The sequence below is a fragment of the Pseudovibrio sp. Tun.PSC04-5.I4 genome (genome assembly GCF_900104145.1).
Lineage (GTDB): Bacteria > Pseudomonadota > Alphaproteobacteria > Rhizobiales > Stappiaceae > Pseudovibrio.
On sequence record NZ_FNLB01000006.1, the window covers coordinates 433,358 to 491,028 of the forward strand.

Consider the following 57,671-nt stretch of genomic DNA (forward strand, 5'->3'; position numbering starts at 1 on the left):
TGCTTTATCAAAACGCTATTCGTCATGTGATGAACTGGAAAACCAATCGTATCCGCGCAGGTTTTATTCCATCGATCCCCTTGAGCGACTAAGCAGCAGGCACGCAAAGAAAAAGGGGCATTGCTGCCCCTTTGTGGTGTTAGAGGGTGGTGGTCGGGACTTAGGTCGCTGTTCCGCCGATTGTCATCTCATTAATGCGCATGGTCGGCTGACCAACGCCAACTGGAACGCCCTGACCAGCTTTACCGCAGGTACCGATACCCGGATCCAGCTTCATGTCATTGCCGATCATGGTGACGCGGGTGAGGGCATCCGGACCGTTACCGATCAGCATCGCGCCTTTAACCGGAGCGCCGATCTTACCGTTTTGAACACGGTAGGCTTCGGTGCAGGAGAAGACGAACTTGCCGGAGGTGATGTCCACCTGGCCACCGCCGAAGGACACCGCGTAGATACCATCTTCTAGGCTCTCGAGGATCTCTTTCGGGTCTTGGTCACCATTCTCCATAATAGTGTTGGTCATGCGTGGCAGTGGTTGATGTGCGTAGGACTCGCGCCGACCGTTGCCTGTTGGCTCAACACCCATCAGGCGTGCGTTCTGACGGTCCTGCATATAGCCAACAAGAATGCCGTCTTCAATCAGGGTCGTGCGACCTGTTGGAGTGCCTTCATCATCAACGGAAAGGGAACCGCGGCGCTTGGAGATCGTGCCATCATCAACAATGGTCACACCTTTAGAAGCCACCTGCTGTCCCATAAGACCCGCAAAAGCGGAGGTTTTTTTGCGGTTGAAATCACCTTCAAGACCATGACCAATGGCCTCATGAAGCAGAATACCCGGCCAGCCATTGCCCAGAACAACATCAAAGGTACCAGCAGGAGCTGGGATTGCTTCCAGATTAACAAGGGCCTGACGCAGAGCTTCTTCTACTGCATGCTGCCAGCTTGTTTCTGCAACAAACTCACCAAACCCTTCACGTCCACCAGCGCCATAGGAGCCGGATTCCTGCTTGTCACCATCACTTGCTATAATGGAAACGTTGAGCCGAACCAACGGGCGTACGTCACGGATACGGTGACCATCTGCCCGAAGAATATCAATGGTCTTCCAACTGCCAGCCAGCGAGATCGTGACTTGCTGAACGCGCGAATCCTTCGCACGGGCATAAGCGTCAATCTCTTGCAACAGCTTTACTTTTTCCGCAAAGGTCGGGCTGCCGATTGGGTTTTCATCGGTGTAAAGCTTCTGGTTTGTCCGGGCTGGAGCCTCTGCATACGTACCGGCATGTCCGCTTTGTACAGATGACACAGCATCGGCTGCACGTTTCAGGGCTGCCTCAGAGATATCGCCGGAATGAGCGTAGCCAGTCGCCTCGCCCACAACAGCGCGTAAACCAAAGCCTTGGCCGGTGCTGAAAGTGGAAGACTTCAAGCGTCCGTTATCAAACACAAGCCCTTCGTCCTGGCTGTATTCCAAGTAGAGTTCCCCATCATCAGCACCCTTAAGCGCTGCCGAGGTGATCTGGCGCGCAGTTTCTTCATCCAATCCTGAGGTCTGGAGAAGATCAATCGGTTTATCGCTCATGGGTAAAACTCCGAAATAAAAGGATTTGTTCTGTTGTGGCGAACAATCAGCGCACTTTCAAGGCTTAGATCTCAATATAGGGGAAGGGAAGGCGTAAGCTCCCAAGGAATTGAAGGCTATCCGAGAAAGACCAGCAATAATCCGGCACATACCAACACTGCTCCGGTGACTTTGTCGATAATGGCCTGGGTTGATGGCGCTGCTAAAAGAGGACGTGCAGTCCCAGCCAGCAAACTCAGGGAAACATCCAGCAATATAGCCATGACAATATAAGTAATGCCTAAAAGAAAAAGCTGAGGGTCTGGCGCATATGCCTTGTCAATAAACTGAGGGAAAAATGCAGCCATAAACAGCAAGGATTTTGGGTTGGAAATGCCAACATAAAACCCTGTCTGGAAGCAATGATCAGCAGATCTTTTCAGGCTTTCCAGTTTGCTAGACCCAAGCCAATACCGGACTCCCAAATAAATCAAATAGGCCGCACCGCCCAATTTCACGATCTCGAATGCATAAGGATAGGCGTTCACGATCCAAGAGAGGCCCAGAACAACAATAAGGATCTGTATGGCCTGTGCGACGGTCATTCCAACCACAGTTAGCAATCCGGCGCGCGTTCCGCAGCAGGTGGATTTGGCCAGTATCATCATGATGTTTGGGCCAGGGATGGCGAGCAGAACGAAGGTTGCCGCAATATATCCAAGGTAAAGGCTGATGTTTATCATCTGGGATTGTACCAAGCGTTAGTTTTTGTGCGCCTCAATATGCGTGGAAGGGCGGCCTGATTGTAACGTGTTTTGAGACGTCAAAATGCCATGGCTACTCTCACCAAATTCCTTGTGAAATATGGAGATTTTTAGAGGTGTAGCCATCCTTATTTAAAGATGAAGAGGCCCATGAGAAAGACGCCTGCAACAAGCAGGACACCGCTGTTTAATCGTTTCAACCAATCCAAAATTTGAGGTGAGTGAATGAGGCGTTCGACAAGCCCACCACCAATTACAAGCGGTGTATCAAGAAGCGTCGCAATTACCAAAAATGTCGTGCCCAGAAGCGCGAACTGTATGTCCAGGGGAGCTGCATGATTGAGGAAGTGAGGGAAAAGCGTACCTAGGAAAATGATAGTTTTGGGATTTGCGAGGCTGATGCTGAAGCCAGTGAGAAAATCAGAGCCTCGTCGTTTTGCCTGCCTCGATTGTTTGTTGTCTGCCTGCCATGTTTTAATGCCCACATAAACCAGATAGATGGCTCCGATCAGCGTAACGCCTTCAAAAATGGAGGGATACGCTACGATCAGCCATGACAGTCCGATCGAAACTAAAATCACCTGCACAGCCTCAGCTACTTTTACGCCGATCAAAGTCACAAGCCCAGCACTGGCACCACCAGAAGCGGAGCGGGACAAGATCAGCATTTTGCTGGCATCTGGGACCGACATAATAAGCAATGTGGTCGCCACAAAAGCGAAATAAACGTGAAGGGCTATTGGCACAAATCACCTACAGATGAGGAATTTACCAGCTCGGGAGGCCAGATTTGCGGCAATCTTTCACGATGTGTTACCAGATGAAAGTTCAAGCCCAATTATTGGAGGCCAAAACCTTCACATAATGTGAGGTATTTGAATGGAATTAAGACAAAAAAAGCCGAGGCAGTTCGCACCGCTTCGGCTTTTTAAGAATTCTCTGTTCAAAGACGCTGGATGCTCACCATCACGGTAGAGCAGCAAGCCCCTCTTTCAAGCCACCAAGAGAAATCGGAATACCGATACCTTCTTCAGGGGTCTCGAAAATAATGAACGTGGCTGTCTGACCCGCAGAAAGTTTGTCGATCAGGTCTTTTTCCAACATTGCCTCAGAAACGCAACCACTTGGTAAAGGCAGACAGCGGATGAAAGGCATCCGGCCAACATCTTTGCCATCAATCTTCAAACCAAGCTGAGAGGGTAGGAGAACGCCAAGCGGAACCAGAATGCGCATCAAAGTCGTCTGCTGATCAGCCGTCTTCAAAATGATGGCTGTCAACCCAACCGTATCGCGTTCAGAATCAGTCACGCTCTGTATGAGTGCACACTGCTTAACGTTGGAACCGGGAGGTTGGTCACACCGCTGTTGCCAGTCGCCAAACTCGCCTTCAAGTTCGCCAAGCGCTTGTTGCGCATAGCTTACTCCTGAAAAACCGGCAGTTCCGGCCAGTGCCATCGCAACTGTAAGCGTCAGCGTGCGTAAAAATTGCTTCAAAAAACCTTCCTCCAGTTCACCGGCTATGCAGTGCCTGTTTCCTCGCGCTGCGGCAAGGGGTGTTCTGTGTTCATTTATGGGAATACCGCTCCTGAAGTAAAAGAGCAAACAAGCATTGCTGGCTGTCCACGTAACTACAGGCAAAATCTCGGTATTGACTCATTTTGTTCACGCAGAGGTAACGGACATTTTTGCTGATAAAGTGGCGATACAATGGGGAAAATTAGTCCCTTAGATGAATCTCATCGATAATTGATATCCGCAAAAGTAACTAGGTGAAAACACCAGTGAACCATAATAACCCCATTGCATCTGCGGGTTTCTTATGGTTTTTGTCCCTCACATTGATCAAAGTCAAACCATGCCGCGACCTTTAGTCGCTATAACCTAAGGAGAATCGCGTAGATGCCTTCTTTGGGTTAATATGTCGCAGGCATTCACGCAAGTGTGAGGACTGGCCGGACGGGCCAACAAGGGCACTCCACAGGCGTGACAAGAAGAGAATTGCCGCTTCGGCGGCTATATGAGGGACGGGGAGCGCAAGACGTGATGAAGCTCTTGAAGCATCACCTGATGACCATTGCTGCAACAACAGTGTTTGGTTTGACGGGACTTATGGCAGGTGTAGCAACTGCAGCACAGCCAACGCCGTGGCAGATGGGCATGCAGCCTGCGGCTACGACAGTGATGAAAGACATTCGCTGGTTTAACGATTTTACGCTGATCATTATTTCAGCAATTACGGTGTTCGTGGCAGGCTTGCTCATCGTCGTAATGTTTAAATTTCGCAAGAAGGCCAATCCTACGCCATCTCGCACTTCTCATAACACCATGATCGAAGTGGCTTGGACCGTTGTTCCAATCCTCATTCTGGTCATGATTTCAGTTCCGTCCTTCCGTTTGCTTTTCAAACAGCTCGACATTCCTGAATATGAAATGACCATCAAGGCGACCGGCTACCAGTGGTACTGGGGCTACGAGTACGCTGATGAAGGCATGGAAGATGTGTCCTTTGACGCATTGATGCTTCAGGACGATGAGCGCGCTGAGCTTATGGCAGAAAAAGGCCTCACCGTCGCTGAGGTGCCACGTCTTCTTGCTGCCGATTACAACCTTGTTGTTCCAGTGGACACCACTGTTCGCGTTCAGGTGACAGCAGCAGATGTGATCCACTCCTTCGCGGTTCCTGCATTCGGCATCAAAATTGATGCGATTCCATACCGTTTGAATGAGACTTGGTTCCGCGCAGACAACACCGGCATGTACTACGGCCAGTGTTCTGAGCTTTGCGGCAAGCTTCACGCGTTCATGCCGATTGCTGTTCAGGTTGTTACCAAAGAGCATTACCAGGCTTGGGCTGAGGCTGCAAAGTCTGACGTGGATGAAGCAAACGCACTTCTCGCAAGCTTAATTGCTGAACAGAAAAAGGTTGCTGCCGCCGCAGCTGCCGACGTGAAGGTCGTGTCCCGCTAACAGCGGGACTAACAGATTTAGTCAAGTATGCGCGCGTCAAGGACTGCAGCACATACGAGCAAGAACTTTACGAGGGAGCACAACGATGTCTGCGTCTGAAACGCATGCACATGACCATCCAACTGGATGGGTGCGGTGGGTTTACTCCACCAACCACAAAGATATTGGCATCCTTTACCTGATCTTCGCGATCATGGCCGGTATTGTCGGCGGTCTTCTTTCCATCGGTATTCGTATGGAACTGCAAGAACCTGGCATGCAATATTTTTCCGATCCGCATATCTTTAACGTCTTCACCACAGCGCACGCGCTAATCATGATTTTCTTCATGGTAATGCCTGCACTGATTGGTGGTTTCGCGAACTACTTTGTTCCAATCATGATTGGTGCGCCTGATATGGCGTTCCCACGCATGAACAACATCTCATTCTGGCTTCTGCCACCAGCATTCATCCTGTTGCTCCTTTCACTCTTCGTGCCAGGACCTCCAGGTGGAAACGGTGTCGGCGGCGGTTGGACCATCTACCCACCGCTCTCCACATCTGGTCAGCCGGGTCCTGCAATGGACTTTGCAATCCTGTCACTTCACCTTGCTGGTGCATCTTCTATTCTTGGTGCAATCAACTTCATTACCACTATCTTCAACATGCGCGCGCCTGGCATGACCATGCACAAGATGCCGCTGTTTGTATGGTCCGTGTTGGTAACTGTCTTCCTGCTGTTGATCTCCTTGCCAGTTTTGGCGGGCGCGATCACCATGCTGCTAACAGACCGTAACTTCGGCACGACCTTCTTTGAAGCTGCTGGTGGCGGCGACCCAATCTTGTTCCAGCACCTGTTCTGGTTCTTCGGTCACCCTGAAGTGTACATCCTGATCTTGCCAGCATTCGGCATCGTGTCTCACATCATCTCCACGTTCTCCAACAAACCAGTATTTGGTTACATTGGCATGGCGTACGCGATGGTTGCGATTGGTGTGGTTGGCTTTGTTGTGTGGGCCCACCACATGTTCACGGTTGGTTTGTCCGCAGATACACAAGCCTACTTCCTGTTTGCAACTATGGTGATCGCGGTCCCAACCGGCATCAAGATCTTCTCATGGATTGCAACCATGTGGGGCGGGTCCATCGAGTTCCGAACACCGTTGATCTGGGCTGTTGGCTTCATCTTCCTGTTCACTGTTGGTGGTGTAACGGGTGTGCAGCTGGCAAACGCTGGTCTCGACCGCGCACTGCATGACACCTACTACGTTGTGGCTCACTTCCACTACGTTCTGTCTCTGGGCGCTGTGTTCGCGATCTTCGCGGCCTGGTACTACTGGTTCCCTAAAATCTCCGGCTACATGTACTCCGAGTTCCTCGGCAACCTGCACTTTGCAGTCATGTTCATCGGCGTAAACCTCGTGTTCTTCCCGCAGCACTTCCTTGGTCTTGCAGGCATGCCACGTCGGTACGCTGATTACCCAGATGCATATGCAGGTTGGAACTACGTGTCCTCCATCGGCTCTTACATCTCCGGCTTCGCTGTTCTGATCTTCCTGGTGTGTGTCTTGGAAGCATTCCTGAAGAAGCGTGTTGCTGGCGATAATCCATGGGGCAAAGGTGCAACAACTTTGGAATGGACTCTGTCTTCTCCTCCTCCATTCCACCAGTTTGAGATCCTTCCTAAGATCAAATAGCGGGTTGAAGATTTTGCCGGGGGCGAGGTTTTGCCCCCGGATCGAACCAAAGCATAAGACCTGAAGTGCTATAAAATTCTGGGTCGAGACCAAAAAAGCCAAAACGGCACGGGTTTCAAAACCACGACAGAGGTACAGGCATGACAATGCTGGAACAGACACAAGGGATAAACGAGGACGCAATCGACCTGGGAGGTCGTGGAAGCGTTTCTGATTATATCGCGTTGCTTAAGCCGCGTGTGATGTCTCTTGTTGTGTTTACAGCAGTGGTTGGTCTGGTTATGGCACCGGGCAACCAGCATCCTTTTCTGAGTTTGGTTTCAATTCTTTGCATTGCCATTGGCGGGGGTGCATCCGGTGCGCTGAATATGTGGTGGGATGCAGACATTGATGCTGTCATGTCTCGCACCCAAAAACGCCCCATTCCGGCAGGCAAAATCACGCGCAATGAAGCATTCGCCTTCGGTATGGTGCTTTCAGTCGGGTCTGTCCTGTCACTGGGTCTGGTGGCGAACTGGTTTGCAGCCGCTCTGCTGGCTTTCACTATCTTCTTCTATGTTGTCATCTACACAATGTGGCTCAAACGCTCCACGCCGCAGAACATCGTTATAGGCGGTGCTGCCGGCGCGCTTCCTCCAATGGTTGGCTGGGCTGCAGTAACGGGCGATGTGTCCATGGTAAGCATAGCACTGTTTATGATTACCTTTACATGGACACCGCCGCATTTCTGGGCTTTGGCGCTGGTTAAAAACAGCGACTATCAGAAGGCAGGTATCCCGATGATGCCGGTGGTTGCTGGTGAAACTGCAACACGACATCAAATTGTTCTTTACTCACTTTTGCTGCTGCCAGTTGGCATGTCTCCCTATTTCCTTGGCTTCGCCACTGAGTTCTTTGGTGTGGCCTCTGCAATCCTCGGTCTGATCTTCATTGGCTACGCGGTGCGTGTCTGGAAAATCCGAGAGGGAGACGCCGCCAAGAAGGCTGCAATGTCGCTCTTCAAGTTTTCGCTGTTCTACCTCATGCTGATTTTTGCAGGGTTGCTGGCTGAGAACATGATTGGCTTGGTCTAAGGCATTTCTGGAAAGAGAAGAAAATGAACGAACAAAAAGCAATTCTTTCAGACGAACAGGTAAAAGCCCGCCGCGGTAGATCTGTTGCGCTTGCAATTTCCTTGGCAGTGCTGGTTGCCCTGTTTTATGCGGTTACGATCGCAAAGCTTGGCGCAGGCATTATTGATCGACCATTCTAAGAAAGCCAAGATGACAGATCAAAACCCTGAAAATACAGATCTCGCCAAAATAAATCGGAGCAACGTCAAAGTTGCTGCAATTTGCGGCTTTATATTCTGTGCCATGGTTGGTCTCTCCTTTGCAGCTGTACCGCTCTACCAGATCTTCTGTCAGGTGACAGGATATGGCGGAACCACACAGCGCGCGGAAGAGGGTTCTGACGTTATTTTGGACCGGGAAATTATCGTTAGCTTCGATGCGAACGTAGCGGAAGGTCTGGACTGGGACTTTAAGCCGAAGCAACGCAAGGTTCGCGTTAAACTTGGCCAGATGTCAGAGATTTTGTACCAGGCAACGAGCACCGCAAGCCAACGCTCGACTGGGACTGCAATATTTAACGTAGCCCCGTTTGAAGTTGGTGGCTACTTCAACAAAATTGATTGCTTCTGCTTCACGGAACAACCGCTGAATGCGGGAGAGTCAGTCGATATGCCGGTCGTGTTTTTTATCGATCCGGAAATGGACAAGGACGAGAACTTGAAGAACGTCAAGGAGATCACCTTGTCCTACACATTCTTTGAATTGCCGAAAGACGGCGAAGACGAAACAGCTGCGGTGGTTACTCCAAGTGATGGCACTGCAGGTAAGCTTTAGGTTGCAAGACGGATCTGCGTAGCAGAGGCGACCATTTTGAAATGGGGAGCAAAAATATGGCTGGTGTTAAGAACCACGATTATCATATTATCGAGCCAAGCCCGTGGCCATTTATTGGGTCAATGGGGGCGCTGGTTATGGCAATCGGCGCAATTGCGTTTATGCGTATGAGTGAGGGCGGCGTAAGCTTCTCATTCCTGAGCAATGCGGACGGGGAAACAACTGTTGGATTTACTCTGACCGGTTGGCCCATGTTCGCAATCGGTCTGGGTGTTGTCCTTTACACCATGTTTATGTGGTGGCGCGATACCGTAAAAGAATCTCATGAAGGCCACCACACCCGTGTTGTGTCCTTGCATCTGCGGTACGGCATGATGTTGTTCATCATTTCCGAAGTGATGTTCTTCGTTGCATGGTTCTGGGCGTTTTTTGATGCATCCCTGTTCGCTGGCGAAGCGCAGCAGTTTGGCCGCGTTGCACATACCGGCGGTGTATGGCCACCAGTGGGTATTGAAACGTTCGACCCTTGGCACCTTCCATTGCTGAACACCCTGATCTTGCTGCTGTCCGGTACCACTGTTACCTGGGCACACCATGCAATGGTTCACGGGGACCGCGAGGGTGTGAAATGGGGTCTGATTGCAACGGTTGTTCTGGGCGCAATCTTTACGACCTGTCAGGTCTACGAATACTCCCACGCAGCTTTTAGCTTCTCTGATAATATTTATGGCGCAACCTTCTTCATGGCGACGGGCTTCCATGGCTTCCACGTGATCGTGGGCACCATCTTCCTGGCTGTGTGTTTGTTCCGCGCTCTTGCAGGCCATTTCACCACAACAAAGCACTTCGGTTTTGAAGCTGCTGCTTGGTATTGGCACTTTGTTGATGTTGTCTGGCTCTTCTTGTTTGCTGCCGTTTATATCTGGGGCGGTGCTTAACGTCGGGTCTAACCAAGAGTGTGTCTGATTTTTAGACAAAATGTGAAAGTGATAAGGGCGGCGCAAGCCGCCTTTTCTATATGTATATGACCGAGGTAGCGTTGTCCCGCATAGTCTGGGCCTACCTGATTCGCTGAGGCCGAGATGAGTGAGAACAAAAAACCAAGCCTTTACTATGGCTTACCCGCTAATCCTGTGTCCGCAGGCTTGCGCGGGAAGTGTCCAAGATGTGGGAATGGGCCTTTGTTTCAGGGCCTCCTAAAGCTGCGTAAATCCTGCTCCAGTTGCGAATTGCCCTTCGATTTCGCGGATTCGGGAGATGGGCCTGCGGTATTTGTTATTCTTATCCTCGGTTTTGTCATTGTTGGTGGTGTGCTTTTTATTGAGTTTACGTACCAACCACCGCTTTGGCTGCACATGGTCATCTGGGCACCGGTCACTGTGCTTTTAAGCATAGCGCTGCTGCGCCCTCTTAAGGGATTGCTGATCGCCATGCAGTACCGAAACAATGCATCGGAAGGAAAACTCGATGATTGATGATAAGGGCGCCAACGATCCCGGAATTGGTAAAAAGAGATTCAACAAAACTGACATCGACTGGCATGAAGAACCGGCCAAAACCTTGCGCAGTGCTCGATCTGATAAATATAGAGATGACATTGAGGTGGACGACGGTGCAGAGGACCAAGAGGCGGAAAAGCAAAAGTTCGTACCATTTCTCAAGTCATTCTGGGCCCTACACCTGTGTGCTGCCATTGGTTTGATCATTCTGGCGAACCTCAGCCTGTGGCAGTTTAGCCGTCTTGACGATAAAATTGCGCTGATTGAGCGGGCAGGAGTGCGCGCCAACGAACCTGCAGTTGCAGCCCCGGGTCCGGCAATGTGGGAAGATCTCACCAGCGACATCATTGATTACATGCCAGTCAAGGTCACCGGCCAGTTCATTCTCGGCGAACTGTTTTACTTTGATACGCTGACCAAGCCGAAAGGGCGGTTGGGCGGGCAAGGGTACTTTTTGTACGCGCCGTTCATCGCGGAAGACGGCTGGACAGTTCTGGTCAATCGCGGCTTTATTCCGTTGGATCGCAAAGACTTCAGCACACGCCTTGGGTCTGCGCCCCCACGCGGGGAAATTACAATCACGGGTCTGGCACGCAAAGCCGAAGTCGCCAGCATGTTCTCCGCGGATGATAACCCAAAAACTCACGAATGGTTTGTACGCGAACCTAAAAACATGGCAGACGCGCTTGGCCTTCTGCCAGAAAGAACCGCACCTTACACCATCGATTTGCAGGAAATTCTCAATATAGCTGGAGACCTCCCGCAGGCTGGTGAAACACGCATGACGTTTTCCAACAACCACCTGCAATACGCTTTTACATGGGCTGCGCTGGCGCTTGCTCTGATTGGCGTCTACCTCGCGTTCCTGATCAAGGCATGGCTCGAGCGCGATAAACCAAATCCTCAGACCGAGGACGAGGCAGACGACGACGACGATGAAGTAGAAAATGAGCGGTATCGAATGCTCTCAAAAGCCGCGCGAAAAGATCGAAATAATCAGCGGTAAACCGCTAACAAAAAAAGGGGAGCAAAGGCTCCCCTAAATTATTTCAGCAGTGGTCTTGCAGCGCGCTTACGAAAAGGAACAAACGATTTCGGAGTCGGAGAACCGCAAAATGAATGCCAATTGAGATTTATAGCTGAGAAAGAATGTTTTCAGCTGAAGAGATCGTTGCTTCGCCGGGAGCTTCTTCGATGTTTAGGGAAGACAAGACGCCGTCTTTTACGATCATGGAGTAACGCTTGGAGCGAATACCCATGCCGAATGCAGAAGCATCAAGTTCAAGGCCGATTGCCTTGGTAAAGTCAGCGCTGCCATCTGCAAGGAACAAGATCTTGTTGTCAGCGCGTGTATCGCGAGACCATGCAGCCATCACAAACGCATCATTTACGGAAACAACTGCGATTGTATCAACACCTTTGGCATTGATAGCATCCGCATTGTCAATGAAACCCGGCAGGTGGTTCAGGTGACAGGTTGGCGTAAAGGCACCAGGAACCGCGAAAAGAACAACGGTCTTGCCAGCGAACAGATCATTGGTGGAAAGGTCAACCGGGCCGTCAGTGCTGTTGGTCTTAAATGTTGCTGCAGGCAGTTTATCGCCAACTTTGATTACCATGGGAAACTCTCCAGTAAATACGCTTATGATGGACAATAGAGGCAGGACCGCTCAATTGTGATCCGCATATTATGCACTCTGTGAGACATAGTTCTATCTGCGAGACGCTACTTTCGCAAATACATTAGGTCTGGATTGGTTATTTTGATGAGGCGCTCTGGGGCACTTCAACACTCTGAGTTTCTTCATAGGCACCGTCTGTGGTCACCAGTGTCAAACGCAAGTCCAGCTTGCTTACATCCTCTGGTAATCCATTGTAGGGTAAAGACCATTTGGCCTTTCCTTTTTTCACAGAACCCAACAAAGGCACGCCGTGATAGGACCCAGCCGGACCCTCCACAAAAAGCTCGGGTGCTTTGTCGCCACGAGGAACTTTGGCGGTAAAGGTCAGCGTTCGGTCTTTATCTTCCCCAGTAATTTTCGTTGCAGAGAACTGGCTCGGCATATCGCCTTGGCCAATGGGCAGCTTTGCGAAAGCTTCTTGCACCAATTTATCGGCGACCACATCATTGGCACTTTTGGTTGGCAAGATCATAGAGACCTCAGCCTGACCGGGAATGCAGATGTCTTTACAGATGCCAAAAGTCAGGTCAGCATTGAGAACTGCCGGACGACCATCATTAAACCGCTTAATGAGGACAGGGAGGATAACTTTGTCAGTGTAAATCAGCGACGTGGAAAACCCGTCATTATAAGTTTCAGGCGCTGGAAATAAAACTTCCGCTTCTGCCACATTCACGGAATTTACAAAGCTGGCCTCCGTTGGAATGCCCGCTTCTCCCGGATACCGCCAATAGGTATGCCAACCGCTTTCGAGGCGGAATTCAATCCCTCCTCGATAAATACCATCAGCGTTTGGCTCACTTGCACGAAGGAGGCGCACAGCACCACCTTGTACGATCACCCACTCAGACACATTTGAAGAGAAGGCGCTTGTAACAGGAGCCGTCAGCAACGCAGCAGCAATGAGGGTTGATTTGAAGATTCTAGAAATCATAGAGTCTATTTAAACGTTCCCTTTTTAAATTCCCAATAAGATTGTCTCCGTGACAATCAATGATCCGTGAACAAGCCCACGTTTTCCTCACTGATCATTGATCACCGGAAATATCCGTGAGTACCTGTAATGTAATTGCCTCTACACTTAAGAACGAGGCATCGAAATTAAAGCATGAGGAGCGCGCCCCAACATGTCTGGTGAAAAACCGGGTTACATTGACGGTCAATATCTCATCGCCATGCCCACGATGGAGGATGGCCGCTTCGCGCATTCCGTCATTTATGTGTGCGCCCACTCCGAAGAGGGAGCAATGGGGATTGTGCTCAATCAGCCGGCCCCTAACATCACATTTAGGCAGCTTTTAGGTCAGTTGAATATTATTGACCCCGATGATGATGCTTCAATGGCAATCGAATTCTCTGATAGGAAAGTGTATCGCGGCGGACCAGTCGATGCTGGCCGCGGGTTTGTCCTTCATTCCGATGATTACTTCCTTGATGAAACGAGTCTCAAAATCGAAGAGGGTGTTGTCCTCACAGCAACCGTAGAAGTCCTGCGTGCGATTGCCAGTGGCAACGGACCGAAAAGGGCGCTTCTGGCACTTGGATATGCCGGCTGGGCTCCGGGTCAACTGGAAGCAGAGCTGCAAGCCAATGGTTGGCTGACCTGTGAAACTGATCCCTCCTTGATCTTTGAGGGGGAAGGGGACCAGAAGTGGCACAACGCCCTTGGTATTCTCGGAATTGATCCCGGAATGCTTTCCAGCGATATCGGTCAGGCATAACTCTGGGTGCCTGAAGAACGGGCGTTTTTGTCTCAAAACGCCCCTGCCTATGAGAAAACAGGACGCATGGAGAGGAGAGATTAACGCAGTTTGAGGAGGCCATATAAATGGCGAACTGCTTTAAACGCGATTTCGCCGTGCAACTTCCTGCATTTTCTGCTATTTCCCAGTTCGCAAATGTGGAGCAATGACCTCCGGTTTGTGAGCATTAGATTTAGCTCCAGCTAAAAACCTGAGAAGAACCAACGGGCTAGGATTTTCCAATCCCCCGATTCAGGTTAAGCGAGAAGGGATGTAACGGTGAGATATGTAAGTACGCGCGGCGAAGCTCCAGAACTCGATTTTTCCGAGGTGCTGCTCACGGGATTGGCACGCGACGGCGGTTTGTATCTACCGAAGGAATTCCCACAATTATCTGCTGAGGAAATTTCAGGATTTGCTGGAAAGCCCTACAGTGAAGTAGCGCTCAAAGTCATCGCTCCGTTTGTCGGCGATTCCATTCCCCACGATGACCTGAAACAGATGATCGAGGAAGCCTACGCCAGCTTTGCACATGAAGCTGTCGCACCTCTCATCCAGACAGCTCCAAATACATACGTCCTAGAACTCTTCCACGGCCCGACGCTCGCCTTTAAAGATGTGGCGATGCAGCTTTTAGGCCGTTTGATGGATTACGTTCTTGTAAAAAATGATGCTCGTGCAACCATCGTTGGCGCCACGTCTGGCGACACTGGCGGCGCGGCGATTGAAGCCTTCCGTGGCCGTGAGCGCACCGATGTCTTTATCCTGTTTCCAGAGGGCCGTGTTTCTCCTGTGCAGCAGCGCCAGATGACCACCGCCAAGGAGGCAAACATCCATGCCCTCGCGATCAAAGGCAACTTTGATGACTGTCAGGGCATCCTAAAAGATTTGTTCAACAACTTCCCATTCCGTGAACGTGTTGGCCTGTCTGGTGTAAACTCCATCAACTGGGCGCGGATCGTGGCACAGGTGACCTACTACTTCACCGCTGCTGTGTCCTTAGGGGCTCCACACCGCAAGGTGTCCTTCACCGTCCCAACAGGCAACTTCGGCGATGTGTTCGCAGGCTATGTGGCCTCGCAGATGGGGCTGCCTATTGAGAAGCTGGTGATAGCAACCAACACCAACGACATTCTCGCACGTACGCTGGAAACAGGCCGTTATGAGACACGCGGCGTTGTGGTAACAACTTCTCCGTCCATGGACATTCAGGTTTCTTCCAACTTTGAGCGCCTGTTGTTTGCTGCAAACGACAAAGACAGCGCAACGGTGAAGAGCCAGATGGACAGCCTCAAACAGTCCGGTGGCTTTTCTCTCTCGGAAAAAGCTCTGAGCTGCATTAAAGAAAAGTTCACCGCTGGTCGCGCAAATGAAGAAGATATAGCGCGGACAATTGCTGAGACGCTTAAAGAAAGTGGTTACCTGCTTGATCCCCATACAGCGGTCGCGATCCACGTTGCCAAGAGCCACAGCACTGATGAGACTCCAATGATTGTGCTTTCAACCGCGCATCCAGCCAAGTTCCCGGCTGCCGTTGAAAGTGCTTCTGGTGTGTACCCAGAACTCCCCGCACACCTGTCCGATCTGATGGAACGGACTGAAAAATTCGACGTGCTTCCAGCGGACGCGCAGGAAGTTGCAAAATTTGTTGAAGGCAAGGCACGTGCCGTGAAAGCAGGCGTTTAATGGCGGTCAAATTAACGAAACTAGAGAATGGACTGACTGTTGTTAGTGACCAGATGGAATACCTCAAGACAACTGCTCTTGGGGTTTGGGTTAAAGCTGGGTCTCGCTCGGAAGGTGAGCATGAGAACGGCATAACCCACCTGCTGGAACACATGGCCTTTAAAGGCACAGCCAAACGCAACGCGCGCGAAATCGCCGAGGAAATCGAAGCCGTTGGTGGTGAGATGAATGCCTCCACAAGTGTGGAGCATACAAACTACTATGTTCGCACCTTGGCTGATGACGCGCCGCTGGGGCTGGATATCCTTGCCGATATCCTCCAAAACTCCATCATCGATCCTGATGAACTGGCGCGCGAAAAGCATGTGATCCTTCAGGAGATTGGTGCAGCTCAGGATATGCCGGACGATCAGGTCTTCGATATCCTGCTAGAAACAGCATGGCCGAACCAACCGTTAGGCCGCCCAATCCTTGGCACACCAGAAACCGTCAATGGTTTTTCTGCTGATGCGATCCGCGATTATGTCGCCCGCAAATACACCGCCTCTGACATGGTACTGGCAGCTGCCGGTGCTGTAGACCATGACGAACTTGTGGAACTGGCAAAATCCAGTTTCTCAAAACTCTCACCTGCTGCCCCTGATACTGATTCAGTTGCAAGCTATGTGGGCGGAGAAGGCTCTATTGAGCGAGAGCTGCAAGAGCTGCAGGTTATTCTTGGGTTTGAAGGCCTGCCTTACGAGCACAAAGATTACTACGCCGTTCAGGTGTTGTCTTCCATTCTTGGCGGCGGGATGTCCTCTCGTCTCTTCCAGGAAGTGCGCGAAAAGCGCGGCCTTTGCTATTCCGTCTATGCGTTCCATTGGGCGTTTGCCGATACCGGATTCTTCGGTGTTCATGCAGCAACGGGGCCAGAAGATGCAGCAGAACTGACTGAGGTTCTGGTTGATCAGCTCAAAGAGATCGCCAAAGGTGTTACGGAGAAGGAAGTCTCCAGAGCCAAAGCACAGCTGCGTGCAGGCCTGTTGATGGCACTTGAAAGCCCAGCAGCCCGTGCAGGGCAAATTGCCCGTCAGGTGATGATTTATGGTTATCCCGTCGCACTGGAAGAGCTGGAAAAACGTTTGAATGCTGTCTCTGCAGAACGCCTGCAAGTGCTGGCAGAAAACCTCTTCGCTTCCGAAAATCCAACATACGTCAGAGTTGGCCCCAAAGCGCCAATGATGAATTATGATGAGTTGAAACAACGTCTCACGGGGATTAAAGCTTAAGCCACTTGCATAAACGCCTGAGTCCCATTCATAATATTAGTCTCAGGCGTATTCCCGCAACGTCACACCGGTTTGCGAACAAGAATACGCGAGAAACTAAAGCGTATTCCCGTGAAGTGGGCGCCGGTTTGCGGATAAGAATACGCAAGAAACGAATGAATTGGGGCCGTTTGCTAGCCTTTGATAACCGCAAACGGCTTTGGAAATGAGGGGAGAATATCCGTGTCCTTTTTCAAAATGAGCCCATCTCCCCAATCCCTCAGTACTTTAAAAACAGATCGACTTTATCTGCGTGCGCCAGTTATCGCAGATTTTGCCCAATGGTCAGAGCTTCGCGAGCAGAGCCGAAGTTTTCTGCAACCTTGGGAACCAACCTGGCCTGCTGATGACCTGACAAAAGGGGCGTTCAGAAAACGAATCCGGCGCTACAATCGCAACATTCGTGAAGGCACCCATTACCCATTTTTTCTCTTTGATCAAACGACAGACCAACTGGTTGGTGGACTCAATTTGTCCAACGTGCGCCGGGGTGTGTCACAGACTGCATCACTGGGCTATTGGATGGGCGCTCAATTTGCCGGAAACGGTTTGATGCGGGAGGCTGTTCAGCGCATATGTTGTTTTACGTTCAACGATTTGCATCTGCATAGAATCGAAGCGGCCTGTTTGCCCAGTAACCAAGTCTCAAGGGCCCTTTTGGGGAAGGTCGGATTCTCCCAATTAGGATATGCACCTAGCTACTTATTCATCAACGGAATGTGGCAAGATCATATTTTGTTTGGCAAAATTCAGGATTTGGCTCCTATAACGGCCAAGTTCTGGCCACAATCAGAGGCAGATGGGGATAAATTGCCACTAACACATGCTTGAACCATGAAACTGGCGGCTTGAAGATGTAATGATCTTGGCAAGGAAAATCAGTTAATTTATCGTTATCGTGGAGAAGCCGGTGCCAGGGACTTATTGTCAGCGCGTACAGAACGTTATTCAGGCTGTTCTGTTAAGCGCTCTCCTGCTTATTGTGGTTGCATCACAAGCATTGGCTTTGGATGCGATTATCGTCCCTAAAGACATTGATGCGCTCGACCTCACCAGTTCAATCGATATCTATCCAAACACCAGCAAAAGCATTCAGGTCTCCACAGCTCCGGACTCAGACGGCATCGTGCGCCGCATTGAAGTGAGATCCGTTGATGAAAACGCCAGTTCGTGGGCTGTCTTCGCACTCTCCAATCCGGGAGAGGAGCAGATCGATCGTCTGCTGGTCGCGCCTTACTACAAAATGACGGGTGGTGGTGTGTTGGTGCCTGACCTTGGCCAGCGCCGCATTGTGTCCCTAACGCCAAGTCAAGGCATCCCGCCAATCCGCGAGCGCAGCACAGAAGCTGACATCTACCGAATTACACTGGACCCGGGCGCGAATGTGACCTTCATTGCTGAAGTGAACACGCCGAGCCTGCCGGAACTTCGCCTTTGGAAGCCTGAGGCCTATAAAGACAACATCAACGCTTACACCCTCTACCGCGGCATCGTCTTAGGCATTGCTGGCCTGCTGGCCTTGTTCCTGACGATCCTGTTTGTTGTGAAGGGAACGGTTCTCTTCCCGGCTACAGCAGCTTTGGCATGGGCTGTGCTCGTGTACCTGTGTATTGACTTCGGTTTCTGGAATTTAGTGTTCGGGAGGACTCTGGGGGATGATCAGGTCTATCGAGCGGCAGCGGAAATCAGTTTAACAGCTGCGCTTGTGGTCTTCCTGTACGCCTATCTCGGCCTCAACCGCTGGCACATCCATTACACTCATCTGGCTATAACCCTATTGATCGTCGTGCTTAGCCTATTTGGCCTGGCGCTGTGGGACCCAACTATCGCAGCCGGAATCTCCCGCCTTCTGATGGCCGGGGTCGCAATTGCTGGCTTCGGAATCATACTGGTGCTCACCATGCGTGGGTTTGAGCGCGCGATTATGCTGCTCCCTACATGGTTCTTGTTCCTTGCATGGTTGTTTGCGGCTTGGATGGCAACAACAGGCATGTTGCAGAGTGATCTGGCCCAGCCTGCGCTTGCAGGTGGCCTCGTCCTCTTTGTTATGCTGCTCGGGTTCACGGTCATGCAGCACGCGTTTGCAGGCTCTGGTCTCTCCCATAGCGTGATGAGTGATGTGGAACGCCGTGCACTGGCGTTGACTGGCTCTGGCGATATCATCTGGGACTGGGACGTGGACCGCGATAAAATCCACACCAGTGGTGGTCTTGAAGAAGCACTCGGCATCAAACCGGGTTTGCTGGATGGTCCTGCACGGTTGTGGCTGGAAATCCTCCATCCGCAAGACCGGGATCTGTTCCGTGGCACTTTGGATGCTGTGATTGACCACCGCCGAGGCCGGATCAATCTGGCTTTCCGCCTGCGTGGTGAAGATGGTCATTACCGGTGGCTCAAGATGCGCGCTCGTCCGGTACTCGGGTCTGATGGCGAAGTCATCCGCTGCGTTGGTACTTTGCTCGACATCACCTCTCAGAAAACCGCTGAAGAGCGCTTGATGCATGATGCCGTGCATGACAATCTGACTGGCCTGCCAAACCGCGAACTGTTTATGGACCGCCTTGTTGCAGCGCTTGCCCGTTCCAAGGCTGAAGGCAACGGCAATCCGACAGTTATTCTGATCGACCTGGACCGCTTCAAGCAGGTTAATGACAGCATCGGCCAAACAGCAGGCGACTCCATGTTGCTTACTGCTGCCCGCCGTCTATCTCGTCTGATCAAAGCACAGGATTCCCTGTCACGCATTTCAGCAGATACCTTCGCAGTCCTGATGATCTCCGAGCAGGATGCAACTCGTATTGCCTCCTTTGCTGATGAATTGCGCAAGTCTCTGCGCACACCAGTCACCTTTGGTGATCAGGAAGTCTTCCTGACAGCGTCTATCGGCGCGGCTATCTTTGATGGTGGGCCGGAAAAGGCGACAGACATGATGCGTGATTCCGAGATTGCACTCAATCATGCCAAACGCCTCGGTGGGGATCGTATCGAGGTCTTCCGCCCAACGTTGAAACCTGTTGCAAGCAATACGCTGGCTCTCGACAGCGACCTTCGTGCTGCTTTGGAAAAAGACGAGATCACGGTCTTCTTCCAGCCAATCGTTCGTCTGGCAGATAAAACCACAGCTGGTTTTGAAGCGCTTGCCCGCTGGGAGCATCCATCCCGCGGTCTCATCCCGCCATCCGAGTTTATCCCGGTTGCTGAACAAAGCGGCCTGATCAATGAGCTTGGTCTGCGCGTGATGGAAAAAGGCGCGCGTCAGCTGGCACAATGGCAACGTGAGTTTAAACACGCGTTACCGCTGTTTGTTTCCGTCAATATCTCTTCTCGCCAGCTGCTTAAGCCAGACCTCATCAACGACGTGAAGGCTGTGCTGGCACGGACCGCGCTGACGCCGGGCTCTTTGAAACTGGAGCTCACAGAATCTATGGTTATGGAGAACCCGGAATACTCCGTGCAGGTGCTGGAGCGTCTCAAAGGCCTTGGTGCTGGCCTGTCTCTGGATGATTTTGGCACAGGCTATTCATCGCTCAGCTACCTGCAACGCTTCCAGTTCGACACCATCAAGATTGATCAGTCCTTTGTACGTCCTAACGGGCAGAGCGCACGTCCGGTTATCCTGCGCACCATTGTGGCACTGGGTCATGATCTGGGGATGGAAGTAGTGGCTGAAGGAGCTGAAACAGAGTCTGATGCATTAGAGTTGTTCCAACTCGGCTGCGAGTACGTTCAAGGCTACCATTTCGGTCAGCCAATGCGCGCCGCTGAAGCAGGTCGCATGCTGAAACAACAATTCGCCCAGCAAAACAAAAACTGAGCGAGATTGAAGCGAAAGCGTCTCTAAAAGCTACAAACGACCGGGTTTCGAGGTGAATTTGATACCTGCTTCTTCGCAATGCAGCCAGATGATCATACCGGTAAAGGACAGTCTGCGCATTGGAACCTGAATGCTGACGCTCATGTTTGCGGTCAATTTCCCAGTGTTCACGAGGAGCCTACACCCGCTGTTGCTGATATCTTCAATTACGCAGGATCGGTTGAAGGCTTCCACCAGTAAAACTGCAGGCCAATGGCAGGTATGCCGCGTATGATTGCGGTTTTCCATCTCCAATAATTTCGGTACAGGTAACATCGCAGACCGTCCGGTCCCTACTTTGAAAATACAATAAATAGAATCATTAGTTTGGAATGTAGTAGTCGCAGTAGCAACTATATCTTGCGCAGATGTTAACGTCGAAGCTGTGCAGTCAATCTGCTTTAAGTCTCTAAACGTACAGGACAATATCAAAAAGCCCGCTCAGATGAACGGGTTTTGAAACGGCCAAATACGAGTGCTTAGTTGGTGATGACTGTTAGCTCACGATCACCGACAGTTATCTCAAGCGGGGTGCCTCCAAATGGCTCACCATCAATCTGCACAGCTGCAGCCCGATAGGCGTCAATGCGGGCTGTTTTGACGCTACGGATCTCCACATTGCTGGATTTTGAAAGCGTCCCTGTTAAGAGGCGGCAGACGTACTTGAACAAAGCCCATACACTGTCTTCTTTAAAGGTCAAAAGGTGCAGCTGCTTTGTTAGAATGGAGGCGTCAGGTGCCACTAGATTTTTGCCGGCGTAATAACGACCATTGGTCACCATCGCCATCGCACATTGCAGTTCTTCTTCATCAGCGCGCACTTTGAAATTGCCTTTGCGGCGGGAAAACGCCAGCTGCATTGCAATGAAGAGATAGGCGAGGCGCCCATACCGTCGCTTCAGACGCAAGGGAACGACATGCACAACTTCCGCATCAAAGCCAGTAGACGTGGAGAGAAAGAACGGGCGTCCATTTGCAAAACCGTTGTGGAGTTTCTGCACTTTGCCTGCACTTATGGTTCTTGCAATTTCTTTCGGCGTAGTTGGCATGCCCAGTTCATGGGCAAGCACGTTTGCAGTTCCAAACGGAATAATCGCCAGATGCGGTTTCATTCCTCGGCCCAGCATGGCAGAGGCGGCCTCGCTGACAGATGAATCACCGCCAGCAACTGCCAATATATCCACGTCCAGATCAGGATCGGCACACGTCTCTCCAATCTCGCTGGCACGCTCGGTGAGCCTCAGGTCCACCTTCAAGCCAGCCTCTTCCAGATGCTTCACAATTTCAGTGATGCGTTGAAACCGGAATGAAGTGGCTGTCGGGTTTGCAAGAATAAGCACGCGCTTGTTTTTGCGCGACTTTATCCGTGTCGTATTCTGCGGGGAGGAGGGGAGTTGATCTCCCATGAGACTGTCCTTGGCTTCCATATTATCTTGAGGATTGGAAGGGTTTCATGCCCCTCCGTGCAAGCTCATCAGCTTGTTCGTTTTCCTCATGGCCTGCGTGACCCTTCACCCAGTGCCAAGCCACATCATGGCGTTGTGCGGCTGCATCCAGCAACTGCCACAGCTCTGCATTTTTTACCGGAGAGTTTGAGGCAGTCCTCCACCCCTTCCGTTTCCAATTATGCATCCACTGGGTAATGCCGTTTTTCACGTAGGAGCTATCGGTGTAAAGATCCACCGAACACGCCCGTTTCAAGGAGTCGAGTGCTTGAATAGCGGCTTGTAATTCCATGCGGTTGTTGGTGGTATCACGCTCACCGCCGCACAGTTCTTTTTCATGCTCGCCGAAGCGCAGCAAAACACCCCAGCCGCCGGGACCAGGATTGCCAGAGCATGCGCCATCGGTCCAAATCTTTACACGTGTGGTATCGCTCATTTGTCCAACCCGTATGCGCCAGCGTTTTCTACGCCGCGATGGAACCTAAGTTTATGCAGGTATTCAAGGGGATCTTTAGGAACCACCAATGCGCCTTCGGGCACAGACAGCCAGTCATAAAGGCGTGTCAGCAGGAAACGCAAAGCAGCACCGCGACACAACAGTGGCAGATTATCAAATTCTTGTTCGCTGAAGGGGCGTACACTGCGGTACCCTTCCAACAGTGCCCGGGCTTTGGTGACATTGAACATGCCATCCGGCTCAAAACACCATGCATTGATGCAGATCGCCACATCATAGGCAAACGCGTCATTGCAGGCAAAGTAGAAGTCAATCAGACCTGATAGGTCTTTACCGAGATAAAAAACGTTATCCGGGAATAAATCAGCATGGATCACACCGCTTGGCAGATCCTTTGGCCACAACGCCAGTAGCTCATTCAGTTCTTCCGTCAGTTCCTCGGCAAGACCCACTTTCACTTCATGTGCACGATCACGGCTGGCATCCAACAAAGGCGCCCAGCCATCAACGCTGAGTGAGTTCGGGCGCTTGATCTCAAAGTCAGCGCCAGCAAGGTGCATGCGTGCCATTCCCTTGCCAAGTTCACTGCAATGAACCAGCTGCGGTCTGCGAACCCACATGCCATCAAGAAAGGTGACCATAGCAGCAGGACGGCCCGCGAGCTCACCTAGCATCTTGCCATCGCCATCAATCAAAGGTGTCGGGCAGGTCATGCCATTGGCGGCAAGGTGTTGCATGAGCCCAAGGAAAAACGGCAGGTCGTCTGGATTAACCCGTTTCTCATAGAGCGTCAGGATGTAGTAACCCGTCTCAGTGTGAACCAGATAGTTAGTGTTTTCAACGCCTTCAGCAATGCCCTTGTAGGAGAGCAATTTGCCAATGTTGAAGCGGTCGATGAAAGCGCTAAGCTCTACATCGGAAACATCGGTATATACAGCCATAACTATTCAGCAGGTCTTGTTTCGCCCACAAGGGGAGTAGCCCGCAACTCTTTCGGTAGATTGAATGCAATATTTTCTTCTGCTGTTGTAACCGTTTCCAGTGTCACATCAAAATGCAGACGGAAGGCTTCAACAATTTCTTCGACAAGAATCTCAGGTGCAGACGCGCCAGCAGTGATGCCGAGGGTCTTTACGCCTTCAAAATCGCCCCAACATATCTCGGAGGCTCGTTGAATAAGGTATGCCTTTTCACAGCCAGCCCGCTCACCCACTTCACGCAGGCGTTTGGAATTGGAGGAGTTTGGCGCACCAACGACAATCATTGCATCGCACTGCGGCGCAATATGCTTTACCGCGTGCTGACGGTTTGTGGTGGCGTAGCAGATGTCATCTTTGTGCGGTTTGGTGATGGTCGGGAACCGCTCTTCAAGTATTTCGACGATCTCTTGTGTGTCATCAACAGATAGTGTGGTTTGTGATATCCACGCTAATTGTCTGTCTGTTTTCGGTGCAAACTGACGTGCATCCGCCGCTGTTTCAATAAGGCTCACACGCCCCTCGGGGAGTTGACCCATTGTTCCCACAACCTCAGGGTGTCCTTTGTGGCCGATCAGCAATATTTCGCGGTCACGTCTGTCATGCAGAATCGCTTCTTTATGCACCTTGGAAACCAGCGGACAAGTCGCATCAAGGAAGAACAGATTACGCGAACGCGCAACTTCAGGAACAGACTTTGGCACCCCATGCGCAGAGAAGATCACAGGACGGTCATTATCTGGAATTTCGTCTAATTCCTCAACGAAAACAGCACCTTTGTTACGAAGAGATTCCACCACATATTTGTTGTGAACGATCTCGTGGCGCACGTAAACTGGCGCGCCGTACTTCTCAAGGGCAAGGTCCACAATCTGGATTGCGCGATCAACACCGGCACAAAAACCGCGTGGAGCGCAAAGAAGAACTTTGATCGGTGCCTTTGGGGTCGGCGAAACCTGCATTGTCTATTCCTGAATTTTGACTTTGAGCAATTGAAGGATGTTGACCGGATCTGTCAAGAAAAAGTAGCTGCTCATCTGAGCAAGAGGGCATAAAACAGTTCAGCCAAAGCCTGCTCAGGCACAAACTGAAGGTTTCAAGTATATGTCGTATCTCGCCATTTGCACCTCCTGCTGTTATAGGAACTTAAACTCCAGATAACTATGGGATTCGCATGGTGGGCACTCAAGTCGCTAATACATTGCTCAAAAATACAGGACGGGCACTCCTTCTGATTGGAATAGGCGCCTCGCTAGCTGGGTGTGGAAGCATAATGTCTTCTGATTCAGATTTGGAAGCCTCCAGCTCAGAAGCTCCGGCGACTGAGAGAACATTTGACCTGTCTGTGCTTCAGGCACCAGCCATGTGTCCGTCTCTGCAAGAGCTTTCGGGAACGACCATTCTCGCGAAATACCCACGTGGTAAGGAAAAGACGCCGGAAAACCTGACTTTCCAGGCCGTTATCACAGACTGGGCGCGCACCTGCAAACGGGTCGGCAAAGACTCTGCAATGAAGCTGGGTATCGCTGGAAACATAACACCGGGTCCTGCATGGAAAGGTGGAGAGATCTTCTTGCCTATCCGTGTTGCCGTCACAAATGAAGTGGATGACGTGGAAAAAACCACCTACTCCAAACTGTTTAGCGTTCCGGTCACTTTAGGGGCTGGTTCACCGTCCGCCACATGGGCCTTTGTGGAAGAAGGTATTATCCTTCCGAATGAGACGGGCCAAAATGTCGTGTTTGGATTCGACGAAAACTAAAAAATGGGTTAGTAAGGCTTCACAGCTTGGCGTCACATTGTCACGTCAGCCTTTTTTCTTGCATGTTGCAGCAAGGAAAAAAGAATTCATGCGCCGGCCCTGAGGAGGGGGTGGCGTGTGGTAACGCTGTGCGGGAGAGAATAAGACAGATCGCTGGATTATCGCCGAAGGAGCAACCGCCCCGGAAACTCTCAGGCAAAAGGACCGCACAGTAAGCAACACTCTGGAAAGCAGCGCCTGTCGCACACTATTCCTCCAGGAATATACGACAGGGTACTCACCGAAGGAGTAATCGTTCTGATCTGCGGAAGGTCAGAGCGGGAAATCTCTCAGGTTCTCGAGACAGAGGGGGCGTGCTCAGATCATTCCATATGATTGGGATGGTCGTTGACGTGTACGCTACTGTCTTGAGAGGCTCCTATGGCTGAATCCGCTGATCTGCTACAAACACCGCTTTTCGATCTACATAATGAGCTGGGTGCCAAGATGGTGCCGTTCGCTGGCTACGGTATGCCGGTGCAGTACCCACTCGGCGTTCTCAAAGAACACCTCTTCACCCGCGAAAGCGCAGGCCTGTTTGACGTTTCCCACATGGGGCAGGCATTCCTCATCGGTCCAGATCATGCAACAACTGCTGCAGCTCTGGAAACGCTCGTTCCTTCCAACATGAAGGAACTGAAGCCGGGCAAGCAGCGTTACACTGTACTGCTGAACGACAATGGCTGCATCATTGATGACCTCATGGTCTCCCGCCCACCTGCTGCTGAAGACGATGGCCGTTTGATGCTGGTTGTAAATGCTGCCTGCAAAGACAACGACTACAAAGTCATCGCGGCTGCTCTTCCTGACAATGTGAAGCTTGAGATTGTTGAAGACCGCGCCTTGATCGCGCTTCAAGGGCCAAAAGCTGCCGAAGTTATGGTGCTGCACGCTCCGGAAGCTGCCGACATGGGCTTCATGGATTCCCGTCCACTGGAGTTTGACGGCATTTCCGTTATCGCCTCCCGCTCTGGTTACACCGGTGAAGACGGTTATGAGATCTCCATTCCAGCTGGTGCCGCAGAAGCAGTTGCCAAAGCATTGCTTGCAGATGACCGGGTAGAAGCCATTGGCCTTGGTGCACGTGACAGCCTCCGCCTTGAATCCGGCTTATGCCTCTACGGTCACGACATTGACGAAAACACAACACCGGTAGAAGGCAATATCACCTTCTGCATGCAAAAACGCCGCAAAGAAGCTGGCGATTTTCCGGGCGGTGAACGTGTTCTCAAACAGCTTGCTGATGGTGTTCCAAACTTACGGGTTGGCCTGAAGCTGGATGGCCGTGCACCAGCACGGGAAGGCGCAGACATTCGCGTGCCGGGCACCGAAGAAATAATCGGTCGCGTCACATCGGGTGGATTTGCACCAACGCTCAATGCTCCAATCGCCATGGGATACGTTGCGGCGCATCTTGGAGAGCTTGGCACGGAGCTGGAGCTTGTCGTTCGTGGCCGTGCACTGACAGCCACAGTAACAGGCATGCCATTTGTTGAGCAGCGCTACTACCGCAAACCAAAATAATATCTGCTGGGGTGCAAGGCTACCCCTAACCAGAAACAATCGACACACGACAGTGTAGGGAACACGCACATGACTACATATTTCACGACAGACCACGAATGGCTGAAAGTTGAAGACGGCGTTGCAACCGTTGGTATTACCAATTTCGCACAGGCTCAGTTGGGCGATGTTGTGTACGTAGAGCTGCCAGAAACTGGCAAAACTCTCGCACAAGGTGATGACGCAGCCGTTGTTGAATCCGTGAAAGCAGCTTCTGAAGTTTATGCTCCAGTTGATGGCGAAATCGTAGAGGGCAACGAACTCCTCGTCGAAGAACCTGCAAAGGTCAATGAGGATTCGGAGGGCGTTGCATGGTTCTTCAAAATCAAACTCGGCAATGTTGCACAGCTGGATGTGCTGATGAACGAAGCTGAGTACAAGGCCTTCGTCGAAACGCTGTAAAGCGAAAGCTGTTCACCTCCCGCTGCGCACCCTATCCAAGCTATGTGTGGCAGGAACTGGCAAAAGCCGTAAGAATGCTTTTGCTGCATTGTGCATCAGAAATCTGGTGGAGAAAGATCATGCGGTATCTTCCGCTTTCAGACAACGACCGCGCTGACATGTTAGCGCGTGTCGGTGTAAGCTCAATCGATGAGTTGTTCGCCGATATTCCAGAGGCCGTTCGCCTTGAAGAACTGACAACATTGCCACGTCGCAAGACGGAAATGCAGGTAGAGCGACAGCTCTCCAAAATGGCAAACAAGAATGTCAGTGCTGGATCTCTCCCGTTCTTCGTAGGGGCCGGTGCCTATAAACACCACATTCCAGCAACAGTGGATCACCTGATCCAGCGCTCTGAGTTTTTGACCAGTTACACACCGTATCAGCCAGAAATTGCTCAGGGTACGCTGCAGACGCTCTTCGAATTCCAGACACAGGTGGCAAACCTGACTGGAATGGACGTTGCAAACGCCTCCATGTATGACGGCTCCACCGGGACCGCAGAAGCTGTGTTGATGGCGCACCGCGTCACCCGCAAGAAAAAAGCAATCCTCTCCGGTGGTCTGCATCCGCAGTACCGTGAGGTTGTGGAAGGCATTACACGCAAACTGCCGGGCGGTTCTGTTGTGTCTTTGCCAGCTGATCCAATGGGCACAGAAGATATTCTGGCGCAGATTGATGATGAGACCTCCTGTGTGGTTGTTCAGTCTCCATCCTTCTACGGCCAGTTGATTGATCTGAAGCCGATTGCAGAAAAAGCCCATGCCCACAAAGCCCTGCTGATTGCAGTCTTCACCGAAGTTATTTCCCTCGGTCTGGTTGAAAGCCCGGGCGCACAGGGCGCGGACATCGTGGTTGGCGAAGGCCAGTCCATCGGTAACCCGCTGACCTTCGGTGGTCCTTACGTTGGTCTGTTTGCGACACGTCAGAAATACATTCGCAACATGCCGGGTCGTCTGTGTGGTGAAACCACAGATGCAGAAGGCAAACGCGGCTTCGTGCTAACGCTCTCCACGCGTGAGCAGCATATTCGCCGTGATAAAGCGACTTCCAACATCTGCACCAACTCCGGTCTGTGTTGTTTGGCATTCTCCATTCATATGACCTTGCTGGGTGAAAGCGGTATGACCCGTCTTGCACGCATCAACCACATGAATGCAGTGAAGCTGGCAGATGCACTGGCAACCGTTGAAGGTGTTGACGTGCTCAACTCTTTCTTCTTCAACGAGTTCACCATTCGCGTTCCTGCAAATGCAAATGATGTGATTGAAGCTCTGGCAGTCAACGGCGTTCTTGGCGGTGTTCCTGTTTCCCGTCTGGATACATCCGGCGGCGAGTTGGACAATCTGATTGTTGTTGCAAGCACCGAAGTCAACACCGACGAAGACCGTGCTGCCTATGTGGAAGCTCTGAAGGAGGTGCTCGCATGACTATGGTTCATCAGGGTCGTCCGACCCGCGCTGGCGAAGCTGGCTCTCCAGAAACGCACCGCACCTTCACCGGCAACAAAGCGCTGGACATGGAAGAGCCGTTGATCTTCGAGATCGGCCACAAGGACAATTGCGGCGTTGATCTGGATGACCCGGAAGTGTTTGCACCGCGCCTTGGCACGCACCAGCGTGAAACTGCAATCGACCTTCCTGGTTTGTCCGAACCGGAAACAATGCGCCACTACGTGCGTCTGTCTCGTAAAAACTATGCAATTGATGCTGGCCTGTATCCACTTGGCTCCTGCACCATGAAGCATAACCCGCGCCTTAACGAAAAAATGGCGCGCCTGCCAGGATTTGCAGATATCCACCCGCTGCAACCAATCTCAACCGTTCCCGGTGCATTTGAGCTGATTTCGGAGCTGGCTGATTGGTTGATGGAACTGACAGGCACCAACGCTGTTGCAATGAGCCCGAAAGCCGGCGCGCATGGCGAACAGTGTGGCATGATGGCGATTAAACACGCTATTGCTGCCAGAGGCGAAGAACGCTCCATCGTTCTGGTTCCTGAAAGTGCCCACGGTACAAACCCGGCAACGGCCTCGCTGGTTGGGTACAAAGTTGTTTCCATTCCTGCACGCGATGACGGAACCGTTGCTGTAGATGCTGTGATCGAGAAAATTAAGGCCCACGAAGGTCAGATCGCAGCCCTCATGCTCACCAACCCGAACACATGTGGTTTGTTTGAGCCGGAAGTGATTGAAATTGCCAAGGCAGTTCATGATGCTGGCGGTTACTTCTACTGTGATGGTGCAAACTTCACCGCGATCGTTGGTAAAGCAAAACCGGGTGATCTTGGCATTGATGCCATGCACATCAACCTGCACAAAACCTTCTCCACACCGCATGGCGGTGGTGGCCCAGGTTCTGGTCCTGTTGTGCTTTCAGATCGGTTGGCCCCATACGCACCTCTTCCGTTCATTCGCAAAAATGGCGACGAGCTGGAAGTTGTTGAAACTGAAGACCAGTTGAAGGAAGGCGAACAGCCATTTGGCCGTATGACAGCCTTCCACGGTCAAATGGGCATGTATGTTCGCGCACTTTCCTACATGCAATCTCATGGCTCTGATGGCCTTAAACAGGCTTCTGAAGATGCTGTGCTCAACGCAAACTATGTCCGCGTTGGCCTTCAGGATGTCATGAGCCTTCCATTCGGCATTAAGCCTTGCATGCATGAAGTGCTCTTTGATGACACGTTCCTCAAGGGCTCCGGTATATCCACACTCGATTTTGCAAAAGCAATGATCGATGAAGGCTATCACCCAATGACCATGTACTTCCCGTTGGTGGTAAGTGGTGCAATGTTGATTGAGCCGACAGAAAGCGAAAGCCGAGCGTCTCTGGATCTGTTCGTAGCAACACTGCGTGATCTGGTGATGAGTGCAAAGGCTGGGGAAACCAGCCGCTTTGAAGGCGCACCGTTCCTTGCTCCTCGTCGCCGTCTGGATGAAACCGGTGCTGCGCGTAATCCAATTCTCAAATGGGTGCCACCTGTGCCATCCATTTGAGCCCTAACTCGCATAAAGAGTGTTCCCGGAATGCGGCTTCCGTTTTCGGGACTACGATAAAAATAAAAGTGGGTTTTACAATTTGAACTTGCCCGGTTTCTTGAAAAAGACACCGGGCTTTTCTTTGCTTGTTTTTTGGAGCTGAAAAGAAGCGGATACTGAGAAGCTTCAGACCGGACTTGGGTCTAGATCTGTTTAAAAAAGCATCAAAGAAGTGAGGCGGATATGCGCAAGGCTCCCAAATGGCGCAGCTGGGTGCCGACAAGTCGGAAAATTCGGTTTTCAGTTCAATCCGCACTCGCAAGAGCCTTCCCGATGCTTGGCTATCATTTCAATCATTTTCCAGACAATGCCGACCTGTCCCTAGCACCCATCGAATTACTGAAGTCTTTTGAAGAACGCAGTGCACGCGCACTACCGGAAGAAGTGCAACAGTTCTTTCGTGCCCACGGAGCGCTGGAACAAAGCCGCTATCCGTTGCCGATCACACCAAGCGGGCAAAACTGGTTGAGGATCTATGAGCTCACCGATGCTCTGGTGCTGAGCAGCACAGGCTCAACAGTGGTGAAGGCCCAACATCGCCAGATCGAGGCCGCTGCACCCAACACCATGCGGTTTGCGCGCCTGAAGGATTTGTCTATTCAAACGCCTCTGATAAACATGTTGGGCCTGTCCTCCGGCTACCGGCACTACTATCACTTCCTGTGTGATGTCGCATTTCCGCTGCTCTATATGCTGGAGGCGTTTGAGCCACGCACCTTTCCGCTGACTATTTTGGTGCGCAAAGACCTGCCGGAATTCCAAAGGGAGTTTTACACTCATCTGGCAGAGGATATCCCCGCGTTAACGGTTGAGGAGTGCGGAACCAATCAACGGGTGCATTGTAAAACACTGTACCATTGCACGCCGGCAGTGAATTGCGAATACCGCGCACCTCCAAGCGAGAATGCAGCGGCCATGGTTGCGGCACACTATTTTTCTGCCTATGGAATTGATCAGACAGAACCGCCAACAAAAAAACTCTACATAATGCGAAAAAACGCAAAAACACGCAAAATCTTGCAGGAAGAAAGCCTTATAAATCAATTGCAGTTGCGTGGGTTTGAATGCGTAGACCCCGGAGATATAGGCCATAAAGAACAGGTAAATCTGTTCAGCAAAGCCAGCATCATTGTGGGAACACACGGGGCAGGGTTGACGAACATCTTGTTTTCACAGGCAAATTGCAAAGTGTTCGAATTGTTCCCCGCAGATTACATCCAAAGCGCTTATGCATGGCTCTCGCACATGAGAGGTATGAGTTACACGCCGATCATGGGCGAAAAAAGCGGCGTTCACCAGCATTATTCCCTGTCAGAACAAACAGTTAGCGATCTCCTGCAAAGTTTGGATGAGTTAGAGTTGGTGTAAAATGAGTATCCCAAATTTATCATAACAAAACCAATAGGTTAGAGCCGTTTCCAATGCGGTGGAACAAGCGAACTGTCATCCAGTCTAGGATTATTGAACCACTTCAACGGTGCAATGACATGTTTCTCTTCATTTCTGTTGAGGAAAGCAGCCCACCAGCTGAAGGTACTATTCGCGGTGACGATATGATCGCAAGATGCCATAACCATAAGATCTTCATAATCTTTTTCGTCTTGCATAGGGTCAACAAAAACCACGTTATCCGCCCGCGGAACTACCTCGCGAGCACGTTCTGGACTATCTGAAAATACATAGAACGTAACACCGGGAACGTTATCTCTTAAAAAATCCATGGCCCCTTTGTAGTAGCCAGCCGAACACAACCCAAAGTTCTGTAAATTATGGGTCAGACTATAATCGCCATAACGAACATGCAGAGCTGCTGAGGGGCCCGAGTTGATTCTCTGCAATAACTTTAAACGCTCCAGAACCATCTGTTTTTTAAGCGTAATTTCTTCGCGGAGGGTTTCCAGTATTGAGAACGGAATCTCCCATTTTTGCCAATACCCATCCAGATATGCGCTTTGCCTGATACTGGGAGCATCCGTCCCTTGTACCAACTCATCTTCCCGCCTGTAGCGACGGTGATAAAACGGATAGATCTTACGGCATAACTTCACAGTTGGACCAAAGGTTTGCGCTGGCCAAAGCACCATCCCAAGTTCTGCTTCTGTGGCCGTTAGTCCCTTTGTTTTAAATAGGTTAAGTGTGTAACTCCGGTTCGTGTGCTTGTCATATTCGCTCCGATCAAACCTGAGTTTAAGACCGACCTCCTCAGAGATTTTCCGACCCTGCGCATACTGGAAAAGTTGGTTTCCAATCCCGCCACGAACACGCATGATAAGCGTTGGTTTTGGTTTGCTCCTACGGGAGCTCGCGGATTTCCGAGCTTGAGTAACTACTGACATTCGCCCCCCAACACACTAATTTGAGCCTTGTTGACTGCAAGCGTAGCGGAGGTTTGACATTGGCTCACTACTAGGTTTTTGGGAGTGAAAGTCCTAGGAGCGAGTATAAGCAGACAACAAATCGTTGCTTTTCTTGGATGTATCGCAAGAGAACACAAAAAAGACTATATTTCCCAGAAGACTAGCAATGCATTCGAATAATGGATTTTTATATGAGCTACGAATTATTGATTTGGGATTGTGACGGCTGCTTAATTGATAGCGAGCAGATTGGCTGCCGGGTTGAAGCTGAAGCCTTTACAAAAGCCGGATACACCATAAGCACAGAGGAAATGATCAGGCGCTTTATTGGTATCAGCGCAAGCGAAGTTTTCTCGCAGATAGAAGCGGAAATGGGTCATGACATTCGCAACCATGAAGCTCTCCTAATTCAAGACGCATCCCTACGGCAAGCCTTTGAAAATGAACTGCTTCCAATCACTGGTGTTCATGATGCACTCACTGAGCTGGACAACCAGTTTCCGCAAATGCAGATGTGCATCGCTTCTAGCAGTTCCATGGAGCGCCTTGACTACACGTTAAGGTTGACAGGTCTGCATAACCGCTTTGAAAACAAATACTTTTCTGGCGAAACTGTTCCAAAAGGCAAACCGGCACCAGATGTATTTTTGAAAGCCGCTGAAGAGATGGGCGTTGCACCAGCACGCTGTTTGGTAATTGAAGACAGCCCTCACGGGTTGAAAGGCGCACATGCAGCAGGCATGGATGCAATCGGCTTTACAGGTGCAAGTCATGGCGGTGAAAAATTGCATGATCTTCTTGCAACCCAAACCCCACTTGAAATATTCAATGATATGAAAGGCTTACCAAGTTTAGTAGGAGAACTAACGAGAACCAAAGCCGTTGCTGTCCGAGCTTGAAGTATAGGTAGTAATCAAAAAATTGATCGAGAACCGTGTATTAACGGACAGGGGCGTTAATACTATCCTGTCCGTGTCTCGGGGAAAGAGAACTATCGTAGGTTGGAAGCCTGTACTTATCAATTCTGTGCCAGTCATCCATTAGAAAGCGATTGTTGGCATGTTCCTTTTGTGCCTTCCACGGGAAGGGTGCTACGATTTGCTTGTCTGGATTTTGGTTCAAGTAAGCAGCCCACCAGCTAAAAGTACTATTGGCAATAATTTGGTGCGCACATTTTGACATGATCATAAAATCCTGAACGTCTTTGCCGTCAGGAAGAACATCAAAAAACGTAATGTTCGGGATGTTGCTCAAAGTTTGTTTGCACCACTCAATGTCATCGGAGAAAACCAGAGGCTGGAGAACGCCTAATTTTGCGCCTAAGAACTTTAAAGCGCGGATGTAGTAATCTGGGGTACATACGCCATAAATTTTGTGAATATCCTGTTTTAGGAAGTCACCTCGCCGTATATGCAGCGCGACTGTGTTTGGTTGGGTGGCGTGAGCCAGATAGTGTTGCCGGGACTTCGAAAAATCCTCTCGTAAAACCAAGTCCTGTAAAAGTTGAGGCCTAACAACCTCGGCAATATGCGAAGACATGAAATACCCGTTTAGAAAGAAGCGGTTATGGCCAGTGAAACGTGCGAAATTTTCAAGGTCAAGAAGGCTCTTGATATGCGATTTTCTATAATAATGAACGTGGGGTAAGAGCTGTTGCAGCTGCTTTGAAAATTTTTTGAATGGGAAAAAAACCTCTCTAAAGTCAGCAGGTTGAGAGGACTTTGTCGGCAAGTTAAAGTTCATAAGAGGAGGTTTGATGCCTTGCCTGCGATCTTTCTCCCCTGTGTGGAGCGATATCTTGCTGCCGGTGAAATGACAAAGGTACCTCGCAGCTGCCCATTGAAAAAGCTGGTTCCCCAACCGGCCTTTAAGGTTGACGATAATCATCCTGCTTCCGCCTTGTATCTGCTGTTGCACATCAATCTTAATCCATCACCAACAGGGTCGCACCTATGAAAAGTGAGCAAGTAACAACAGGTGAAGTCTGGGTGGAACGTGCTCAAAGTCGCGATTGTTGGAATTGGATTTCGCACGATCTGCCAAAAATCGGCTTGACATAGCTGCGACAGGCAGGTCATAAACTTCGCCATGAGCAAGAACCTGACCATCATTTCTAGTGTTTATTATTATGCGCCCGACATATCGGTGGCCGCGTTCCAATAAACTCATGTAATTTTTGAGATCAGAACCAAAGCCGCCGCGTCAGGCGGCTTTTGTGTTTCTAGCTCTCCTGCGCGGCGCCAGGAGAGAAGAGATGAACCACTCAATTATCGATAGCACACTCAACTTCCGCCCAAAATCCGAAGCTCTCCAGCTGTTGGTAGATCGCGGCTTCCTGCATCAATGTACAGATCTGGAAGCGCTTGACGCCAAGTTGGAAGCAGGACCGATCACAGCTTACGCTGGGTTTGACGCCACCGCTGACAGCCTCCATGTCGGTCACCTATTGCCACTCATGGCCATGCGCTGGTTGCAGAAAACCGGCCACAAACCAATCCTGCTGGTCGGTGGTGGAACAACTCGCGTTGGTGACCCAAGCTTCCGCTCCCAAAGCCGTCCCTTGTTGGATGATGCACAGATCGAGCACAACCTTGCAGGTATTCGCACCACAGTAGAGCGCCTCTTTGATCTGTCAGAAGGGCAGGGCCAAATTGTCAACAATGCGGACTGGCTCGACGAATTCCGCTTCCTTGAGTTCCTTCGTGATTTTGGAACCCACTTCACCGTTAATCGTATGATGACGTTCGACAGTGTCCGCTCACGCCTCGAAGCACAGCAACCTTTATCCGTGTTGGAGTTTTGCTACATGATGCTGCAAGCGGTTGATTTTGTTGAGCTCAACAAACGGTTTGACTGCACATTGCAGATTGGTGGATCAGATCAATGGGGTAATATCATCAATGGTGTTGACCTTGGCCGTCGTTCTGGAACCCAGCTGTTCGGCTTAACGCTTCCGCTGCTGACGACCCCCTCAGGCAGCAAGATGGGCAAAACCGCAGAGGGCTCTGTGTGGCTCAATCCTTCACGCCTTTCCAGTTTTGGCTTCTGGCAGTTCTGGCGCAATGTGGATGATGCAGACGTTCCACGCTTCCTGAAGCTGTTCACTGATTTGCCACTGGGTGAAATTGATCGCCTCGCGTCCTTGAAAGGGAAAGAGCTCAATGAGGCCAAGAAGGTACTAGCAACGCAAGTAACGGGTATCGTGCATGGCCTAGCCGCAGCAGAGGCCGCCCTCCAGCAGGGGGAAGCATTGTTCAATGGGCAGGAGGACCTTAGCCAGCCAACACACGAGTTGTCCTTGCCCCTGCTTGCTAAACCGCTCGGCCTGCTGGATCTGCTGGTGAAAACCGGTTTTGCCACCACCAACAGCGAAGCCCGCCGTCTTATCCGGGGTGGTGGTGTACGTCTCAACTCAACCATCGTGATCGAAGAAACGCGGCAGATCTCCGAGGGCGATCTCAAACCCGGCGAACGCCTCACTCTAGCCGTCGGCAAACGACGCAAGGCATTGGTGGAGTTTGTGTAATCGAAAAGGAGGTGGCCAGCTTATCAGCTGACCACTTTTTTACCTAGCTAAAGCGCCGAATAACTGCTTGGATAAATGCAGTCCGCTCGGCGGCCGTAGCACCAAGAGCTCCAGAGAGAAGACGCTCCCTATCGGTAATCAAGGGCTCAGGATCTGCAGTGGCTATATTGTGAAACTGAGCTGTGGTTGGCAAAGTTTGTGGGTTTTTGCCGCATAGTTCCATTTTCTCTAGAAGGCCGGGCAACTCTTTGTCGTAATATTCGCGCAGGTATTTGCCCTTCATGAAATCGTGACCAGTATGAGCCACATTTGCTCTGGTGGTGGCATCTGCAACCCTCAACGGTAAGAAAGCGTGGTTACCTAGCAATTGCTGAAAGAACATACCGTGCAAGGCACCGTCATTGATATAGTAGAGGTTTCGGTCTCGATTGGCAGGAGGGTTTGCGTTCTTTCGAAATAGCTCCGTAGTCGTGATTTTATGTTGGCTATGTAGAGTTTCGATCTCACCATCAATCTCGCGTTTTGTTGAACCCAAAACATGAGCATAAACATTCGGATTGGTCGCGCGGGTGACATTCCAATCGAAAGATTGCCCCACATCCCAAGCGCCGATGAAGATACAAACAACGCGAGAGGGCCGTTGGAAAATCGCAAATCCGGCAGCATGAAGTGGGCGATATCGAACGAACTGATGCTCTTTATCCATATAGTAACAGCTTGGAATCTGGTTTACCGCAATTGTATTCGCATTCGTTAAAGCGACAGATCCAAAAAGCATATTGTCTTTTTGGATCATCGGGAGTGGGACCGGTTGTTCAGCCATGACATCCTCATTTTTATTGTTGAAAAACCTGTGCAACAGGTGTGAAGAGGACGGTCCGTGGTTAGTGATTGTGAGAAGAATTGGTCTGAAGCTCGCGGTTATCCTTACCAAACCATAAAAATAGCCCCCGCCGGTTAGGGCAGGGGCCAAGTCATATGGATATAAAGCAGGGATCTGTGACAAACCCTGTAAACCGCGTGGCGAGGCCGCCACACGAACTGTATCGGACGCTATTTAGGCATTTGCGAGCGGACGACTTCCCGAAGGGCATCAACCGGCTCAAGTGCCTTACCACGCTTGATGTGCCAGAAGGTCCAGCCATTACAGGCTTGCTGACCTTGAACGAGCGCACCCACTTTGTGGATGGATCCGGAATGCTCGCCGCAAATCAAAGAACCGTCGGCGCGAACCGTGGCTTTAAAGCGACCGCGGGCATCGGTTAATTCGGCGCCCGGTGTCAATAATCCGGTTTCCAACAAATTGCCAAACGGAACCCTCGGAAGGGAACGTTTGCCCTGTGTCATCGCCAGAAAATCATCGTTGGCAGGTGTAACCCGGTCAATCCGTTCGGAAGCAGCTTTGATGTAAGAGTCTTCACGCTCACACCCCACAAAGTGGCGGCCTAACTTCTTGGCAACTGCACCAGTGGTGCCTGTGCCAAAGAATGGATCAAGGATCACATCGCCTTGGTTTGAAGTGGAGAGCAGCACGCGGTAAAGCAGGCTCTCCGGCTTCTGAGTAGGATGCACTTTGTCGCCGTTTTCGTCCTTCAGGCGCTCATGGCCGGTACAAATAGGCAGTACCCAGTCAGAACGCATCTGAAGATCGTCATTAAACGTCTTCATCGCAGCATAGTTAAAGGTCGGCTTGCTCTGTTGTGAAGGGCAAGCCCAGATGAGCGTCTCATGAGCATTAGTAAAACGTTTGCCACGGAAGTTCGGCATCGGGTTTGTTTTCAGCCACACCACATCATTGTTAATCCAGAACCCAAGGTCCTGCATCAACGCACCAACACGGAAAATGTTGTGGTACGAACCAATAACCCAAATAGACCCGTTTGGCTTTAGCACGCGGCGAACCGCTATGAGCCAGGCACGAGTGAACTCATCATAAGCTTTAAAGCTAGAGAACTGATCCCAGTGATCATCGCAGGCATCCACCTTTGAATGATCAGGCCTGTGCAGATCTCCGCCCAGCTGTAGGTTATAAGGGGGATCGGCAAAAACCACATCCACGCTGTTGTCAGGAAGCTTGTTCAAAGCCTCGACACAGTCGCCCTTAATTATTGTATCAAGCCAGTCAGGCTTGGTGGATATATGGGGTGCCGCCAAGGACACCCCTTCTTTACGCTGTACTCTCATTGCGACGCAACACCTCACGCAATTCATGAGTGCTATGGTTACCGGATATGGTAAACCAGAGGTTAATTGTGAATATCTTTTATTCTTTTGGAATCAACGCTTTATTTACAGATTCGGATTTTGGCACTTAAGTTAAGGCCGGTTAATATTCAATGGCGGATTCCCTTGGGGTATGTGTTTATGAGGCGTTAATGTGGCGAGAATATCGGCACAAAGTTTTTTTTAAAAGAGTCAACCTTTTGACTCTGAAAAACCAATTAAGGTAAACGTGAAGTGAAAACATCGGGCAAATCACTTTGTCAGTAGGGTAGGCAAAACGAAAAAAGGGCGCACCTGAATGGCCCGCCCTTTTGATTGTCATGAATGATTTGCTTTGCTTAATTCAAGCCCATGCAATTTGCGTAGAAGGTTACCGTTGCTGGCCAGTCAGAAAAGACGCCGCTAACCTTCACATCCTGCGCAAGCACATCCAGAAGCTCATAAACAGCACCCTCATTGGTCACAGCATCATTGATGCCTTTGTAATACCATCCGCCTTTGTTCTGAGTGAGTGGCCCGGAGCGTTCCAGCGTCCATGTAAAGATCTTCAACCCTGCTTCATTCGCTGAGTTTGCGTAGGCAGATGGAACGATCTTGCCGTCTTTAAGTGTAACAAGCATCCAAAGAGGCGGGGAGATGTAGTTCACACCCATGGCTTTCAGATCAGCCATTGATGGTTTGAATGTAGATGGATCAGAAGTGTCAAAGCCCTGCATCCTATAACGTCCATCCAGCAAGACCGCCTGTTTGCCAAACTCAGGCTCATTCTTAATCCAGTAGAGGATGTCATCCAGAATGAAGGATTGCGGGTACACGTCAGAAGCTGGAACACCAGCAGTTTTGTACTCATCAATCATCTTCTGAGCGTAATTCTCCTGAGAAAAGCCATCATATGGCATCTCAACACTTGGTTGTTTCAGCTCAGGCGTAAATTTAACGCCCTGTGATTTGAACAACTCAATGGTTTGAGCATGGGTCATCAACGTGCCGCCAGTGGCAGCATAAAGGTCTGTCCGCCAAGGTGCTGTGCCATCTATAAACTCAGCAACTGTCTCGGCTGATGTATTGGCCGCATCCATTTTTCCCGAAAGCTCTTGGAATTGTGCAAGGGTAATCTCGGAGGTCCTGCACTCAGCGGCGGCCTTTTCTCCATTTTGAGCAGGCGTAAAAGGCTTGGTGCATGTATCGGCAAGATCAGTGGCAAGGATATTGGTTGTGGTGGCAAGGTCATTTTGCGAATGCCGGCACACAAGTTCTTTGTCCTTGGTGAAAGTCACATCACATTCCTGCACGCCAGCGCCCATCACAGCCGCAGCCTGATAGCCTTCTAACGTGTGCTCAGGAAACTGAAGCGGAGCGCCGCGATGTGAAATTGTGAAACTGGTACTCTTCGCATCATTGGAAATACAGGCGCGAAGTTTCTCCTTCAAAGGTCCCTCCTGCATCTGCTCCACCAAATAGGCCGGACGCGGTCCGAGTTGAGCAGCATCAGCTGCCCCCAAAGAAGCAAGAGAGGCGACGAAGCCGAGGGAAATTATTTTCGAAATAGTCATGAGAGCTCCAAATTGTGGTGGGTGCAAACTGGCATGAGTAGACTACAGTTTGATGGAGCTACGTGAAAATAAGTAGTTCTTTCTCATGGATACATGTGTAGGAATCAGCTTTCGATATTTTGAAAAAATCCTCAATCATCAAAAAATAAATCAGTTTTGTGATCTCGTGTCTTGACCCTGTCGTGATCATCCCTCAGATATATAGTGACACGAAAGAGGAGAAATCGAACGTGTCGACTATATCCGATAGCGACGTTGTGATGGAAAGCCGTTCCATCCGTACGCCTAAGCCACTTCCTGCCCAATCTTTTTCTGATGCCAGCGAAGCCGTGGAGCACCTGATCTATCTGTTTGATCGGGCAACACAGTTTTTGCGCGAGAGTTTTAAGTCCGCCGCACAGGAAAGAATGCCGGAAAACCGGGTAAGGGCCTTTTATCCAGAACTGCGTTTTGAAGTCTCCAGCCATATTCGCGTGGACACGCGCTTGTCCTTCGGTTTTGTTGCAAGACCGGGCAAATACAAAACAACAATCACCCGTCCAGATCTGTTTCGGACTTATCTTGAGCAGCAGATTGATCTTCTGATCCGCAATCATGGATTGGAAATTGTGGTAGCTGAAAGTGATCAGCCAATCCCGCTCCACTTTGCATTCTATGATGGTGCGCACGTTGAAGGTGCAATCCCTTCCAGTGAAGAACGTCCACTGCGCGATGTGTTTGATGTACCAGACCTCGCGGTTATGGATGATGCGATCTCAAACGGCACATACCAGTCAGAAGACGGTATCGAGCCACTGGCACCATTCACGGCACCGCGCGTTGACTACTCACTACATCGTTTGCAGCACTACACTGCAACTGCACCTCGGTATTTCCAGAACTTCGTACTCTTCACAAACTATCAGTTTTATATTGATGGCTTTGCGCAGATGGCCAAGGATCTGATCGCAGATCCAGACAGCGGCTATGTGGCCTTTGTTGAGCCGGGCAATCTGGTCACCTACGCAGGCGATACCGAGCCGAGTGAAGGCAATGTTCTGCCACGCTTGCCGCAGATGCCTGCTTATCACCTGTTGCGCGCGGATAACTCCGGCATCACCATGGTCAACATTGGGGTTGGGCCGTCCAACGCAAAAACCATCACGGATCATGTCGCGGTTCTTCGTCCGCATGCTTGGCTCATGCTTGGTCACTGTGCAGGCCTGCGCAGCAGCCAGCAACTGGGTGATTATGTTCTGGCACATGGTTATGTGCGTGAGGATAAAGTGTTGGATGCCGATCTACCGACTTGGGTTCCAATTCCGCCACTGGCAGAAGTGCAGGTGGCACTGGAAAATGCTGTAGAACAGACCACAGGTTACAGCGGATATGATCTGAAGCGGGTGATGCGAACTGGAACAGTTGCCTCCATTGATAACCGCAACTGGGAACTTAGGGATCACCGCGAACCGGTGCAGCGCCTCTCACAATCGCGAGCAATTGCACTGGATATGGAATCTGCAACCATCGCGGCCAATGGCTTCCGGTTCCGTGTTCCCTATGGAACGCTGCTGTGTGTCTCAGATAAGCCACTTCATGGTGAGTTGAAACTGCCGGGCATGGCAACGGATTTTTACCGGACGCAGGTCAATCAACACCTAGAGATTGGCGTAAAGACTATGGAAATTCTGAGGGAGATGCCTCTGGAGCGTCTCCACTCTCGAAAGCTCAGAAGCTTTGCAGAGACTGCATTCCAATAAAAGGAAGCCGGGCACTGACCCGGCTTTTTCTTTGGCCTATAACAACCCGCCAACCTTGAGTGCTTTTTTCATCACTGTCGGCAACGCCTCTCCATCCAGTTCATCAGGAGAAGACCACCAATATCCATCAGGTGCGGAATATCCTGCTGGCGCTTTGGCCTGCCATACGCTCATCTCCAGATGAAAATGCGTGAACGTATGCTTCACGTCCTTTTCCATGCGTGCCCAGTCCTCCTGAAGAGGGGCCAGATCAAGCGCTTCCATTTCGCCGCCTTCAGTCCAGTGGGTGGTGATTGGTTCGCTCATGCCAGCCAACAGGCCTTTATCCGCCCGCTTGCGAAGCAGAAGGCGGCCTGCATCATCAACCAGCAAAAACGCCATGCCCTTGCGTGTTGGCTTGGTCTTCTTTGGGGCTTTACGTGGAAGCGTATCTGCAATGCCTTGTTTGCGGCCTTCGCAAATTTCCATCCAGGGGCAAATGCCACAGGCAGGAGATTTTGGCGTGCAGATTGTAGCACCCAGATCCATCATGGCCTGCGCAAAGTCACCGGGCCGGTCTACGGGCGTTACTTCACTCATCAACGGTTTTACTTCGCCCTTCAGCGCAGGCAGTTCTGTCAGCAGGGCGTGGCGGCGAGAAAGGACCCGCTCCACATTGCCGTCAACCACCGCTGCGTGGTGGCCAAATGCGATCGTTGTTATCGCTGCTGCGGTGTAAGGACCAATGCCGGGAAGCTCCAAAAGACGCTTTTCATCCTCAGGAAAACGACCATTATGATGAAGTTGGACATATTGTGCACACTTATACAGATTTCTTGCACGGGAATAATAACCAAGCCCAGCCCATGCTTTTAGGATGTCCTCCTCCTCAGCATTGGCCATATCAGCAAGTGTTGGCCAGCTGTTTACGAAGAGTTTGAAGTAACTCTTTACAGCAGCAACAGTTGTCTGCTGGAGCATAATTTCAGAGATCCAGACATGGTAAGGGTCTGGTTTTACACCGGAAAGTATATCACTCGGTGCCGTTCTCCATGGTAGAGCGCGAGAATTTCTGTCATACCAGTAAAGAAGAAGAAGACTATCGTGCATGGCTATGTGGGTTAACCTTGGTTTTGCTCCCCAAATAATTAGGGAGCCCTTGGTAATTCATGGTACCGCGAAAAATGGGACTGATTTAAAACTAGTATAAAGCAATGGACATATGAGTGCCTTAATCTCATGGCGTGGTGAGGACGATGAAAGCAACTGCTCAAAATCGGGTTCCAAAAAGATCTAGTCGTCAGCTTAACGAGCTGGTCGGTAAGATGATGCACCCTGTCGCCAGAAAGCGTGGATTTGCAAGCGCAGATCTTCTTGCCGCATGGCCGGAGCTTGTTGGCAAGCAGTACCACGGAAAAGTCCAGCCCGGTAGGCTCGTTTGGCCCAGAACGAAAAGTTCTGATGGAGAACAAGTCGCGGAACCTGCGACACTTCTTGTCCATGCTGATGGCCCGTCTGCTTTGTTCTTCACCCATGAGGCACCGCAGCTGCGCGACAGAATAAACGCCTTCCTTGGCTGGAATGCAATAGCGCGCATCAAAGTTGTTCAGCGCCCCATTCTCAAAACCAAAAAGACCACACCTAAGCCTCTGCGCCCACTTTCTGAAATCGAAAATCGCAGAATTGAGCAGAAGGTGGCAAATGTGTCTGATGAGCGGTTGAAGAGTGCGCTGGAAAAGCTTGGCAAGAACATCGTTGCCCGCACACCTGCGGGCGCTGCCTAATATCATCTCATTTCTCAACCTGAATGAATAAGACTACTGGCTAACGACCAAGTCGTACCCTTTTGCGGTATACCCCAGCAGCAAATCAGGCCGTTCCATGAGAAGATACGCCGTTGTGGTTTCTTCAGCGTTGCGTAGCTCAATGGTGTCCCCATTGACCGCCCAGCCAGTCACAGTCTTCAATTCTTCATTGCTGCAACCGCTCGTAGCCGCCTGACCGATAGGGAAACTATTGGTGATAGAGGGTGCTGCCGCTTCAATGCCACCTTTTGGTATCCGGCTGAATTTAACATGGCACGGTGCAGAGGTGTTTCCGCTCCCCTCACTCACAATCCATTTGGTTGAGGTAAGGGCGCTCAGGTCAGTCGTTCCTGTGTAGATAAGCGTAGGTGTTGCTGCAACCTCGATAGGTTCAATCGACGATTTTTGAGTAGTCGAAGGTATAGCTTCAACGAAATCTTCAGATACTGAGGCTTGGCACGCAACCAGTGAGAGACTGAGTAGCATAAGTGTAGTCAAGCGAAGCATGATGTATCCGTATATATTCGTATCGAGTTGAGTAAATCTTTAATAACTCAATAATGAGGCAAAAACAAAACTGCGGGGGGAATTATTATTGTTTTCCATGTATATATTTTGTGGGTATGTTTTCGCGGTGAAATTTTAGCGCAGTTACATTTGAAGGCGTCCATTGCAAAAGTGGCACCTCCCGAACAGGGATGAAAGGTGCGCCTGCGCGGACTTGCAGGTGTATGTCAGAGCAAGAAGGTGACTTTGCGCCATCTTACCAAAATTTAATATTTGTACTCAGGATATCAGTAGCTTCTGACAAGTAATTGCCATAACTTCCTGACAAATAGGAGCTGATTGAGAACGAGTTGTGGGAAGGGCTAATAAAATGTCTTGTTCACCAGCTTGTGATCAAAAACTCTTGGATACGCTGGTTTATACTCGCGCTGAGCTTCTGATTGAAGATAGCTGCGTGTTAACGCGCTGGGTCAGTATTTAGTGCAACACCTATACAAACTTGGGATAGACAAACGTGACACTCTCTCGCCGTAAGTTTCTTGAGCGCTCAAGCGCTTTGACAGCTGCCTCTCTCGCATTTGTAGCCATGCCTACAGTTGCTTCTGCTCAATCCTATTCTGAGGCAGACCTAAACAAGGTTGGCCCGCTTGGCGAAAAAGTGCTCGGCAAGGCTGATGCACCTGTAACTATTATTGAGTATGCATCTTTAACATGTGGCCACTGCGCGAACTTCCACAACACCACATTCAAAGAGCTGAAGACAAAGTACATCGATACCGGCAAAGTCCGTTTTATCTTCCGCGAGTTCCCGTTTGATACGGTTGCTGCCGCTGGCTTTATGCTTGCACGCTGTGCGCCAGAAGACAAATACTTCGATGTTATGGGCTTGATGTTCAAGGAGCAGCGCAACTGGGCCTTTACCAAAGATCCATACAACGCCCTGCTGAATCTGGGCAAGCAGCTAGGTTTAACTGAAGAAGGTGTAAAGGCTTGCTTGACGAATCAGGAAATACTAGACGGAGTAACTAAGGTTCGTGATCACGGTTCAGAGAAGCTGGGCGTAGATTCAACACCAACGTTCTTTATCAACGGTGAAAAAGTGAGCGGAGCACTCTCTCTTGAGGAGTTCAGCACGTACGTGGACAAAAATCTGTAAGAGCGACAGGCAGCCCATTGGGCTGAATGACCTGCCTACAGAGTTGTGTGCGTACCTACGCTTACATGCTTTGAGACAAGGGGGTGCTGCTCTATGAAGTTTCAGCGCCTCCGTGTCCTTGGGTTCAAATCTTTTGTTGAGCCTATGGAGTTCATTTTTGACAATGGCCTCACTGGCATCGTCGGCCCCAATGGCTGCGGCAAATCCAATCTCGTTGAAGCACTGCGTTGGGTTATGGGAGAAAGCTCCTATAAGAACATGCGCGCCTCCGGTATGGATGATGTCATATTCTCTGGCAGCCTAAACCGTCCCGCCAGAAACACCGCAGAAGTTACACTTTTTCTCGATAATTCAGATCGCACAGCGCCCTCCGGTTATAATGATGGTGATGTGTTGGAAGTGACACGTCGCATCGAGCGTGAAGCGGGCTCTGCCTATAAGATTAATGGTAAGGATGCCCGCGCCCGAGATGTTCAGCTCCTGTTTGCGGACGCATCCACAGGCGCACGCTCCCCGGCAATGGTCCGTCAGGGGCAAATCGGCGAGTTGATTTCATCCAAACCAACCTCTCGCCGAAAAATTTTGGAGGAAGCCGCCGGCATCTCCGGTCTCCACAGTCGCCGCAAGGAAGCCGAAATCCGGTTGCGAGCAGCTGAAACCAACCTTGAGCGGTTGGAAGATGTGGTTTTGCAGATTGAGGGCCAATTGGATGGCTTGAAACGACAAGCAAAACAGGCAACGCGATACCGCAACCTGTCCTCGGAAATTCGCAAGGCTGAGGCCATCATACTGTATTTGCGTTGGAAGGAAGCCACCCAGCTGTTGGACGCGGCGCGCAAACAGTATGCTGAAGCTGAAATCGGGATGCGCGATGTCGCTGGTTTGCAAGCCTCCACCGCCAAAGAACAAGCCCTCGCAGCCTACGAAACTCCAAAACTCCGCCAAGCTGCCGCGGGTGCTGCTGTCTCACTCCAGCATCTGATTATTACCCGGAACGACTTGGATTCTGAAGATCGTCGCGTAAAAGAAAAACTGACAGATCTTCAGGCACGTTTGGCGCAGATGGAGCAAGACATTGAGCGTGAAGCTCAGCTCTCAGGCGAAAACGCATCTCATCTGGAAGAGTTGGCAACTGAGAAGCAGGAACTTATTGAAACCGCAGAGACCATGGATGAGCGCACCGCCGAGGCAGAAGAGCTGGTCCTGATCGTAGAAGACAACCTCGATGCCAGTGAGATGAAGCATTCGCGGATCACGCAGGATCATGCAGGCCTCCTCGCAAAGCATACGCAGCTCGAAAATCAAATCTCAAGCATCAGGCAGAAAAGCGCTCGTTTTAAAGAAGAAGCAGATCGCTTCAAAGGGCAACTGGAAGCTGTTGATGCTGACATCAAATCGGCAAGCGGTCCGAGCGATAAACGTGATGAGCTTGAAATAGCTCTGGAGGAGTTGGCGGAGGCTGAAGAAACCGCAGTTCAGGCGGAAGAAACGCTCAGCACCGCTCGTGACCTTGAAAACCAAGGCCGTACTCCACTTAATGAAGCGCATTCTGCTCTCTCCAGATATGAGACCGAGGCGAAAACCCTCCAAGCTGTTCTCTCCGCAGGCCAAAGTGCTGATTGGACACCCGCTGTTGACCGCATGAGCGTTAATCCCGGTCTGGAGACAGCGCTTGGCGCGGCTCTGGGGGAAGACCTCGATGTGGCCATGGAAGACAGCGCCCCGGCGCATTGGAGCCTGAGCGAGAAGAAGACCACTGATCCCGCGCTTCCTGAAGGCACGTCCTCATTAGCCGACTATGTGCAAGCGCCAAAAGAATTGGCACGCCGCCTTTCTCAGATTGCGCTGGTTGAAGCGGAAGACGGTCCAAAACTCGTCAGTCAGTTGCAAGTAGGCCAACGTCTGGTCAGCAGGCAAGGGGACCTATGGCGTTGGGATGGGCTTATTGTAGCTGCCGAAGCGCCAACACCGGCTGCTCAACGGTTGGCACAGCGCAACCGTCTCGTTGAGCTCGACGATCTCCTGGAGCAAACCCGCGAACTCGTGGAAGAGAAGAAAGAAGCTCTCGAAACCGCGACGGAGCAACGGCGACAGGCAGAAGTTAGAGAGCAGGACACTCGGCAAAAACTCCGCCGAGAACAATCCCGTCTTGTGACGTTGCGCGAAGAGCTGGCAACAGCCGAGCGAGCGATTACAGAACTGTCTGTTCGCAAGACAACACTGGAAGAGCAACTTCGCAGAGCTAATGAGGACTTCGAAGAGACTTCGGCGTCATTGGAAGAAGCGGAAAGTGCTGTAGAGGAGCTGCCGGATAGTGCCGGTATGACGGCTGATCTGGAAAACGCAGCAAAAGAAGTTGCCAACACGAGAAACAAACTCGCCGAGGCGAAGGGCGCGACCGATGCCTTGAAGCGGGAAGGGGAGCTTAGAGCTCTCCGTCTGGAGACCATTGAGAAAGACCGGCAGAACTGGGCCCAACGAGCTCAAAATGCGGACAAGCAGATCGCGGTCCTTCGCCAGCGCCGTGATGACGCAGCACAAGAGCGCATGATTCTACTGGAAGCGCCGGAAGAGAATGAGTTGAAACGGCAAGATCTCCTCAGCAGCCTGTCAATTGCAGAAGATGCACGCAAAGCAGCAGATGATAAGCTGGTTGAAGGAGAACGCAGGCAGCTTCTCGCAGACCAGAAAGCCAAAGAGGCGATGGAAGGCTTGTCCGGAGCCCGTGAACGAAAGATTCGTGCAGAAGAGCGGTTAGAGGCAGCAAAACAGCGCCGGACCGACACAGAGCGCCGTGTGGATGAAACGCTGGAAGTCAGTGTCTCCCGTCTTCATGAGATGGCAGGATTATCCCCAGACGCGCCATTGCCTGATGCTGAGGCATCTGAACGTAAACTGGATCGGCTCAAAGCGGAGCGTGAACGTTTGGGTGGTGTAAACCTGCGTGCTGATGAAGAAATGCAAGAAATTACCGACCAGCGAGACACGTTAATCGCTGAAAGAGATGACCTAATTGAAGCTATCAAGAGGTTGCGCACAGGAATCATGAATCTGAATAAGGATGCGCGCGCGCGTCTCATAAGCTCCTTTGACCAGGTAAATGATCACTTCAAGCGCCTCTTTACGCACCTGTTTGGAGGAGGAACCGCAGAGCTGAAATTGGTGGATGCGGAAGACCCTCTGGATGCCGGACTTGAGATTTTTGCACGTCCTCCCGGCAAGAAACCGCAGACTATGACATTGCTGTCCGGCGGCGAACAGGCGTTGACCGCAATGGCGCTGATTTTCGCAGTTTTCCTCACAAACCCTGCGCCAATTTGTGTTTTAGATGAGGTTGACGCACCGCTCGATGATGCCAATGTAGAGCGCTATTGTGCCCTGCTGGAGAACATGGTGCAGAACACAGAAACCAGATTTACAGTGATTACGCATAATCCCATAACCATGGCTCGCATGTCCAGATTGTTCGGTGTCACCATGGCCGAAAGAGGGGTCTCACAGCTCGTATCAGTAGATCTAGATAGGGCAGAACGATTCACCGAACCTGCCTAAAATAAGGTACAATACGGCCTCCTAAGCATCCTTTATACGTATTCTCAGCTAGAAACTCTAAATATCCTATAAATATCAGTTGTTTAGCTTAAGTAGCTCTAACCTTGACAGTCCTCACCACCGGCATTATGGTGCCCCCGACTTTCAGGGGCTTCTCAAGTCTTTGAGCTACCTGCTGCTATGAAGGAAGAATGTAGATGTCTCCCGAAGAGAATAAGCAGAGTAAAAAAGACACGAAAGAAACTGAAGGTCACCTGTCTGAGCGACTAGAAAAACTAGGCAAAACTCTGGACACTCACTTGGACCGCTCCTCTGAAAAAGAGGCAACGAACAAGACGAGTACCAGTGCACTGTCTGGCCTATCGCAGGCTTGGAAGATCTCTTCTGAGTTTGTCGCTGCTATCTTTGTCGGGGGGGCACTCGGCTGGATGGCGGATAGTTGGCTCGGAACCAAGCCTTGGGGGATGATCATTCTTCTGATGCTTGGCTTTGCAGCAGGAGTTTTGAATGTGCTTCGGGAAGCGGGCAAAGTTGCTCAGCCTGAACGTCGTTTAAACTCACGCGACAAGCAGGATTAACTAATTCATCGCGCTCTTGCGCTCGTAAATTGGCACTTCAGGGGTACTACCTGTGGCTGGAAATTCAGGCAACGCGATCGATCCGATCCACCAGTTTCAAATCTCCAAGATCTTTCCTGTGGAGATTGGCGGTGTTGATTTCTCCTTTACCAACGCTTCCTTGTTCATGGTTGTGACTGTCGCTGTGGCGACCTTGTTCCTCGTTCTGTCTACCAACAGACGGGGCTTGATCCCTAGCCGGATGCAGCTCATGGCGGAAATGTCCTATGAGTTTGTTGCTGCTACACTGCGCGGATCAGCTGGAAATGAAGGTATGCGGTTTTTCCCGCTCGTCTTCTCCCTGTTCATGTTCGTGTTCGTCGCAAACATGCTCGGGATGTTCCCATACTTCTATACCATTACAAGTCAGATCATCGTGACATTCGCACTGGCGATGTTGGTGATCGGAACTGTAACGATCTACGGTTTCTTCAAACACGGTACAGGCTTTCTTAAGTTGTTCGTCCCTAGCGGCGTTCCAGCTTTGGTTATCCCGCTTGTCAGCACGATTGAAGTTATCTCTTTCCTTTCCCGTCCGGTTAGCTTGTCCGTTCGTTTGTTCGCAAACATGCTTGCTGGTCACATCACACTGAAGGTTTTTGCAGGCTTCGTTGTAATGCTCACAGGTGCAGGTGCTATCGGCATTGCATCCGCGATCTTACCTCTGGCGCTCACAGTTGCCATCACGGCTCTTGAGTTCCTTGTGGCCTTCCTTCAGGCTTACGTCTTTACCGTTCTTACGTGCATGTATCTTGCAGATGCGCTCCATCCGAGCCACTAAGTAACGCGTAGAATCCGGGTTTCGTACCCAAAACAAAGTCATAGACGATATTGCTAATTTAGGAGCACATGTCATGGAAGCAGAAGCAGCAAAATACATCGGTGCCGGTATCGCCTGCCTTGGTATGGGTGGTGCAGCTCTCGGTCTTGGAAACATCTTCGGCAGCTTCCTTGCCGGCGCGTTGCGTAACCCATCTGCAGCAGATGGACAGTTTGGCCGCCTTATCCTCGGCTTTGCTGTGACCGAAGCTCTCGGCATCTTCTCTCTTCTCGTTGCACTTCTTCTGCTGTTCGCAGTTTAATCGACAGAGAGATTAGAGCGTTTTCTTAGGGACGGTCTCTATTCATAGGGGCCGTCTTTAAAGACTAGAAAGCGTTACGAAGAGCGTTCACGGAGAAGCCGATGTCGAATACTCAAGGCAACCAACTGAATACAACTGCCGAAGTCGGCATTGTAGAGGAAAGCGGAAACTTTCCTCCGTTCGACAGCACGACTTACCCGTCTCAGCTGTTGTGGTTGGTTATTTCGTTCGGCGTATTCTACTGGGTTATGTCGAAGGTGGTTCTGCCACGCATCGGCGGAATCCTTGAAGATCGCCGCGATCGTATCGCAGGTGATATGGCTGAAGCATCCCGTCTCAAGCAAGAGACAGATGAAGCCATTGCTACCTACGAAAGTGCTCTTGCTGAAGCGCGCAAAAAGGCTGGGTCTCTGGCTCTGGTTGCACGTGATAAAGTAAAAGCAGAATCAGAGAGTGCCCGCGCAGTTGCTGAAGAGCAGTTGGCAGCTAAGCTTTCTGAATCTGAACAGAGCATCTCCAGGATTAAAGCTGAAAGCCTGTCTCACGTTGGCGAAATTGCTACCGAGATAACAGGTGAGCTTGTGAAGACACTGATCGGTGGCCGCGCTCCAGCAAAAGCTGAAGTGGCGAAAGCCGTTGAAGCCGCACTTAAGTAAGGGGTGACAGAATGTTCGATGCAACCTTATGGGCACTCGTTGGTCTCATCCTTTTCTTTGTCCTGCTGTGGTACCTGAAAGTACCTGGCAAGATTGGTGCAATGCTTGACCAGCAAGCGGATAATATCAAGCAAGAGCTTGAAGGCGCCCGCAAGCTGCGTGAAGAAGCGCAGGCTCTTATGGCCGAGTACCAACGCAAGCGCAAAGAAGCTGAAGCTGAAGCCACCCAGATCATTGCTGACGCGAAAGTCGAAGCTGTTCGTCTGGCTGATGAAGCCAAAGCGGCTGTTGAAGAAATGATTGTACGCCGCACCAAAGCAGCTGAAGCGAAAATCGCTCAAGCTGAAACAAACGCGGTTGCAGAGGTTCGTGCTCGTGCTGCAGATGTTGCAGTTCTAGCAGCTGAAACCATCGTGACTTCAAGCACAGCTAATAAAGAAGTCGGAGACAAGATTATGGCCGCAAGCATCAAGCAGGTTTCATCCAGCTTGAACTAAAGCGCATTCCGTTTGATTGGCAACAGTCAAACACGCAGAAAGCGCTAGGTATCAGATCTTAGCCACTTCCATTAAGAACATAAAAAGGCTTCCGACTATCGGGAGCCTTTTTCTTTTGTGGTGCCCAAAAGAGTTGCGGGTGAGAGTTAATTCCGTCTTCTTGGTCTAATTTATTTCACAGATCATGCCCAATAAAATCTAAGAGCTTGATTGGCGTTTTATGGCAGCGCCCTCTCGGATTGCTGACGGGACCATCTTATAAGAAGCACTTGCATGGCGTCGGTATAATAGGCGACCGTTTTCATCGGCATTGGATGTTTGTCTCCTAATCAAGTGATCATAGAACTCTTGTGCAGTGGACAACGCTGTTTTAGTTACAATCTTTGAAGTACCAATGGGCATGTAAATTCTCTATCCGGCCTGCATCTCAATTAAGCTCAACATTTATCCAGCCTCAATCCTTTCTCGAATAGGCCGGAAAGAGCAGCGGTGCAGGGGCGTAACGCCGTGTGTCGCGAGAGCTTCTTGATGTACTTTGGTGCCATAACCCTTGTGCTTGGCGAACCCGTATTCTGGGAAGTGCTGATCCATTTTCACCATCAGCCGGTCCCGTGTGACCTTGGCGACGATGGAGGCGGCGGAAATGGCAAGGCAGCGCCCATCGCCTTTAATCAGGGCCTGACCTTCATAGGGCAGGTGAGGCGGCACATCTCGTCCATCAATGAAGAACCGCTTCACAGGGCTGGTTAAACCCCGCGCACAAGCGCGCATGCCTTGCAATGTAGCTTCGCGAATATTGATGCGGTCAATGGTTTTGGCACTTTGTACGCAAATGCTCACCTCAGCAGAGTCTAAAATCTGCTCAAACAATTCTTCCCGCTTATGTTCCGTTAGTTTTTTGGAATCGTTGAGACCCACAGGAAGATTGTCATAGTCGAGAATAGCAGCAGCGATCACAACAGGACCAGCCCATGGGCCGCGGCCTGCTTCATCAATGCCAGCGAACTTGCCAGTCAGATTCTGCTCAACAGTGCGTTCAAACGCAAGGTTTGGAGCATCAGGAAAAGCGATATTGAAGAGGGAATTTGTTGAGTGAGACATAGCCCTCTTTGCCACGCAGGAGCGAGTGTTTCAAGCTATGCTCTAGCTGTCCTCTACAGTAATGAGAGTTGCACACCGCCGCAGGTTGGCTTGATGAAATGCTCGGTAGAGAGTCTGAATGACCTGGGTGATAATCCTTTATTCTTGCAGGTAAGCTGGAACCGCTTTGCCAGGTGATCTGCATAAGGGCCTTTGCCTTTGAACCGCTGGTTCCACTGGGCATCATAATCTTTGCCATCCCGCATAGATCTCAGAAGGCTCAACACGCGGCGATAACTCCCGGGAACTTCGCGTAGCAACCATTCCTTAAACAGCTCTGAGACCTCTCTGGGTAATCGCAGAAGGATATAACTCGCCTCGATGGCGCCATGTTCCTTGCAGATCCCCAAAATGCCTTCCAGCTCATGGTCAGTTAGGCCGGGAATGATCGGCGCAGCAAGGACCGCAGTTGGAATGCCAGCATCGGATAGGGCCTTAATCGTTTGCAAGCGTCGTGCCGGTGTAGAAGCCCGTGGTTCAAGGCTGCGCGCAATCTTCCGGTCAAGCGTTGTTACAGAAATTGCCACCTTTACCAATTTGCGTTTTGCCATATCACTCAGAATATCAATGTCTCGCATCACCAACGCGGATTTGGTGACGATGGTGACGGGATGTCCTGTTTTATTCAGAACTTCCAATATTCCCCGCATGATCTGATGTTGCCGCTCAATTGGCTGATACGGATCGGTGTTGGTTCCAATTGCAATGGGCTTTACTTGATAGGAGGGAGCTCCCAATTCGCGCTCCAGAACCTCAGCTGCATTGGGCTTGGCAAACAAGCGGCTCTCAAAGTCCAACCCCGGTGACAACCCAATAAACGCATGGCTTGGACGCGCAAAGCAGTAGATACAGCCATGTTCGCATCCCCGGTACGGATTAATTGAGCGATCAAACGGCAAATCAGGGGAGGTATTGCGGGTTATGATAGTGCGAGCGGTTTCGATCTGCACTTCAGTTTTTATGGGTGGAAGTTCATCAATTGTTCCCCAACCATCATCCGCCAATTCGCGCGTTTCGCTCTCAAACCGCCCAGACTTATTGGAACGCGCAGCACGACCTTTGCCCGTCATGTTGATCGGTAAAGCGATACCATCAGTTTCTGGTATCACGGTATCTGATGGGTGATTAAGTGCAGTTGACATGAACGACGCACTTCCATTTAAATTGAGAACATAAGTGGAACATCACTTAGTTTCGGAGGATATGCAAGCCATGACTTTTTGGAAATTTACAAATCGGTGTAAACACTAGCAATGATTAGTGCACTTATTCCAACAAAGGACAGTGAACGCCTACTGGTTCACACATTGTCTTCCCTGGTCTCTGCCTCGGCAGAAGGCATCTTGAAAGAAGTTGTTGTCGCCGATGGCGGCTCAACAGATAACAGCGCCATCGTTGCCGATGCCAGCGGAGCGGATTGGATTGAAAGCGGCAATGATGCTGGCTCAGCATTATGCGCCGGAGTGGAGGCGTGTAAACGAGGAGATTGGGTGCTGGTCATCAAACCGGGTGCAATACTGCAAACAGATTGGCAAAACGAAGCTGTGGGCTTCATCGAACGAGCGAGCCGCACCAGGCAGCAAGGGACGATTGTGGGAGTGTATTCCTATCGTTCAGAGGAGTTTGGAGTCTTGGCTCGAGTCAAGCAGACACTGATTGGGTTAAAGCATGCGATGTGGAAGACGACATGTTATGACTTGCCATTTCTTGTGCAGAAAAAATATCTGCAATCCTGTTTAGCGCGCGCGCCAATGCTGAGTGTTAACGCGCAGCTCCAGAAAATTCTGAGGGCTAGTCGAGTACATTGGTTGAACAGTACAGTGGTGTTTCAACGCAACGAAAGTTAGAGCGTTGCATATGCCGGTACCTTGGAGAGGTTATGGATTGGAATCAGCATTTGAACCAATACTGCGAAAGAACCTCGGAGGTATTTTGGTCTGAGCCGCTGAATGCGCTCAGCAATGCCGCGTTTATCATAGCGGCGTTGATTGTGCTTAAAATCTGGTTTACCGCGCAGAAGAACGCAAAAAACACCAGTTCCACGCAAACCAACGCAAACGATTATTCTTCCTTGTTTCTAATAGGTTTGCTGGTAGTCATTGGCGTTGGATCGTTCCTCTTCCATACCTTTGCGACGCAATGGGCCATGCTCGCGGATATTATTCCCATCGCGATATTTATGCTTGCCTATTTCTTCCTCGCAACACGCTGGTATATGCGCGCAAGTTATTGGCTTGCTTGGGGTTCCACGCTTCTATTCTTGGGTGCGATGGCATTTGGTCCAAAGTTATTCTCTGGCTTGCTTGGTTCTACGGCAGGATACGCCCCAGCGCTTCTGGCTATTTTCCTATTCGCAATACTGGTCAGATCAACAAATCACACCACATCAAAAGCACTTTGGTGCGCAAGTATTATCTTCACTTTGTCAATGGGGTTTCGGATTTTAGACGAACCAATCTGTTCAATTCTACCAGTTGGTACACATTCTCTGTGGCATATTTTAAATGCTACGGTTTTGTTTATTCTAATTCGCGCATTTATACGCTTTAAGACTTACTTATATGGTGCAGCTTCCTAAGCGATGGTCTAGGTTTTTGCAAAACGCGACATCTGAACCGGTAATCCTGGTGATTCTCGGTGGCGAGCCGCTCATCAAACAGGTCAGGCAAGAATAGAAAATGACGGAAAAAAAACGCCCTACCTCTGGCGAACTCGACGAACAAGCCCTTTTTTACCACGAGTATCCGCGCCCGGGTAAACTAGAGATCCAAGCTACTAAGCCACTCGGAAACCAACGAGATTTGGCTTTGGCATACTCCCCGGGTGTTGCAGCGCCATGTCTCGCAATTGCAAAAGACCCGTCAAAGGCAGCTGATTACACTGCAAGGCAAAACCTTGTTGGTGTGATTTCCAACGGGACCGCCGTTCTTGGTCTCGGTGCGATTGGTCCGCTGGCATCCAAGCCTGTCATGGAAGGGAAAGCTGTTCTCTTCAAAAAATTCGCAGGCATCGATGTTTTCGACATCGAGGTGGATGAAACCAACGTTGACAAGTTCGTCGATGCGATTTCTGTTCTTGAACCGACTTTCGGCGGGATCAATCTGGAAGATATTAAAGCACCTGAGTGCTTTCAGATCGAGAAGCGCCTGCGCGAAAGAATGAATATCCCAGTTTTCCATGATGACCAGCACGGAACTGCAATTATTGTGGCAGCTGCTGTGCGCAATGGCATGGAGTTGGCTGGAAAAAAACTAGGCGATATCAAGGTAGTTGCTTCCGGTGCTGGTGCCGCCGCTCTGGCTTGTCTCAACCTTCTTGTTGCTTTGGGTGTTAAGCGTGAAAATATTTGGGTGACAGATATTGAAGGCGTCGTTTATGAAGGCCGCGAAAGCCTCATGGATGAGTGGAAATCTGTTTTTGCCCAGAAGACCGACAAACGTACGTTGAACGATGTCATTGATGGCGCTGACGTTTTCCTTGGTCTTTCCGCAGCTGGCGTACTGAAGGCGGAAATGGTCGCCAAAATGGCAAAACGCCCATTGGTGATGGCTCTTGCCAACCCGAATCCGGAAATTATGCCGGAAGATGCGTTAGCTGTTCGTGATGATGTCGTAATGTGTACTGGTCGCTCGGACTACCCGAACCAGGTCAATAACGTTCTGTGTTTCCCCCATATTTTCCGTGGTGCGTTGGACTGCGGAGCGACCACAATCAACGAAGAAATGAAGTTGGCGGCTGTTGAAGCAATCGCTGGTCTCGCACGCGAAGAGCCGACGGACGTAGTTGCCAAAGCCTACGGCGGTGTGGTTCACACGTTTGGTCCAAACTACCTGATCCCGTCTCCATTTGATAATCGCCTGATCCTTCGCATTGCACCCGCTGTTGCAAAAGTGGCAATGGAAACAGGCGTTGCGACCCGGCCGATAGAAAACTTCGACACCTACATGGATAAGCTGAACCGCTTCGTGTTCCGATCCGGCATGGTGATGAAGCCTATCATCACGCAGGCAAAATCCGATAAGCAGCGTGTTATCTATGCCGATGGCGAAGACGAACGCGTTTTGCGTGCAGCGCAGGTGGTGATCGAAGAGGGGCTGGCAACTCCTATCCTCATAGGTCGTCCGCAAGTACTGGAAAACCGTTGTGAGCGCTTCGGTCTCCGCATTCGTCCAGGCAAAGACTTTGAGTTCGTAAATCCGGAAGATGATCCACGTTACCGCTCTTATGTTGATACATTAGTGGAGCTCGTGGGGCGCAAAGGTGTTACGCCGGAATCAGCCAGAACAATGGTGCGTACCAACTCAACTGTGATTGGCGCTTTGGCTCTGCATCGTGGAGAAGCAGATGCGCTTATCACTGGTTTGGAAGGGCGTTTTGACAAGCATTTGCGTGATATTTCCAATATCATTGGTGTTGCTGATGGCGTAGAAGATTTCTCAACATTGTCTTTGCTGATTAATGCCAGCGGCACGTATTTCCTCGCAGATACCTACGTTACGGAGTGTCCATCTGCCGAGGAAGTTGCAGAAATCACTCATCTGGCATCTGAACAGATCAAACGCTTTGGTATTACACCGCGCGCTGCTCTGCTATCACATTCCAACTTTGGCTCCAGAACGTCTGCTACGGCAAAAAAGATGCAGGATGCTTTGCAGCTGATCTGGAAGCAGATCCCTGATCTTGAAGTAGAAGGTGAGATGCATGGTGATGCTGCGTTGAAGCCAGAAATTTTGAAGCGCTATATGCCAGATGCGCATATCTCAGGCCCTGCAAACCTGTTGGTTTTCCCAACCTTGGATGCCTCTAACATTGCGTTGAACCTTATCAAAGCGATGACGGATGCGCTTCATGTCGGCCCAATTCTGCTGGGTGCAAAGAAAACCGCACATATTATCACGCCATCCGTAACATCTCGCGGTATCGTGAA

General features: G+C 50.7%; 54 protein-coding genes and 1 riboswitch (2 of these 55 running past the window's edge). Of the genes, 34 read left to right on the forward strand and 20 right to left on the reverse strand.

Features of this window, described 5'->3' with window-relative positions; genetic code table 11:
* A protein-coding gene (locus tag BLS62_RS07015) for a transglutaminase-like domain-containing protein (protein ID WP_093178631.1) crosses the window boundary here: on the forward strand, window positions 1-92 show its 3' portion. It extends 658 nt beyond the left edge of the window; the window shows 92 of its 750 coding nt (coding positions 659-750); its start codon lies beyond the left edge, outside the window; the stop codon is at window positions 90-92.
* Between the two features lie 68 nt (window positions 93-160).
* Here the strand turns inward: BLS62_RS07015 and tldD are convergent, their stop codons facing one another.
* From tldD to BLS62_RS07035, 4 genes are all read right to left on the reverse strand, one after another.
* On the reverse strand, window positions 161-1,585 hold the full coding sequence (gene tldD / locus BLS62_RS07020; protein ID WP_093178633.1) for a metalloprotease TldD: 1,425 nt from the start codon (window positions 1,583-1,585) through the stop codon (window positions 161-163).
* A gap of 116 nt (window positions 1,586-1,701) precedes the next feature.
* Complete coding sequence (locus tag BLS62_RS07025; RefSeq protein ID WP_093178635.1) at window positions 1,702-2,307, reverse strand: LysE family translocator; 606 nt, start codon at window positions 2,305-2,307, stop codon at window positions 1,702-1,704.
* 149 nt (window positions 2,308-2,456) lie between these two features.
* Window positions 2,457-3,020: a LysE family translocator gene (locus tag BLS62_RS07030; protein WP_093178637.1), complete on the reverse strand. Its 564-nt coding sequence runs from the start codon at window positions 3,018-3,020 to the stop codon at window positions 2,457-2,459.
* A 274-nt stretch (window positions 3,021-3,294) separates the two neighbouring features.
* On the reverse strand, window positions 3,295-3,822 hold the full coding sequence (locus tag BLS62_RS07035) for an invasion associated locus B family protein (protein WP_244283550.1): 528 nt from the start codon (window positions 3,820-3,822) through the stop codon (window positions 3,295-3,297).
* Between the two features lie 549 nt (window positions 3,823-4,371).
* Here BLS62_RS07035 and coxB point away from each other — a divergent pair.
* The 8 genes from coxB to BLS62_RS07070 all read left to right on the forward strand — a co-directional run bounded on the left by coxB (window position 4,372) and on the right by BLS62_RS07070 (window position 11,364).
* Window positions 4,372-5,295 (forward strand): cytochrome c oxidase subunit II, encoded by a 924-nt coding sequence (gene coxB / locus BLS62_RS07040; RefSeq protein WP_093178639.1) that lies wholly within the window; start codon window positions 4,372-4,374, stop codon window positions 5,293-5,295.
* An 85-nt stretch (window positions 5,296-5,380) separates the two neighbouring features.
* Window positions 5,381-6,973: a cytochrome c oxidase subunit I gene (ctaD, locus tag BLS62_RS07045; protein ID WP_093178641.1), complete on the forward strand. Its 1,593-nt coding sequence runs from the start codon at window positions 5,381-5,383 to the stop codon at window positions 6,971-6,973.
* 140 nt (window positions 6,974-7,113) lie between these two features.
* Window positions 7,114-8,046, forward strand: coding sequence for a heme o synthase (locus BLS62_RS07050; RefSeq protein ID WP_093178643.1), 933 nt, complete (start codon window positions 7,114-7,116; stop codon window positions 8,044-8,046).
* A 23-nt stretch (window positions 8,047-8,069) separates the two neighbouring features.
* Window positions 8,070-8,225, forward strand: coding sequence for a hypothetical protein (locus BLS62_RS31335; RefSeq protein ID WP_200798482.1), 156 nt, complete (start codon window positions 8,070-8,072; stop codon window positions 8,223-8,225).
* A gap of 10 nt (window positions 8,226-8,235) precedes the next feature.
* Window positions 8,236-8,859, forward strand: coding sequence for a cytochrome c oxidase assembly protein (locus BLS62_RS07055; RefSeq protein WP_093178645.1), 624 nt, complete (start codon window positions 8,236-8,238; stop codon window positions 8,857-8,859).
* Between the two features lie 56 nt (window positions 8,860-8,915).
* On the forward strand, window positions 8,916-9,797 hold the full coding sequence (locus tag BLS62_RS07060; RefSeq protein WP_093178647.1) for a cytochrome c oxidase subunit 3: 882 nt from the start codon (window positions 8,916-8,918) through the stop codon (window positions 9,795-9,797).
* 144 nt (window positions 9,798-9,941) lie between these two features.
* On the forward strand, window positions 9,942-10,334 hold the full coding sequence (locus BLS62_RS07065; RefSeq protein WP_208990722.1) for a DUF983 domain-containing protein: 393 nt from the start codon (window positions 9,942-9,944) through the stop codon (window positions 10,332-10,334).
* On the forward strand, window positions 10,327-11,364 hold the full coding sequence (locus BLS62_RS07070) for an SURF1 family protein (protein WP_093178676.1): 1,038 nt from the start codon (window positions 10,327-10,329) through the stop codon (window positions 11,362-11,364). Before BLS62_RS07065 ends, BLS62_RS07070 begins: the two co-directional genes overlap by 8 nt.
* A gap of 127 nt (window positions 11,365-11,491) precedes the next feature.
* On the opposite strand, the gene BLS62_RS07075 is transcribed toward BLS62_RS07070, so the two are convergent.
* Together BLS62_RS07075 and BLS62_RS07080 are read right to left on the reverse strand one after the other, a co-directional pair.
* Entirely contained in the window at window positions 11,492-11,977 is a 486-nt protein-coding gene (locus BLS62_RS07075; RefSeq protein ID WP_093178678.1) for a peroxiredoxin, read from the reverse strand.
* A gap of 139 nt (window positions 11,978-12,116) precedes the next feature.
* Entirely contained in the window at window positions 12,117-12,974 is an 858-nt protein-coding gene (locus BLS62_RS07080) for a protein-disulfide reductase DsbD domain-containing protein (protein ID WP_093178680.1), read from the reverse strand.
* Window positions 12,975-13,167: 193 nt separating this feature from the next.
* Here BLS62_RS07080 and BLS62_RS07085 point away from each other — a divergent pair, with 193 nt between their 5' ends.
* From BLS62_RS07085 to BLS62_RS07105, 5 genes are all read left to right on the forward strand, one after another.
* On the forward strand, window positions 13,168-13,761 hold the full coding sequence (locus tag BLS62_RS07085; RefSeq protein ID WP_093178683.1) for a YqgE/AlgH family protein: 594 nt from the start codon (window positions 13,168-13,170) through the stop codon (window positions 13,759-13,761).
* 300 nt (window positions 13,762-14,061) lie between these two features.
* On the forward strand, window positions 14,062-15,468 hold the full coding sequence (gene thrC, locus BLS62_RS07090; RefSeq protein WP_093178685.1) for a threonine synthase: 1,407 nt from the start codon (window positions 14,062-14,064) through the stop codon (window positions 15,466-15,468).
* On the forward strand, window positions 15,468-16,739 hold the full coding sequence (locus BLS62_RS07095) for a M16 family metallopeptidase (RefSeq protein ID WP_093178687.1): 1,272 nt from the start codon (window positions 15,468-15,470) through the stop codon (window positions 16,737-16,739). The genes thrC and BLS62_RS07095 overlap by 1 nt, the downstream gene beginning before the upstream one ends.
* Window positions 16,740-16,961: 222 nt before the next feature.
* Entirely contained in the window at window positions 16,962-17,609 is a 648-nt protein-coding gene (locus tag BLS62_RS07100; RefSeq protein WP_093178689.1) for a GNAT family N-acetyltransferase, read from the forward strand.
* A gap of 79 nt (window positions 17,610-17,688) precedes the next feature.
* Complete coding sequence (locus BLS62_RS07105; protein ID WP_208990723.1) at window positions 17,689-20,592, forward strand: EAL domain-containing protein; 2,904 nt, start codon at window positions 17,689-17,691, stop codon at window positions 20,590-20,592.
* Window positions 20,593-20,622: 30 nt separating this feature from the next.
* Here BLS62_RS07105 and BLS62_RS07110 read toward each other — a convergent pair whose 3' ends face one another.
* The 5 genes from BLS62_RS07110 to ispH all read right to left on the reverse strand — a co-directional run bounded on the left by BLS62_RS07110 (window position 20,623) and on the right by ispH (window position 24,472).
* A complete protein-coding gene (locus BLS62_RS07110) occupies window positions 20,623-20,907 on the reverse strand; it encodes a PilZ domain-containing protein (RefSeq protein ID WP_208990724.1) in 285 nt (94 codons plus the stop codon).
* 203 nt (window positions 20,908-21,110) lie between these two features.
* Window positions 21,111-22,037 carry a diacylglycerol/lipid kinase family protein gene (locus BLS62_RS07115; protein ID WP_093188555.1) on the reverse strand — a complete coding sequence of 309 codons (927 nt, stop codon included), beginning with the start codon at window positions 22,035-22,037 and terminating at the stop codon, window positions 21,111-21,113.
* Between the two features lie 22 nt (window positions 22,038-22,059).
* A complete protein-coding gene (gene rnhA / locus BLS62_RS07120) occupies window positions 22,060-22,512 on the reverse strand; it encodes a ribonuclease HI (RefSeq protein WP_093178694.1) in 453 nt (150 codons plus the stop codon).
* Complete coding sequence (locus BLS62_RS07125) at window positions 22,509-23,474, reverse strand: homoserine kinase (protein ID WP_093178696.1); 966 nt, start codon at window positions 23,472-23,474, stop codon at window positions 22,509-22,511. The genes rnhA and BLS62_RS07125 overlap by 4 nt, the downstream gene beginning before the upstream one ends.
* Window positions 23,475-23,476: 2 nt before the next feature.
* Window positions 23,477-24,472 carry a 4-hydroxy-3-methylbut-2-enyl diphosphate reductase gene (gene ispH / locus BLS62_RS07130; protein WP_093178698.1) on the reverse strand — a complete coding sequence of 332 codons (996 nt, stop codon included), beginning with the start codon at window positions 24,470-24,472 and terminating at the stop codon, window positions 23,477-23,479.
* A 311-nt stretch (window positions 24,473-24,783) separates the two neighbouring features.
* Here ispH and BLS62_RS07135 point away from each other — a divergent pair, with 311 nt between their 5' ends.
* The 6 genes from BLS62_RS07135 to BLS62_RS07160 all read left to right on the forward strand — a co-directional run bounded on the left by BLS62_RS07135 (window position 24,784) and on the right by BLS62_RS07160 (window position 31,723).
* The gene (locus tag BLS62_RS07135) at window positions 24,784-25,272 is read left to right on the forward strand and encodes a hypothetical protein (protein WP_208990725.1); all 489 of its coding nucleotides are present in this window, start codon (window positions 24,784-24,786) and stop codon (window positions 25,270-25,272) included.
* 121 nt (window positions 25,273-25,393) lie between these two features.
* A riboswitch (glycine riboswitch) is annotated at window positions 25,394-25,489 on the forward strand.
* Between the two features lie 203 nt (window positions 25,490-25,692).
* The gene (gene gcvT, locus BLS62_RS07140; protein WP_093178702.1) at window positions 25,693-26,835 is read left to right on the forward strand and encodes a glycine cleavage system aminomethyltransferase GcvT; all 1,143 of its coding nucleotides are present in this window, start codon (window positions 25,693-25,695) and stop codon (window positions 26,833-26,835) included.
* Window positions 26,836-26,904: 69 nt separating this feature from the next.
* Window positions 26,905-27,276, forward strand: coding sequence for a glycine cleavage system protein GcvH (gene gcvH / locus BLS62_RS07145; RefSeq protein ID WP_093178704.1), 372 nt, complete (start codon window positions 26,905-26,907; stop codon window positions 27,274-27,276).
* Window positions 27,277-27,395: 119 nt separating this feature from the next.
* Complete coding sequence (gene gcvPA / locus BLS62_RS07150) at window positions 27,396-28,745, forward strand: aminomethyl-transferring glycine dehydrogenase subunit GcvPA (RefSeq protein ID WP_093178707.1); 1,350 nt, start codon at window positions 27,396-27,398, stop codon at window positions 28,743-28,745.
* Entirely contained in the window at window positions 28,742-30,313 is a 1,572-nt protein-coding gene (gcvPB, locus tag BLS62_RS07155; protein ID WP_093178709.1) for an aminomethyl-transferring glycine dehydrogenase subunit GcvPB, read from the forward strand. The genes gcvPA and gcvPB overlap by 4 nt, the downstream gene beginning before the upstream one ends.
* A gap of 225 nt (window positions 30,314-30,538) precedes the next feature.
* Window positions 30,539-31,723, forward strand: a complete 1,185-nt coding sequence (locus BLS62_RS07160; RefSeq protein WP_093178712.1) for a glycosyltransferase family 61 protein — start codon at window positions 30,539-30,541, stop codon at window positions 31,721-31,723.
* 38 nt (window positions 31,724-31,761) lie between these two features.
* Here BLS62_RS07160 and BLS62_RS07165 read toward each other — a convergent pair whose 3' ends face one another.
* A complete protein-coding gene (locus BLS62_RS07165) occupies window positions 31,762-32,691 on the reverse strand; it encodes an alpha-1,2-fucosyltransferase (RefSeq protein WP_093178715.1) in 930 nt (309 codons plus the stop codon).
* Between the two features lie 212 nt (window positions 32,692-32,903).
* On the opposite strand from BLS62_RS07165, the gene BLS62_RS07170 reads away from it, so the two are divergent.
* A complete protein-coding gene (locus tag BLS62_RS07170) occupies window positions 32,904-33,611 on the forward strand; it encodes an HAD family hydrolase (RefSeq protein WP_093188558.1) in 708 nt (235 codons plus the stop codon).
* Window positions 33,612-33,651: 40 nt separating this feature from the next.
* On the opposite strand, the gene BLS62_RS07175 is transcribed toward BLS62_RS07170, so the two are convergent.
* On the reverse strand, window positions 33,652-34,629 hold the full coding sequence (locus tag BLS62_RS07175; protein WP_280141830.1) for an alpha-1,2-fucosyltransferase: 978 nt from the start codon (window positions 34,627-34,629) through the stop codon (window positions 33,652-33,654).
* Window positions 34,630-34,966: 337 nt separating this feature from the next.
* Between BLS62_RS07175 and tyrS the strand changes: the two genes are divergently transcribed.
* A complete protein-coding gene (tyrS, locus tag BLS62_RS07180; protein WP_093178721.1) occupies window positions 34,967-36,238 on the forward strand; it encodes a tyrosine--tRNA ligase in 1,272 nt (423 codons plus the stop codon).
* Between the two features lie 43 nt (window positions 36,239-36,281).
* On the opposite strand, the gene BLS62_RS07185 is transcribed toward tyrS, so the two are convergent.
* From BLS62_RS07185 to BLS62_RS07195, 3 genes are all read right to left on the reverse strand, one after another.
* Entirely contained in the window at window positions 36,282-37,061 is a 780-nt protein-coding gene (locus BLS62_RS07185) for a hypothetical protein (RefSeq protein ID WP_093178724.1), read from the reverse strand.
* 230 nt (window positions 37,062-37,291) lie between these two features.
* Complete coding sequence (locus tag BLS62_RS07190; protein ID WP_244283552.1) at window positions 37,292-38,422, reverse strand: site-specific DNA-methyltransferase; 1,131 nt, start codon at window positions 38,420-38,422, stop codon at window positions 37,292-37,294.
* Window positions 38,423-38,799: 377 nt separating this feature from the next.
* Window positions 38,800-40,014 carry a glycerophosphodiester phosphodiesterase family protein gene (locus BLS62_RS07195; protein ID WP_093178727.1) on the reverse strand — a complete coding sequence of 405 codons (1,215 nt, stop codon included), beginning with the start codon at window positions 40,012-40,014 and terminating at the stop codon, window positions 38,800-38,802.
* 260 nt (window positions 40,015-40,274) lie between these two features.
* Between BLS62_RS07195 and BLS62_RS07200 the strand changes: the two genes are divergently transcribed.
* On the forward strand, window positions 40,275-41,753 hold the full coding sequence (locus BLS62_RS07200; protein WP_093178730.1) for an AMP nucleosidase: 1,479 nt from the start codon (window positions 40,275-40,277) through the stop codon (window positions 41,751-41,753).
* Between the two features lie 36 nt (window positions 41,754-41,789).
* On the opposite strand, the gene mutY is transcribed toward BLS62_RS07200, so the two are convergent.
* A complete protein-coding gene (gene mutY, locus BLS62_RS07205; protein WP_093178733.1) occupies window positions 41,790-42,842 on the reverse strand; it encodes an A/G-specific adenine glycosylase in 1,053 nt (350 codons plus the stop codon).
* A gap of 146 nt (window positions 42,843-42,988) precedes the next feature.
* Here mutY and BLS62_RS07210 point away from each other — a divergent pair, with 146 nt between their 5' ends.
* Complete coding sequence (locus tag BLS62_RS07210) at window positions 42,989-43,516, forward strand: DUF721 domain-containing protein (protein ID WP_208990727.1); 528 nt, start codon at window positions 42,989-42,991, stop codon at window positions 43,514-43,516.
* Between the two features lie 33 nt (window positions 43,517-43,549).
* Here the strand turns inward: BLS62_RS07210 and BLS62_RS07215 are convergent, their stop codons facing one another.
* Window positions 43,550-44,044, reverse strand: coding sequence for a hypothetical protein (locus BLS62_RS07215; protein WP_093178736.1), 495 nt, complete (start codon window positions 44,042-44,044; stop codon window positions 43,550-43,552).
* A gap of 514 nt (window positions 44,045-44,558) precedes the next feature.
* On the opposite strand from BLS62_RS07215, the gene BLS62_RS07220 reads away from it, so the two are divergent.
* The 7 genes from BLS62_RS07220 (at window position 44,559) to BLS62_RS07250 (ending at window position 51,604) form a co-directional block, all read left to right on the forward strand.
* The gene (locus BLS62_RS07220; RefSeq protein WP_093178739.1) at window positions 44,559-45,200 is read left to right on the forward strand and encodes a DsbA family protein; all 642 of its coding nucleotides are present in this window, start codon (window positions 44,559-44,561) and stop codon (window positions 45,198-45,200) included.
* Between the two features lie 93 nt (window positions 45,201-45,293).
* A complete protein-coding gene (gene smc / locus BLS62_RS07225) occupies window positions 45,294-48,752 on the forward strand; it encodes a chromosome segregation protein SMC (RefSeq protein WP_093178742.1) in 3,459 nt (1,152 codons plus the stop codon).
* A 197-nt stretch (window positions 48,753-48,949) separates the two neighbouring features.
* Window positions 48,950-49,330, forward strand: coding sequence for an AtpZ/AtpI family protein (locus BLS62_RS07230; RefSeq protein WP_093178745.1), 381 nt, complete (start codon window positions 48,950-48,952; stop codon window positions 49,328-49,330).
* 52 nt (window positions 49,331-49,382) lie between these two features.
* The gene (locus BLS62_RS07235; RefSeq protein WP_093178748.1) at window positions 49,383-50,150 is read left to right on the forward strand and encodes a F0F1 ATP synthase subunit A; all 768 of its coding nucleotides are present in this window, start codon (window positions 49,383-49,385) and stop codon (window positions 50,148-50,150) included.
* 73 nt (window positions 50,151-50,223) lie between these two features.
* On the forward strand, window positions 50,224-50,451 hold the full coding sequence (locus BLS62_RS07240) for a F0F1 ATP synthase subunit C (RefSeq protein WP_093178751.1): 228 nt from the start codon (window positions 50,224-50,226) through the stop codon (window positions 50,449-50,451).
* Window positions 50,452-50,552: 101 nt separating this feature from the next.
* Window positions 50,553-51,107: a F0F1 ATP synthase subunit B gene (locus BLS62_RS07245; RefSeq protein WP_093178753.1), complete on the forward strand. Its 555-nt coding sequence runs from the start codon at window positions 50,553-50,555 to the stop codon at window positions 51,105-51,107.
* An 11-nt stretch (window positions 51,108-51,118) separates the two neighbouring features.
* Window positions 51,119-51,604 carry a F0F1 ATP synthase subunit B family protein gene (locus BLS62_RS07250; RefSeq protein ID WP_093178756.1) on the forward strand — a complete coding sequence of 162 codons (486 nt, stop codon included), beginning with the start codon at window positions 51,119-51,121 and terminating at the stop codon, window positions 51,602-51,604.
* Window positions 51,605-52,048: 444 nt separating this feature from the next.
* Here the strand turns inward: BLS62_RS07250 and BLS62_RS07255 are convergent, their stop codons facing one another.
* Both BLS62_RS07255 and BLS62_RS07260 read right to left on the reverse strand, forming a co-directional pair.
* Window positions 52,049-52,705, reverse strand: coding sequence for a ribonuclease HII (locus BLS62_RS07255; protein ID WP_093178759.1), 657 nt, complete (start codon window positions 52,703-52,705; stop codon window positions 52,049-52,051).
* A gap of 53 nt (window positions 52,706-52,758) precedes the next feature.
* Window positions 52,759-53,814 carry a PA0069 family radical SAM protein gene (locus tag BLS62_RS07260; protein ID WP_244283627.1) on the reverse strand — a complete coding sequence of 352 codons (1,056 nt, stop codon included), beginning with the start codon at window positions 53,812-53,814 and terminating at the stop codon, window positions 52,759-52,761.
* 183 nt (window positions 53,815-53,997) lie between these two features.
* Here BLS62_RS07260 and BLS62_RS07265 point away from each other — a divergent pair, with 183 nt between their 5' ends.
* From BLS62_RS07265 to BLS62_RS07275, 3 genes are all read left to right on the forward strand, one after another.
* A complete protein-coding gene (locus BLS62_RS07265) occupies window positions 53,998-54,591 on the forward strand; it encodes a glycosyltransferase family 2 protein (RefSeq protein WP_093178765.1) in 594 nt (197 codons plus the stop codon).
* 32 nt (window positions 54,592-54,623) lie between these two features.
* Window positions 54,624-55,322: a ceramidase domain-containing protein gene (locus tag BLS62_RS07270; RefSeq protein ID WP_093178768.1), complete on the forward strand. Its 699-nt coding sequence runs from the start codon at window positions 54,624-54,626 to the stop codon at window positions 55,320-55,322.
* A gap of 100 nt (window positions 55,323-55,422) precedes the next feature.
* Window positions 55,423-57,671, forward strand: partial view of an NADP-dependent malic enzyme gene (locus BLS62_RS07275; RefSeq protein ID WP_093178771.1) — the 5' portion only. The gene runs 61 nt beyond the window's last position; 2,249 of the gene's 2,310 nt are visible here — the first part of the coding sequence; the start codon lies at window positions 55,423-55,425; the stop codon falls past the right edge of the window.

Coding starts and splice junctions, on each gene's coding strand:
- tldD (WP_093178633.1), bottom strand. CDS start 1,585: ATGAGCGATAAACCGATTGATCTTCTCCAGACCTCAGGATTGGATGAA.
- BLS62_RS07025 (WP_093178635.1), bottom strand. CDS start 2,307: ATGATAAACATCAGCCTTTACCTTGGATATATTGCGGCAACCTTCGTT.
- BLS62_RS07030 (WP_093178637.1), bottom strand. CDS start 3,020: ATGTCGGTCCCAGATGCCAGCAAAATGCTGATCTTGTCCCGCTCCGCT.
- coxB (WP_093178639.1), top strand. CDS start 4,372: ATGAAGCTCTTGAAGCATCACCTGATGACCATTGCTGCAACAACAGTG.
- ctaD (WP_093178641.1), top strand. CDS start 5,381: ATGTCTGCGTCTGAAACGCATGCACATGACCATCCAACTGGATGGGTG.
- BLS62_RS07050 (WP_093178643.1), top strand. CDS start 7,114: ATGACAATGCTGGAACAGACACAAGGGATAAACGAGGACGCAATCGAC.
- BLS62_RS31335 (WP_200798482.1), top strand. CDS start 8,070: ATGAACGAACAAAAAGCAATTCTTTCAGACGAACAGGTAAAAGCCCGC.
- BLS62_RS07055 (WP_093178645.1), top strand. CDS start 8,236: ATGACAGATCAAAACCCTGAAAATACAGATCTCGCCAAAATAAATCGG.
- BLS62_RS07060 (WP_093178647.1), top strand. CDS start 8,916: ATGGCTGGTGTTAAGAACCACGATTATCATATTATCGAGCCAAGCCCG.
- BLS62_RS07065 (WP_208990722.1), top strand. CDS start 9,942: ATGAGTGAGAACAAAAAACCAAGCCTTTACTATGGCTTACCCGCTAAT.
- BLS62_RS07070 (WP_093178676.1), top strand. CDS start 10,327: ATGATTGATGATAAGGGCGCCAACGATCCCGGAATTGGTAAAAAGAGA.
- BLS62_RS07075 (WP_093178678.1), bottom strand. CDS start 11,977: ATGGTAATCAAAGTTGGCGATAAACTGCCTGCAGCAACATTTAAGACC.
- BLS62_RS07080 (WP_093178680.1), bottom strand. CDS start 12,974: ATGATTTCTAGAATCTTCAAATCAACCCTCATTGCTGCTGCGTTGCTG.
- BLS62_RS07085 (WP_093178683.1), top strand. CDS start 13,168: ATGTCTGGTGAAAAACCGGGTTACATTGACGGTCAATATCTCATCGCC.
- BLS62_RS07095 (WP_093178687.1), top strand. CDS start 15,468: ATGGCGGTCAAATTAACGAAACTAGAGAATGGACTGACTGTTGTTAGT.
- BLS62_RS07110 (WP_208990724.1), bottom strand. CDS start 20,907: ATGTTACCTGTACCGAAATTATTGGAGATGGAAAACCGCAATCATACG.
- BLS62_RS07115 (WP_093188555.1), bottom strand. CDS start 22,037: ATGGGAGATCAACTCCCCTCCTCCCCGCAGAATACGACACGGATAAAG.
- rnhA (WP_093178694.1), bottom strand. CDS start 22,512: ATGAGCGATACCACACGTGTAAAGATTTGGACCGATGGCGCATGCTCT.
- BLS62_RS07125 (WP_093178696.1), bottom strand. CDS start 23,474: ATGGCTGTATATACCGATGTTTCCGATGTAGAGCTTAGCGCTTTCATC.
- ispH (WP_093178698.1), bottom strand. CDS start 24,472: ATGCAGGTTTCGCCGACCCCAAAGGCACCGATCAAAGTTCTTCTTTGC.
- BLS62_RS07135 (WP_208990725.1), top strand. CDS start 24,784: ATGTCTTCTGATTCAGATTTGGAAGCCTCCAGCTCAGAAGCTCCGGCG.
- gcvT (WP_093178702.1), top strand. CDS start 25,693: ATGGCTGAATCCGCTGATCTGCTACAAACACCGCTTTTCGATCTACAT.
- gcvH (WP_093178704.1), top strand. CDS start 26,905: ATGACTACATATTTCACGACAGACCACGAATGGCTGAAAGTTGAAGAC.
- gcvPA (WP_093178707.1), top strand. CDS start 27,396: ATGCGGTATCTTCCGCTTTCAGACAACGACCGCGCTGACATGTTAGCG.
- gcvPB (WP_093178709.1), top strand. CDS start 28,742: ATGACTATGGTTCATCAGGGTCGTCCGACCCGCGCTGGCGAAGCTGGC.
- BLS62_RS07160 (WP_093178712.1), top strand. CDS start 30,539: ATGCGCAAGGCTCCCAAATGGCGCAGCTGGGTGCCGACAAGTCGGAAA.
- BLS62_RS07165 (WP_093178715.1), bottom strand. CDS start 32,691: ATGTCAGTAGTTACTCAAGCTCGGAAATCCGCGAGCTCCCGTAGGAGC.
- BLS62_RS07170 (WP_093188558.1), top strand. CDS start 32,904: ATGAGCTACGAATTATTGATTTGGGATTGTGACGGCTGCTTAATTGAT.
- tyrS (WP_093178721.1), top strand. CDS start 34,967: ATGAACCACTCAATTATCGATAGCACACTCAACTTCCGCCCAAAATCC.
- BLS62_RS07185 (WP_093178724.1), bottom strand. CDS start 37,061: ATGGCTGAACAACCGGTCCCACTCCCGATGATCCAAAAAGACAATATG.
- BLS62_RS07190 (WP_244283552.1), bottom strand. CDS start 38,422: ATGAGAGTACAGCGTAAAGAAGGGGTGTCCTTGGCGGCACCCCATATA.
- BLS62_RS07195 (WP_093178727.1), bottom strand. CDS start 40,014: ATGACTATTTCGAAAATAATTTCCCTCGGCTTCGTCGCCTCTCTTGCT.
- BLS62_RS07200 (WP_093178730.1), top strand. CDS start 40,275: ATGGAAAGCCGTTCCATCCGTACGCCTAAGCCACTTCCTGCCCAATCT.
- mutY (WP_093178733.1), bottom strand. CDS start 42,842: ATGCACGATAGTCTTCTTCTTCTTTACTGGTATGACAGAAATTCTCGC.
- BLS62_RS07210 (WP_208990727.1), top strand. CDS start 42,989: ATGAAAGCAACTGCTCAAAATCGGGTTCCAAAAAGATCTAGTCGTCAG.
- BLS62_RS07215 (WP_093178736.1), bottom strand. CDS start 44,044: ATGCTTCGCTTGACTACACTTATGCTACTCAGTCTCTCACTGGTTGCG.
- smc (WP_093178742.1), top strand. CDS start 45,294: ATGAAGTTTCAGCGCCTCCGTGTCCTTGGGTTCAAATCTTTTGTTGAG.
- BLS62_RS07230 (WP_093178745.1), top strand. CDS start 48,950: ATGTCTCCCGAAGAGAATAAGCAGAGTAAAAAAGACACGAAAGAAACT.
- BLS62_RS07240 (WP_093178751.1), top strand. CDS start 50,224: ATGGAAGCAGAAGCAGCAAAATACATCGGTGCCGGTATCGCCTGCCTT.
- BLS62_RS07245 (WP_093178753.1), top strand. CDS start 50,553: ATGTCGAATACTCAAGGCAACCAACTGAATACAACTGCCGAAGTCGGC.
- BLS62_RS07250 (WP_093178756.1), top strand. CDS start 51,119: ATGTTCGATGCAACCTTATGGGCACTCGTTGGTCTCATCCTTTTCTTT.
- BLS62_RS07255 (WP_093178759.1), bottom strand. CDS start 52,705: ATGTCTCACTCAACAAATTCCCTCTTCAATATCGCTTTTCCTGATGCT.
- BLS62_RS07260 (WP_244283627.1), bottom strand. CDS start 53,814: ATGACGGGCAAAGGTCGTGCTGCGCGTTCCAATAAGTCTGGGCGGTTT.
- BLS62_RS07265 (WP_093178765.1), top strand. CDS start 53,998: ATGATTAGTGCACTTATTCCAACAAAGGACAGTGAACGCCTACTGGTT.
- BLS62_RS07270 (WP_093178768.1), top strand. CDS start 54,624: ATGGATTGGAATCAGCATTTGAACCAATACTGCGAAAGAACCTCGGAG.